50 protein-coding genes, 1 pseudogene and 1 riboswitch (1 of these 52 cut by a window edge) are annotated in these 56740 nt (G+C 67.1%); of the genes and pseudogenes, 18 read left to right on the forward strand and 33 right to left on the reverse strand.

Annotated elements, in window-relative coordinates:
• Nucleotides 1–243: 243 nt before the first annotated feature.
• Entirely contained in the window at nt 244–432 is a 189-nt protein-coding gene (locus ACXJJ8_RS04510; RefSeq protein WP_499027204.1) for a hypothetical protein, read from the reverse strand.
• Nucleotides 433–442: 10 nt separating this feature from the next.
• The gene (tyrS, locus tag ACXJJ8_RS04515; protein ID WP_499027205.1) at nt 443–1654 is read right to left on the reverse strand and encodes a tyrosine--tRNA ligase; all 1212 of its coding nucleotides are present in this window, start codon (nt 1652–1654) and stop codon (nt 443–445) included.
• A 184-nt stretch (nt 1655–1838) separates the two neighbouring features.
• Between tyrS and ACXJJ8_RS04520 the strand changes: the two genes are divergently transcribed.
• The gene (locus ACXJJ8_RS04520; protein WP_499027206.1) at nt 1839–3260 is read left to right on the forward strand and encodes a peptidoglycan DD-metalloendopeptidase family protein; all 1422 of its coding nucleotides are present in this window, start codon (nt 1839–1841) and stop codon (nt 3258–3260) included.
• Between the two features lie 7 nt (nt 3261–3267).
• Nucleotides 3268–4377: an anhydro-N-acetylmuramic acid kinase gene (locus ACXJJ8_RS04525; protein WP_499027207.1), complete on the forward strand. Its 1110-nt coding sequence runs from the start codon at nt 3268–3270 to the stop codon at nt 4375–4377.
• 12 nt (nt 4378–4389) lie between these two features.
• Here the strand turns inward: ACXJJ8_RS04525 and ACXJJ8_RS04530 are convergent, their stop codons facing one another.
• From ACXJJ8_RS04530 to ACXJJ8_RS04540, 3 genes are all read right to left on the reverse strand, one after another.
• Nucleotides 4390–4686, reverse strand: coding sequence for a hypothetical protein (locus ACXJJ8_RS04530; RefSeq protein ID WP_499027208.1), 297 nt, complete (start codon nt 4684–4686; stop codon nt 4390–4392).
• Between the two features lie 83 nt (nt 4687–4769).
• The gene (locus ACXJJ8_RS04535; protein ID WP_499027209.1) at nt 4770–6068 is read right to left on the reverse strand and encodes an AmpG family muropeptide MFS transporter; all 1299 of its coding nucleotides are present in this window, start codon (nt 6066–6068) and stop codon (nt 4770–4772) included.
• Nucleotides 6065–6838, reverse strand: a complete 774-nt coding sequence (locus ACXJJ8_RS04540) for an exodeoxyribonuclease III (RefSeq protein WP_499027210.1) — start codon at nt 6836–6838, stop codon at nt 6065–6067. The genes ACXJJ8_RS04535 and ACXJJ8_RS04540 overlap by 4 nt, the downstream gene beginning before the upstream one ends.
• A gap of 119 nt (nt 6839–6957) precedes the next feature.
• On the opposite strand from ACXJJ8_RS04540, the gene pyrE reads away from it, so the two are divergent.
• Both pyrE and ACXJJ8_RS04550 read left to right on the forward strand, forming a co-directional pair.
• Nucleotides 6958–7617, forward strand: a complete 660-nt coding sequence (gene pyrE / locus ACXJJ8_RS04545; protein WP_499027211.1) for an orotate phosphoribosyltransferase — start codon at nt 6958–6960, stop codon at nt 7615–7617.
• Between the two features lie 40 nt (nt 7618–7657).
• Complete coding sequence (locus ACXJJ8_RS04550) at nt 7658–8380, forward strand: hypothetical protein (RefSeq protein ID WP_499027212.1); 723 nt, start codon at nt 7658–7660, stop codon at nt 8378–8380.
• 12 nt (nt 8381–8392) lie between these two features.
• Here the strand turns inward: ACXJJ8_RS04550 and ACXJJ8_RS04555 are convergent, their stop codons facing one another.
• From ACXJJ8_RS04555 to coaBC, 3 genes and pseudogenes are all read right to left on the reverse strand, one after another.
• Nucleotides 8393–10771 carry a phosphomannomutase/phosphoglucomutase gene (locus ACXJJ8_RS04555; RefSeq protein WP_499027213.1) on the reverse strand — a complete coding sequence of 793 codons (2379 nt, stop codon included), beginning with the start codon at nt 10769–10771 and terminating at the stop codon, nt 8393–8395.
• Between the two features lie 16 nt (nt 10772–10787).
• Nucleotides 10788–11249, reverse strand: a complete 462-nt coding sequence (gene dut, locus ACXJJ8_RS04560; protein WP_499027214.1) for a dUTP diphosphatase — start codon at nt 11247–11249, stop codon at nt 10788–10790.
• Nucleotides 11246–12474: pseudogene (gene coaBC / locus ACXJJ8_RS04565) on the reverse strand (bifunctional phosphopantothenoylcysteine decarboxylase/phosphopantothenate--cysteine ligase CoaBC). Before coaBC ends, dut begins: the two are co-directional and overlap by 4 nt.
• Before the next feature lie 98 nt (nt 12475–12572).
• On the opposite strand from coaBC, the gene radC reads away from it, so the two are divergent.
• From radC to ACXJJ8_RS04585, 4 genes are read left to right on the forward strand one after another with little or no spacing between them, the layout of a single operon-like run.
• Entirely contained in the window at nt 12573–13262 is a 690-nt protein-coding gene (radC, locus tag ACXJJ8_RS04570; RefSeq protein ID WP_499027215.1) for a RadC family protein, read from the forward strand.
• Between the two features lie 36 nt (nt 13263–13298).
• Nucleotides 13299–14987 carry an arginine--tRNA ligase gene (argS, locus tag ACXJJ8_RS04575; protein ID WP_499027216.1) on the forward strand — a complete coding sequence of 563 codons (1689 nt, stop codon included), beginning with the start codon at nt 13299–13301 and terminating at the stop codon, nt 14985–14987.
• Nucleotides 14987–15763, forward strand: coding sequence for an SPOR domain-containing protein (locus ACXJJ8_RS04580; RefSeq protein WP_499027217.1), 777 nt, complete (start codon nt 14987–14989; stop codon nt 15761–15763). Before argS ends, ACXJJ8_RS04580 begins: the two co-directional genes overlap by 1 nt.
• A gap of 13 nt (nt 15764–15776) precedes the next feature.
• Nucleotides 15777–16550: an SDR family NAD(P)-dependent oxidoreductase gene (locus ACXJJ8_RS04585; RefSeq protein WP_499027218.1), complete on the forward strand. Its 774-nt coding sequence runs from the start codon at nt 15777–15779 to the stop codon at nt 16548–16550.
• A gap of 60 nt (nt 16551–16610) precedes the next feature.
• Here the strand turns inward: ACXJJ8_RS04585 and speA are convergent, their stop codons facing one another.
• Nucleotides 16611–18497, reverse strand: a complete 1887-nt coding sequence (gene speA / locus ACXJJ8_RS04590; RefSeq protein WP_499027219.1) for an arginine decarboxylase — start codon at nt 18495–18497, stop codon at nt 16611–16613.
• Between the two features lie 124 nt (nt 18498–18621).
• On the opposite strand from speA, the gene speE reads away from it, so the two are divergent.
• A complete protein-coding gene (gene speE / locus ACXJJ8_RS04595) occupies nt 18622–19476 on the forward strand; it encodes a polyamine aminopropyltransferase (RefSeq protein ID WP_499027220.1) in 855 nt (284 codons plus the stop codon).
• Here speE and ACXJJ8_RS04600 read toward each other — a convergent pair.
• Entirely contained in the window at nt 19473–19811 is a 339-nt protein-coding gene (locus ACXJJ8_RS04600) for a P-II family nitrogen regulator (protein ID WP_498959198.1), read from the reverse strand. The two genes, speE and ACXJJ8_RS04600, sit on opposite strands and share 4 nt — an antisense overlap.
• Before the next feature lie 165 nt (nt 19812–19976).
• Between ACXJJ8_RS04600 and ubiK the strand changes: the two genes are divergently transcribed.
• The 3 genes from ubiK (at nt 19977) to ACXJJ8_RS04615 (ending at nt 22244) form a co-directional block, all read left to right on the forward strand.
• Entirely contained in the window at nt 19977–20240 is a 264-nt protein-coding gene (gene ubiK / locus ACXJJ8_RS04605; RefSeq protein ID WP_499028572.1) for a ubiquinone biosynthesis accessory factor UbiK, read from the forward strand.
• Between the two features lie 10 nt (nt 20241–20250).
• On the forward strand, nt 20251–21759 hold the full coding sequence (locus ACXJJ8_RS04610) for a YifB family Mg chelatase-like AAA ATPase (protein WP_499027221.1): 1509 nt from the start codon (nt 20251–20253) through the stop codon (nt 21757–21759).
• Between the two features lie 77 nt (nt 21760–21836).
• Nucleotides 21837–22244 carry a nuclear transport factor 2 family protein gene (locus ACXJJ8_RS04615; RefSeq protein ID WP_499027222.1) on the forward strand — a complete coding sequence of 136 codons (408 nt, stop codon included), beginning with the start codon at nt 21837–21839 and terminating at the stop codon, nt 22242–22244.
• A gap of 32 nt (nt 22245–22276) precedes the next feature.
• Here the strand turns inward: ACXJJ8_RS04615 and ACXJJ8_RS04620 are convergent, their stop codons facing one another.
• From ACXJJ8_RS04620 to ACXJJ8_RS04630, 3 genes are all read right to left on the reverse strand, one after another.
• Complete coding sequence (locus ACXJJ8_RS04620; protein ID WP_499027223.1) at nt 22277–23152, reverse strand: DUF5694 domain-containing protein; 876 nt, start codon at nt 23150–23152, stop codon at nt 22277–22279.
• A 649-nt stretch (nt 23153–23801) separates the two neighbouring features.
• A complete protein-coding gene (locus tag ACXJJ8_RS04625; protein WP_499027224.1) occupies nt 23802–24818 on the reverse strand; it encodes a ribonucleotide-diphosphate reductase subunit beta in 1017 nt (338 codons plus the stop codon).
• Entirely contained in the window at nt 24815–27220 is a 2406-nt protein-coding gene (locus ACXJJ8_RS04630) for a ribonucleoside-diphosphate reductase subunit alpha (protein WP_499027225.1), read from the reverse strand. Before ACXJJ8_RS04630 ends, ACXJJ8_RS04625 begins: the two co-directional genes overlap by 4 nt.
• 183 nt (nt 27221–27403) lie before the next feature.
• Nucleotides 27404–27627: riboswitch (cobalamin riboswitch) on the reverse strand.
• A gap of 89 nt (nt 27628–27716) precedes the next feature.
• On the opposite strand from ACXJJ8_RS04630, the gene ACXJJ8_RS04635 reads away from it, so the two are divergent.
• Nucleotides 27717–29456, forward strand: a complete 1740-nt coding sequence (locus tag ACXJJ8_RS04635) for a potassium/proton antiporter (protein ID WP_499027226.1) — start codon at nt 27717–27719, stop codon at nt 29454–29456.
• Here ACXJJ8_RS04635 and ACXJJ8_RS04640 read toward each other — a convergent pair.
• Nucleotides 29439–30623, reverse strand: a complete 1185-nt coding sequence (locus tag ACXJJ8_RS04640; protein ID WP_499027227.1) for a putative peptide maturation dehydrogenase — start codon at nt 30621–30623, stop codon at nt 29439–29441. The genes ACXJJ8_RS04635 and ACXJJ8_RS04640 overlap by 18 nt on opposite strands.
• A gap of 109 nt (nt 30624–30732) precedes the next feature.
• On the opposite strand from ACXJJ8_RS04640, the gene ACXJJ8_RS04645 reads away from it, so the two are divergent.
• Complete coding sequence (locus ACXJJ8_RS04645; RefSeq protein WP_499027228.1) at nt 30733–31032, forward strand: NHLP-related RiPP peptide; 300 nt, start codon at nt 30733–30735, stop codon at nt 31030–31032.
• Here the strand turns inward: ACXJJ8_RS04645 and ACXJJ8_RS04650 are convergent.
• The 4 genes from ACXJJ8_RS04650 to aceB form a co-directional block, all read right to left on the reverse strand.
• Nucleotides 31021–33684 carry a putative peptide modification system cyclase gene (locus ACXJJ8_RS04650; protein WP_499027229.1) on the reverse strand — a complete coding sequence of 888 codons (2664 nt, stop codon included), beginning with the start codon at nt 33682–33684 and terminating at the stop codon, nt 31021–31023. The genes ACXJJ8_RS04645 and ACXJJ8_RS04650 overlap by 12 nt on opposite strands.
• Nucleotides 33685–33707: 23 nt before the next feature.
• Complete coding sequence (locus ACXJJ8_RS04655) at nt 33708–34688, reverse strand: GGDEF domain-containing protein (protein WP_499027230.1); 981 nt, start codon at nt 34686–34688, stop codon at nt 33708–33710.
• Nucleotides 34689–34881: 193 nt separating this feature from the next.
• A complete protein-coding gene (aceA, locus tag ACXJJ8_RS04660) occupies nt 34882–36189 on the reverse strand; it encodes an isocitrate lyase (protein WP_499027231.1) in 1308 nt (435 codons plus the stop codon).
• Between the two features lie 28 nt (nt 36190–36217).
• Complete coding sequence (gene aceB, locus ACXJJ8_RS04665) at nt 36218–37849, reverse strand: malate synthase A (protein WP_499027232.1); 1632 nt, start codon at nt 37847–37849, stop codon at nt 36218–36220.
• Between the two features lie 110 nt (nt 37850–37959).
• Between aceB and ACXJJ8_RS04670 the strand changes: the two genes are divergently transcribed.
• A complete protein-coding gene (locus ACXJJ8_RS04670) occupies nt 37960–38928 on the forward strand; it encodes a LysR family transcriptional regulator (RefSeq protein WP_499027233.1) in 969 nt (322 codons plus the stop codon).
• A 3-nt stretch (nt 38929–38931) separates the two neighbouring features.
• Here the strand turns inward: ACXJJ8_RS04670 and ACXJJ8_RS04675 are convergent, their stop codons facing one another.
• From ACXJJ8_RS04675 to ACXJJ8_RS04725, 11 genes are all read right to left on the reverse strand, one after another.
• The gene (locus ACXJJ8_RS04675) at nt 38932–39546 is read right to left on the reverse strand and encodes a lysophospholipid acyltransferase family protein (RefSeq protein ID WP_499027234.1); all 615 of its coding nucleotides are present in this window, start codon (nt 39544–39546) and stop codon (nt 38932–38934) included.
• Nucleotides 39547–39564: 18 nt separating this feature from the next.
• Nucleotides 39565–39990 (reverse strand): alternative ribosome rescue aminoacyl-tRNA hydrolase ArfB, encoded by a 426-nt coding sequence (arfB, locus tag ACXJJ8_RS04680; protein WP_499027235.1) that lies wholly within the window; start codon nt 39988–39990, stop codon nt 39565–39567.
• A 12-nt stretch (nt 39991–40002) separates the two neighbouring features.
• Nucleotides 40003–40725 (reverse strand): pseudouridine synthase, encoded by a 723-nt coding sequence (locus tag ACXJJ8_RS04685; protein WP_499027236.1) that lies wholly within the window; start codon nt 40723–40725, stop codon nt 40003–40005.
• Nucleotides 40725–42395 (reverse strand): ubiquinone biosynthesis regulatory protein kinase UbiB, encoded by a 1671-nt coding sequence (gene ubiB / locus ACXJJ8_RS04690; protein ID WP_499027237.1) that lies wholly within the window; start codon nt 42393–42395, stop codon nt 40725–40727. Before ubiB ends, ACXJJ8_RS04685 begins: the two co-directional genes overlap by 1 nt.
• A complete protein-coding gene (locus ACXJJ8_RS04695) occupies nt 42392–43042 on the reverse strand; it encodes a ubiquinone biosynthesis accessory factor UbiJ (RefSeq protein ID WP_499027238.1) in 651 nt (216 codons plus the stop codon). Before ACXJJ8_RS04695 ends, ubiB begins: the two co-directional genes overlap by 4 nt.
• A gap of 24 nt (nt 43043–43066) precedes the next feature.
• Complete coding sequence (gene oleD / locus ACXJJ8_RS04700) at nt 43067–44065, reverse strand: 2-alkyl-3-oxoalkanoate reductase (protein ID WP_499027239.1); 999 nt, start codon at nt 44063–44065, stop codon at nt 43067–43069.
• Nucleotides 44062–45702 carry an olefin beta-lactone synthetase gene (gene oleC, locus ACXJJ8_RS04705; RefSeq protein ID WP_499027240.1) on the reverse strand — a complete coding sequence of 547 codons (1641 nt, stop codon included), beginning with the start codon at nt 45700–45702 and terminating at the stop codon, nt 44062–44064. The genes oleD and oleC overlap by 4 nt, the downstream gene beginning before the upstream one ends.
• Entirely contained in the window at nt 45699–46604 is a 906-nt protein-coding gene (locus ACXJJ8_RS04710) for an alpha/beta fold hydrolase (protein WP_499027241.1), read from the reverse strand. The genes oleC and ACXJJ8_RS04710 overlap by 4 nt, the downstream gene beginning before the upstream one ends.
• The gene (locus ACXJJ8_RS04715; RefSeq protein WP_499027242.1) at nt 46601–47617 is read right to left on the reverse strand and encodes a 3-oxoacyl-ACP synthase III; all 1017 of its coding nucleotides are present in this window, start codon (nt 47615–47617) and stop codon (nt 46601–46603) included. Before ACXJJ8_RS04715 ends, ACXJJ8_RS04710 begins: the two co-directional genes overlap by 4 nt.
• A gap of 203 nt (nt 47618–47820) precedes the next feature.
• The gene (locus ACXJJ8_RS04720) at nt 47821–48129 is read right to left on the reverse strand and encodes a DUF4156 domain-containing protein (RefSeq protein WP_499027243.1); all 309 of its coding nucleotides are present in this window, start codon (nt 48127–48129) and stop codon (nt 47821–47823) included.
• Nucleotides 48129–51008, reverse strand: a complete 2880-nt coding sequence (locus ACXJJ8_RS04725) for a M16 family metallopeptidase (protein WP_499027244.1) — start codon at nt 51006–51008, stop codon at nt 48129–48131. The genes ACXJJ8_RS04720 and ACXJJ8_RS04725 overlap by 1 nt, the downstream gene beginning before the upstream one ends.
• Nucleotides 51009–51114: 106 nt before the next feature.
• Here ACXJJ8_RS04725 and ACXJJ8_RS04730 point away from each other — a divergent pair, with 106 nt between their 5' ends.
• The 3 genes from ACXJJ8_RS04730 (at nt 51115) to trmL (ending at nt 52691) form a co-directional block, all read left to right on the forward strand.
• The gene (locus ACXJJ8_RS04730; RefSeq protein WP_499027245.1) at nt 51115–51822 is read left to right on the forward strand and encodes an SDR family oxidoreductase; all 708 of its coding nucleotides are present in this window, start codon (nt 51115–51117) and stop codon (nt 51820–51822) included.
• Nucleotides 51823–51957: 135 nt separating this feature from the next.
• Nucleotides 51958–52191 carry a hypothetical protein gene (locus ACXJJ8_RS04735; protein WP_499027246.1) on the forward strand — a complete coding sequence of 78 codons (234 nt, stop codon included), beginning with the start codon at nt 51958–51960 and terminating at the stop codon, nt 52189–52191.
• Between the two features lie 35 nt (nt 52192–52226).
• Nucleotides 52227–52691, forward strand: coding sequence for a tRNA (uridine(34)/cytosine(34)/5-carboxymethylaminomethyluridine(34)-2'-O)-methyltransferase TrmL (gene trmL, locus ACXJJ8_RS04740; RefSeq protein ID WP_499027247.1), 465 nt, complete (start codon nt 52227–52229; stop codon nt 52689–52691).
• Here trmL and otsA read toward each other — a convergent pair.
• The 4 genes in view from otsA to ACXJJ8_RS04760 are tightly spaced (at most 58 nt apart) and all read right to left on the reverse strand, a layout consistent with a single transcriptional unit that may run on beyond the window.
• Nucleotides 52688–54067 carry an alpha,alpha-trehalose-phosphate synthase (UDP-forming) gene (gene otsA / locus ACXJJ8_RS04745; protein WP_499027248.1) on the reverse strand — a complete coding sequence of 460 codons (1380 nt, stop codon included), beginning with the start codon at nt 54065–54067 and terminating at the stop codon, nt 52688–52690. The genes trmL and otsA overlap by 4 nt on opposite strands.
• A 13-nt stretch (nt 54068–54080) precedes the next feature.
• On the reverse strand, nt 54081–55862 hold the full coding sequence (locus ACXJJ8_RS04750) for a glycoside hydrolase family 15 protein (protein WP_499028574.1): 1782 nt from the start codon (nt 55860–55862) through the stop codon (nt 54081–54083).
• Nucleotides 55862–56653, reverse strand: a complete 792-nt coding sequence (gene otsB, locus ACXJJ8_RS04755) for a trehalose-phosphatase (RefSeq protein ID WP_499027249.1) — start codon at nt 56651–56653, stop codon at nt 55862–55864. The genes ACXJJ8_RS04750 and otsB overlap by 1 nt, the downstream gene beginning before the upstream one ends.
• 58 nt (nt 56654–56711) lie before the next feature.
• A protein-coding gene (locus ACXJJ8_RS04760) for a BON domain-containing protein (RefSeq protein ID WP_499027250.1) crosses the window boundary here: on the reverse strand, nt 56712–56740 show its end. The gene runs 526 nt beyond the window's last position; only the last 29 of its 555 coding nucleotides appear in the window; its start codon lies off the right edge, out of view; its stop codon occupies nt 56712–56714.

The following is a 56740-nucleotide window of genomic DNA, read 5'->3' on the forward strand; positions in this document are numbered from 1 at the left end:
GTCGTCGTCCCAGGCTCGAAATCACTCGCTGGCTCACAATTGCTTGTTTGCCATTTGAATTGACTTGTTGCTCTGTTACGAACGTCTGCAAGATGGACAACGTATCCACCCGCCAGACGCCCGCACAAGTCACCTGCGCACACTGTCAAAGATCAAGGGGATCGGCCTCAGCGCCTTCTCCCGTCCCCCGCCGCACCGAAGTGCCCGAGGGAGCCGCACATCATACAGGCGATCCGAAGAACGTCAACACCTGATGAAGACAAATTTTGTGGAAGCGAGCAGCGATTCAGTGATGTCATCGCGGGCGGCGAAACCACTGCCGCAACCCGCTCCCGGCGGGCCGCGCATTATGCCGATTCGGGAGAAAGGTTCAACCGTTTTCTTGAATGAATTTGCGTTCGATCGAATCCCGTCGAACAGCGCGCGCGACATCAACGCAATCTCATGATCCCGCGGCCAGCCTGACGCGCGCGAAATTGCGCTTCCCGATCGCAAGAACGCCCTCGAAACCGGGCACGAAGACGCGCGTGGCATCTTCGATCACCGCGCCGTCCACGCGCACCGCGCGCTCCTTGAGCTTTCGACCGGCTTCCGAATTGCTCGGCGCCAACCCCGCTGCGACGAGCAATTGCGCGATCCGCAATCCCTCCACAGGCACCGACACCTCCTGCAGCGGCAATGAAGCGACGTCACCCTCGCCACGCACGGCCGCATTCCAACCGGCGATCGCGACTTCCGCTGCCGCTTGCCCATGGAAACGTGCGGTCAGTTCGCGTGCCAGGCGCAACTTGACGTCGCGCGGATTCAACGCACCCGAGGTGACCTCGGCGTTCAGGCGCACCGCTTCGACGGGCCCGATGTCGAAACTGAGAAGCTCGATCCACCGCCACATCAGCGCATCGCCGATCTTCATCGTCTTGGTGACCATGTCGATCGCCGGCTCGTCGATGCCGATGTAGTTGCCGAGCGACTTGCTCATTTTCTGCACGCCGTCGAGGCCTTCGAGCAACGGCATCGTGAGCACGATCTGCGGCGCCTGCCCGAAGTGTTCCTGCAGCCCGCGCCCCATCAGCAGATTGAACTTCTGGTCGGTGCCGCCGAGCTCGACGTCGGCCTTCAACGCCACCGAGTCGTAGCCCTGCACGAGCGGATACAGGAATTCGTGGATCGAGATTGATTGCTGCGCCGCATAGCGCTTGGCGAAATCGTCGCGTTCGAGCATGCGCGCCACGGTGTGCTGCGCCGCGAGCTTGATCATGTCGGCCGCGCCCATCTGCGCGAACCACTCGCTGTTGAAGCGCAGCTCCGTGCGGTCGCGATCGAGCACCTTGAACACCTGGTCGGCGTAGGTGCGCGCGTTGGCCTCCACGTCCTCGCGCGTGAGCGGCTTGCGGGTGACGTTCTTGCCGGTCGGGTCGCCGATCATTCCGGTGAAGTCGCCGATCAGGAAGATCACCTGGTGCCCCAGGTCCTGGAACTGCCGCATCTTGTTGAGCAAGACCGTATGGCCCAGGTGCAGATCGGGCGCAGTCGGGTCGAAACCGGCCTTGACGCGGAGCGGGCGCCCGGTCTTCAGGCGGGTCTCCAGCTCGTCGCGCTTGAGGATTTCGTCGGCGCCGCGGCCGATGCGTTCTAGGGCTGCCTGGATCGACACGAAGGATGAACTCGGTGAGGGTTGTTACGAATCCGTGACCCGGATCGTGAAGGTAGCGTTAAAGCGTGGTTAAAACAGAAAATCCATCCCACTCAAGGGTTTGACGCACGTTTCTAGCGTGTCTATGGTAGCGCCGTTACGCCCGGCTCACGGCGCGGTAACTGTATTTCGAAGGGGAAGCACCATGGGCAAATCCGGCATCGACAAAGCACGCCGCGCGCGGCTCGACATCCTGCGCGAAGCGGCGCTTCATCGCCACGTCGCCGCGCGCCTGCCGGCCGGCTTCAGCGGCCGCTGGACCCGTCGCCAGTGGGCCCACGTCAGCCTGTTCGCCACGCTGGCCGTGCTGGTCGCCGCCATCGTCCCCGGTTTCTCCGATTCGCGCCACGCCGGCGGCCTGGTGCCGACGCAGGCCCGCACCACCCTCGCGCTTTCGTTGCCGCCGCTGTCCGTCGCCAAGTTGCGCGGCCAGGCCGGCGACAGCTGGCAGATCGTCCACGTCGAACGCGGCCAGACCCTCGGCAGCCTGTTCGACGACATGGACTTGCCCGCCTCGACCATGCACCAGTTGCTCGAACAACCCGGCGCGAAGCAGGCGCTCACGCGCATGAAGCCCGGGACCGAGCTCGCGTTCGACCTGCCGGTCGGCGGCCAGCTGCGTGCCTTCCGCTACGATCGCGACGAAACGCACCGCGTCGAATACCGGATCGACGGCGACAGGATCAGCGAAAACGTCATCGTGCGTCCGACCGAGTCGCGCACCGTGGTCATCAGCGGCAACGTCGGAAAGTCGCTGTTCAAGTCGGCGCGCCAGCTCGGCCTGTCGGGCAGCGCGATCAACACGCTGACCGACGACATCTTCAAGTACGACATCGACTTCAACGAAGACGTCGCCTCGAGCGACCGTTTCAGCGTCGTGGTCGAACAGACCTGGCGCGACGGCGAGCTGATCCGCACCGGCCCGGTGCAGGCCGCCACGTTCACCGTCGGCGGCAAGCTGCATTCAGGCTTCCGCTTCGAACGCAACGGCAAGTCGGAGTACTTCACCGCCGACGGCCGTCCGCTGAAGAAGAGCTTCATCCGCATGCCGATCCCGTATGCGCGCCTGACCTCGACCTTCGGCTCGCGCCGCCATCCGGTGCTCGGCACCGTGCGCCAGCACCAGGGCGTCGACTACGGCGCGTCCACCGGCACGCCGATCATGGCGGCGGGCGATGCGCGCGTGCAGTTCGCCGGCTGGAAGGGCGGTTACGGTCGCGCGGTGATCCTCGACCACGGCCGCGGTTACACCACGTTGTATGGCCACATGTCGCGCTTCGGGGACATCAAGGTCGGCCAGCGCATCCCGCAGGGCAAGGTGATCGGCTACGTCGGCATGACGGGCCTGGCCACGGGCCCGCACCTGCATTACGAATTCCGCATCAACGGCGTGCACCGCAATCCGCTGTCGGTGACGATGCCGCCGCCCGAGCCGCTCAACGGTGCGGCGCTCGCGCAGTTCCGCGCGCAGACCTCCACCGCGCTGGCGCGCATCCAGAGCGTCGAGAAGGTGATCTACGCCGACGCCGGCGCGCCGCCGAAGCCGGTCAAGAACAAGAAGGCCTGACGTTCGAGTGGAGCAGGAAGGGCAGCTCCACCTCGGCCTGATCTCCGGAACGAGCGCCGACGGCATCGACGCCGCGCTCGTCCGTTTCGAAGGACCCCATTGCACGCTCGTGCGCGGCGAAACCTATCGCTGGGACGCCGCGCTGCGCGCGCGCCTGGTCGCACTCGGCCAGGGCGGCGATGCACGATCGCTCGATGAAATCGGGATGCTCGACGTGCAGGTCGCCGAAGCCTTCGCCGACGCAGCATTGCGCTTGATCGCCTCCGCGCGCCTCGCGCCGGGCGACGTGCGCTCGATCGGTTCACACGGACAGACCATCCGCCACCGCCCCGCGGCCGCGCACCGCTTCACCTGGCAGATCGGCGACGCGAACCTCATCGCCGAACGCACGGGCATCGACACCGTCGCCGACTTCCGCCGCCGCGACATCGCCGCCGGTGGCCAGGGCGCGCCGTTGGTGCCCGCCTTCCATGCGGCGCTCCTGCACGATGCGAACGAAGCGCGCGCCGTCCTCAACCTCGGCGGCATCGCCAACTTCACCCTCCTGCCGGCGAAAGGCGACGTGCGCGGCTTCGATACCGGCCCGGCGAACGCGTTGATGGACGCATGGTGCGAACAACACCACGGCACCCCGTTCGACGCGCACGGCGCCTTCGCGGCGAGCGGCCGCATCGACGAAGGTTTGCTCGAACGCCTCCTCGCCGAAGCGTGGTTCACGCTGCCGCCGCCGAAAAGCAGCGGACGCGAACAATTCCACCTCGACTGGGTCCGCACGCAGCTGCGCGGTGGCGAAGCACCGGAGGATGTGCAAGCCACCTTGCTCGCACTCACCGCACGCACCGTCGCCGATGCGTTGCGCGCGCACCAGCCGGATACACGCCGCGTGCTCGTTTGTGGCGGCGGCGTGCACAACCCGGTGCTGCTGGCGCGCATCGCGGCGCAGTTGCCGGGCGTGCGCGTCGAATCGACGGCCGCGCATGGCCTGGATCCGGATTTCGTCGAAGCGATGGCGTTCGCGTGGCTCGCACGGGAAACCCTCGCGGGCCGGCCAGGCAACGTGCCCGCCGTCACCGGCGCGCGCGGTCCGCGCGTGCTCGGCGTGGTGCATCCGCGCTGATCGGTGCGGTTGTCAGAGGTCCTCGACCCAGCGATCGAGGATGTGCGTGGGCGCCGGCGGTTCCGGCGCACGGCCGATCAACCCGAAGCCCTGGTCGCTCTCCACGCCTTCCATCGCCGCGATCGCCTGTTCCAGCGCGGTCGACTCGCGGTCGTTGAAGTGCACGTGGAGGCCCTGCTCGCACGCCATCAGCCCGCGCTGCAGGAGGTTTTCGAGGGTGACATGCATGTTCCAGCCCCGCGCGTCGGCGAGCCGTTTGATGCGATCCGCCATGTTCGGATCGATGTCCCGCAATACCAGGTCGGTCATGCGTCCTCCCATCCAACCCCAACGTCAAACCGGGTGGGAACGGGCCGGATCATGCCGCGACGGTCCGACCCAAGACAACGGGGTCAACGATCCGGGGGAACGTCGATGTGGCGGAACCGGGGCCAGAGATACAGGAACAGCAGCGTGGCCGGCAGGACGGCGAGGGTCGCAATGATGAAGTACGTCCCGTAGTTCGTCGCTTCCACGATGCCGCCCGCGAAGACGCCCAGGACCTTGCCCGGCAGGTTCACCATCGAACTGAGCAGTGCGTACTGGGTGGCGGTGTGCTGCTTGTTCACCAGCGCCGAGAGGAAGGCGACCGCCGCGGTGCCCAGGAACCCGAGGGTGATGTTCTCCGCCGAGATCACCAGCGTCAGCGCGGGAATGCTGCCCGGATGGCCGATCAGCCACACGTACAACAGATTGCACGACGCGCACAGCACGATCGCGGCGAGCAGCGGCTTGCGCACGCCCCAGCGCGCGATCGCCATGCCGCCGAGGAACACGCCGATGATCCCCATCCAGATGCCGTAGATCTTCGTCACCGCGCCGATTTCGGTCTTGGTGAACTCCAGCGACAGATAGAACGGGCTCATGATGCCGCCGACGAGCGCCTGTTCGGGAATCTTGAACAACAGGATGAACGCCAACGTCAGCAGCGCGGTTTGCGCGCCGTAGCGGCGGAAGAAATCGACGAAGGGCTCGACGACGCTTTCGCGCATCGCTTCGTTCCAGTCGGCCGGGCGCTTGCGCAAGACATCCGGTTCGCGCGCGAGCAGCGTGACCGCGACCGGCAGCAGCATCAGGACCGCGAGGAGTTGGTATACCGCGCTCCACGGCATGTGGTCGGCCATGAACAACGCGAATGCGCCGGTGACGATCAATGCGATGCGATAACCGAGCGAGTATGTCGCGACGAGCGCGCCCTGCACCGAGGGTTCGCCGATTTCGATGCGATAGGCGTCGACCGCGATGTCCTGCGTCGCGCCCGCGAACGCTACGACCAGGGTGAAAGCAACGAAGACGCCGAGCGATGCGGGCGTGGCCCACGCCATCCCGAACAAGCCCGCGATGACGGCCAGCTGCGCGAACAGCAACCAGCCGCGGCGCTGCCCGAGGCGGACGAACAGCGGCAGGCGCCAATGATCCAGCAGCGGCGCCCACAGGAACTTCAACGCATACGTCATGCCTGCGCTGGCGATGACCGTGATCTCCTTGAGCACGATGTCGTTTTCCTTCAGCCAATACGCCAGCGTGCCGGCCACCAGCAGGAAGGGCAGGCCCGAAGCGAAGCCGAAAAAGAACATCGTCCACGCGGCGGGTTGCGTGAATGCTTTCCAGACAGAGGGTTTCGCAGGCTTTGCGCCGGGCGACGCACTCACAGGGCGTAGTCCACGACGAACGGGGCGTGGTCGGAGAATCGCGGCGAGGGGTGGATCCCGCAGGCCTTCAGCTTCTCGCGCAGGGACGGCGTGCAGAACTGGTAGTCGATGCGCCACCCGACGTTCTTCGCGCGCGCCGCGCCGCGATTGCTCCACCAGGTGTAGTCCTGGCCGTCGGCGTGCAGCGCGCGATACGCGTCGACCCAGCCGTGCCTGTCGGCGCACATCGCGTTGAGCCAGTCGCGTTCGCGTGGCAGGCAGCCGGAATTCTTCTGGTTCGACTTCCAATTCCGGATGTCGAGCTCGCTGCGCACGATGTTCCAGTCGCCGCACAACACGTAATCGCGACCGCTGTGCAACCAGTGGTGGAGGATCGGGCCCAGCCACTCCATCACTTCGAACTTGAAGCCCTGGCGCAACTCGCCCGACGAGCCCGAAGGGATATAGAACGACACGACGCTCAAATTCCCGAAGCGCGCCTCGATGTAGCGCCCTTCGTCATCGAACGGCGCCCAGCCCAGGTTCGTGCGGACCTCGTCGGGTGCCTGCTTGCTGTAGATGGCCACGCCGCTGTAGCCCTTCTTCGTCGTCGCATCGCGGAACCAGGCCTTGTAGCCCTTCGGCAGGAATTCGGGCCCGGCGACCTGGTGTTCCTGCGCCTTGGTTTCCTGGAGGCAAAGGACGTCGGCCTGCTGGTCGATGAACCAGTCGAAAAACCCCTTGCCCGCCGCGGAGCGGACGCCGTTGGCGTTGAAGCTGACGATGCGCAAATCGCGAGACCCGTTGTGGGAAGTCCAACGCCAAGCCTAGCCCATCCGCGCGGACCGACGGGACAGGCCCGCGCCCGGCCTTATCATGCCCTTCATCCACCCTCGCCCGACGGCCCGACGTGACCGACCACCGCGCCCGCTTCCTCACCCTCGCGCTGCGCGCACAGGCCCTGCGCTTCGGCGCGTTCACGCTGAAGTCGGGGCGCGAAAGCCCGTACTTCTTCAACGCCGGCCGCTTCGATTCCGGCGCAGCGCTGGCCGAGCTGGCCGCTTGCTACGCCGATGCGGTGGACGAAGCGGGCGTCGGTTTCGACGTCCTCTTCGGGCCGGCATACAAAGGCATCCCCCTGGCGACCGCGGTGGCCTGCGAATACGCCCGCCGCGGCCGCGACCTGCCCCTGTCCTTCAACCGGAAGGAAGCCAAGGCGCACGGCGAGGGCGGGCTGTTGATCGGCGCACCGCTGTCCGGCAAGCGCGTGTTGATCATCGACGACGTGATCACCGCCGGCACCGCGATCCGCGAGGCACTCGGAATCATCCGCGATGTCGGCGGCATCCCGGCCGGCATCGTGATCGCGCTCGACCGCCAGGAGCGCGCCAGCGAAGCGCACGCGCAGTCCGCCGCGCAAGCCGTCGCCGATGAACACGCCCTGCCGGTGGTGGCCGTGGCCACGCTCGCCGACCTGCTTGCGTTTGCCGGCGAAAGCGCCGACCTTGTCGAACACCGCGATGCCCTGCTCGCCTACCGCGCGCGCTACGGCACCGCCACCGCGCCGTAAGATGGCGCTTCGGGACGAACGCAGAACAGGGGCTGCGACCATGCCTGCCAGCAAGACACTCACGACCGCCACGTTGTTCCTCGCGCCGATCTTCGCGCTCGCGCTGGCCTGCACCGATGCGCACGCGCAGAAGCGTGGCGCACCGCCGCCGAAGATCAAGAAACTGTATTGCTGGGAAGAAAACGGCGCGAAGGTTTGCGGCGACGCGCTGCCGGCCGAGGCCGCGGGCGTTCGCCGCACGGAGTTCAACGCGTTCGGCCGCCACACCGGCGATGTCCAGCGCGCGATGACGCCGGCCGAGCGCGCTGCCTACGATGCGGAAATCGCCGCGAACAAGGCGCGCGCGGAAACCGAGGAAAGCCGTTTCCGTCGCGAGATGGCGATGGCCGAGTCGTACGCAACCGAGGCCGACCTGCGCAAGTCCTTCCAGGAGCGCATCGACCTGGTCGACGAATCGCTGAAGGCCTCCGAACTGGGCGTCATCGGCCTGCGCCAGAGCCTGGTCGCGCTGCTGCGGCAAGCCGGGGAAAACGAGCTCGCCGGAAAGCCGATCTCGCCGGTCTCGCGCACCAACATCAACACGCAGCATGCCGAATTGCGCCGCCGCGAGCGCCTGTTCGCGCAGCAGCGCGTGCAGCGCGCGAGCCTCGACGAAGAACTCGATTCGGTGCTGACGCGCTATCGCGAAATCAAGCAGGGCCAGCGGGCAAAGCAGGACGCCGCTGCGGCCCCCGCGACACAGCCGCCCGCGACGGGCGGCTGATCCACCCGGGCCTCAGAACGGCAGGGCCAGGTCCGGCCGCACCGCGAGCAATTGTTCGCGGAAGGCTTCCTGGATGCGCGCGAGCGCTTCCTTGTTGTCGCCGTCGAAGCGCATCACCAGCACCGGCGTCGTGTTCGACGCACGCACCAGGCCCCAGCCGTCCGGCCAGTCGGCGCGCAGGCCGTCGATCGACGACAACCGCCCGCCTTCGAACTTCGCCTTCGCCTTGAACAAGTCGACGAACGAATGCGGATCGTCGTTCGGCGCAGGCACCTTGATCTCCGCCGTCGACACGCCATCGGGCAGCGCGTCGAGCACTTCGCTCGGCGAGGTGCTGCGGCTTGCGAGGATCTCGAGCAGGCGCGCGGCCGCGTAGATGCCATCGTCGAACCCGAACCACCGCTCCTTGAAGAAGAAGTGGCCGCTCATTTCGCCCGCGAGCTCGGCATCGGTCTCGCGCATCTTGGCCTTGATCAGCGAATGGCCGGTCTTCCACATCAGCGGGCTGCCGCCGTGGCGCAGGATCTGGCCCGGCAGGCGCCCGGTGCACTTCACGTCGTAGACGATGACCGCGCCGGGGTTGCGTTCGAGCACGTCGGCCGCGAAGAGCATCAGCAGGCGATCGGGGAAGATGTTGTGCCCGTCCTTCGTCACCACGCCGAGGCGGTCGCCGTCGCCGTCGAAGGCCACGCCGATGTCGGCACCCAGGCGCTTGACCATCTGCACGAGGTCCTCGAGGTTGTGCGCCTCGCTCGGATCGGGATGGTGGTTCGGGAAGGTGCCGTCGACTTCGCAGTACAGCGGCGTGACTTCCGCGCCGATCGCGGTGAGCACCTGCGGCGCGATCGCACCGGCGACGCCGTTGCCCGCATCGACGACCACCTTGAGGCGGCGATCCAACTGCACGTCCGCGGCAATGCGGTCGATGTAATCCTTCGACACGTCGCGCTGCTGCACGTTGCCCGGCGTGGGGGCTTCGTGCAGGCGATCCTCGGCGATGCGCGCATACAGGTCTTCGATCGCCTTGCCCGACAGCGTTTCGCCGCCGACGACGATCTTGAAGCCGTTGTAGTCCGGCGGATTGTGGCTGCCCGTGACCGCGACGCAGCAGCCGGTGCGCAGTTGATAGGCGGCGAAGTACACGACCGGCGTCGCCGCCAGGCCGATGTCCACGACGTTGCGACCGGTCTTGCGCAGCCCGCGGACGAGGCCATCGATCATGTCGGGGCCGGACAAACGGCCGTCGCGGCCCACGATGATGTCGTGCAGGCCGCGTTCGGTCATCAGCGAACCGATCGACTGGCCGATCAATTCGGCGACGCCCGCGTCGAGCGTTTTTCCCACGATGCCGCGAATGTCGTACGCACGGAAGATCGACTTGTCGATGAGCACCTGGCCCGCGGGCGCCGGTGCGCTCGGCTCGGCGGCGCGCGGTTTGGGTGCTTCGTCGGTCGACGCGGCGGGCTCGGAGATGATCGGCACGGCCACCGTGGCCACGGGCGCACCCGCCTGCATCTGCGCCAGGGTCGGCGCCTCGGCGTGGTGTTCGTCCTCGATCGGAACCACGGCCTTGCGACCGGCCCGCAGCGCGAGCCAGCCGAACACCGCGAACACCAGGGCCGCGATCCAGCACGCCAACGCGCCCAGGCCGAACGGCGCCTTGCCGGCGTCCGGCAGGCCGGCGGCGATGCGCCAGGTCGTGCCCTTCACCGGGGTTGCGAGCACTTCGGCGCCATTGGCGAGTTCCTTGTCGCCATGCTCGGCGACGCTGTAGCTCCCCTGGCGCAGCGCGAGGTAACTGTCGTCGTCGACTGCGGCGGCGACGATCGGGCCGGCCGCACGATCCAGCGGCAGGCGCACATACGCGACGCCGACGCGCACCGGCCCGTTGCGCGCGGGCGCGGCCACGGCCAGGCGCGGGCTTCCGCCGTCGCGCACGATCGCGGCCACCGCCTTGTTCTCCGCGATCGCCGTTTCGGCGACCCCGACCTTGCCGTAGCCGAGTTTGGGCAACGCGCCGTATTGCGTTTCGAACCCGTCGGCGAAGATGTCGGCCGACTCCGCACCTGCCCAACCCCGCTTCAGCGCGGCGGCCGCGCCGGGAAGGTTGCCCTGCGCAAGCGCGGCTTGCACCGCCGCGGACTTCAGGCGCGTGTCGAGTTCGGCCAGTTGCTTTGCGACCGACGCGGAAATCGCCGCTGCGGCCCCGTCTCGCGCGCGCGTGAGCGTCGCTTCGCGGTTTTCCGCTCGGTACTGCACCCACCCGCTCCACGCGAGCCAGAGGACGAGTACGGCGCAAACCGCGGCCACGACCGGCATGAGCGACTTGAGTGCGCCGCCGGGAATGCCGAGTTTGCCCTTCGCCGGTGCGGCGGTGTCTTGTTCCGTCATTCCTGAAATCCCCCGGTTAACGCACGCCGGTATGGCCGAAGCCACCACTGCCGCGCGCGCTTTCTTCGAAAGTATCCACTACCTGCAACGTCGCGCGCACGATCGGCAACACGACCAATTGCGCGATCCGGTCGCCCGGCGCGATCGTGAAGGCCTCGCGGCCCCGGTTCCACGTGCTGATCATCAGCGGGCCCTGGTAGTCGGCGTCGATCAATCCTGTGCCGTTACCGAGCACGATCCCGTGCCGATGCCCGAGCCCCGAGCGCGGCAGGATCACCGCGCAGAGCGTCGGATCGGCCAGGTGGATCGCCAGCCCCGAGGGAATCAGCGCGGTTTCGCCCGGCTCCAGCAACAACGGAGCTTCGAGCGCGGCGCGAAGGTCCAGGCCTGCGCTGTGTTCGGTGGCGTAGGCCGGCATCGGCCATTCGTCGCCGAAGCGCGGGTCCAGCACCTTCACTTCGAGCACCTTGTGCGTCATGCGTGCAATCGCTCCTCCACCAGGTCCAGCAGGGCATCGGCGAGCGTGGTCTTCGGCGCGGGGCCGAGGACGCGTTCGCCAAGGGTCGCGTTCGTGTCGCGCCAATAGATCGACAGCGCATTGTCGTCGCTCTCGAAGCCGATGCCGGCCTGGCCGACGCGGTTCGCGGCAATGACGTCGATCCACTTGGCGTCGAGTTTGCCTTGCGCGTATGTCGCGAGCTCGTCAGTTTCCGCCGCGAAGCCGACCACCATGCGCGGGCGGCGCGCATCGCGCGCGACGTCGGCGAGGATGTCGGGCGTGCGGACCAGCCGCAGGACGATCGCATCTTCGCCGGCGACTTTCTTGATTTTCGAGGTCGCCACGCGTTCGGGGGTGAAATCCGCGACCGCGGCTGCGCCGACATACACATCCGCAGGAAGCGCGCCGAGCACGGCCGCGTGCATCTGTGCGGCAGAGCGCACGTCGATGCGCACCACGCCCGGGGGTGTGGGCAGATGCACGGGGCCGGCGACCAGCACCGTGTCGGCACCGCGCCGCGCGGCGGCCGCGGCGATCGCGAACCCCATCTTCCCGCTGCTGCGGTTGCCGAGGAACCGGACCGGATCGAGGTCCTCGTAGGTCGGTCCCGCGCTGACCACGACGCGGAGGCCGGCAAGGCTCAAGCGTTCGCCCTCGCAAGCGCGGCGACGATGTCGAGCGGCTCGACCATGCGGCCCGGACCGGATTCGCCTTCGGCCAGCGGGCCTTCCGCGGGGCCGACGATGCGCGCCCCGCGTTCGCGCAACAACGCGACGTTCGCCTGCGTGGCCGCATGCAGCCACATGCGGTGGTTCATCGCCGGGCACAGCGTGATCGGCGCGGTGGTGGCCAGGCAAACGGTGCTGACGAGATCGTCGGCGAAACCGTGTGCAAGTCTGGCGAGCGTGTTGGCGGTGGCGGGCGCGACGAGGATGACGTCGGCCCAGCGCGCGAGCTCGATGTGGCCCATCGCCTGTTCGGCCGCCGCGTCCCACAACGACGTGCGCACGGGCAGGCCGGACAGCGCCTGGAAGGTCTGCGCGCCGACGAATCGCTGCGCGCTCTCCGTCATTGCGACCTGCACGGTCGCGCCGGCATCGCGCAGGCGGCGGACGAGGTCGGCGGCCTTGTACGCCGCGATGCCGCCGCACACGCAGAGCAGCACCTTCCGGCCAGTCAGGGCGGCGACGGGTTCGGCCTTCATCGGTCGGAAAACCCCCACGGCAGGATAGGCATCCAGCTTACCCGAAGCCTTCCATTCCCCCGATACACCCCCGGGCGGCCACTCGGCACGCTATGGCCATGCGCATCCGCGACTGGCCCTCCCTCGAACGCCCACGCGAAAAACTCGCCGCCCGCGGGAACGCGAGCACGCTGTCGGATGCCGAATTGCTCGCGCTCTTCCTGGGGTCCGGCCTGCGGGGCCAGGACGCGGTCACCACCGCGCGCCACCTGCTGAATACGCAAGGTTCGCTGCGCGCCCTGCTGGACCGGCCGCTGCCGCTGATGGAACAGCTGAAGGGCATCGGGCGCGCCCGCGCCTGCCTGCTCCTCGCCGCATTGGAACTGGGGCATCGCCACTACGCCACCACGCTCGAACCGGGTGATCCGATGTCCGGGCCGGGCGTCGTCGGCGAGTTCTTCCATCGGCGCCTGCGCGACCATCGCGCGGAGGTCTTCGCGGTGATGTTCCTCGATACGCGGCTGCGGATGATCGCCTTCGAGGAACTCTTCCACGGCACCGTGGACCAGGCGGACATCTATCCTCGCGAGATCGCCAAGCGCGCGCTCGCCCTCAACGCCGCGGCCGTGATCGTCGGCCACAACCACCCCAGCGGCGTTCCCGAGCCGAGCAACGAGGATCGCAAGACCACGCTCGAGATGCGCACGTCGCTGCGGCTGCTGGGCATCCGCCTGCTCGACCACGTGATCGTCGGCGAAGGCCCGCCCCTGTCGATGGCCGCACGAGGGCTCTTCTCATGCGTGCCGTAGACTATCCGGCCGTCGTTTCGGCCTCCGGCATCCGTCGTGAAAGCTTCCATCAACGCCCTCGTCGACCAGGGCATCGCCGCGCTGCGCACCGCGGGCGCGCTCCCCCAGGATCTCGAAATCCCCGCGTTCGTCGTCGAGCGTCCGAACCAGCGCGCGCACGGCGACTTCTCCACCAACGCCGCGATGATCCTGGCCAAGGCCGCGCGCACCAATCCGCGCGCGCTCGCCCAAGCCCTCGTTGCCGCGCTGCCCGCTTCCGACGATGTCGCGAAGGTGGAAATCGCCGGCCCGGGCTTCATCAACTTCCACCTGGCGCCGGCCGCCTACGGCCGCGAGTTGCGCGAAGTCATCGCGCGCGGCTCGGCCTACGGCCACAACGCCAGCGGCGCGGGCCGCACGGTCGGCGTCGAATACGTTTCCGCGAACCCCACCGGCCCCCTGCACGTCGGCCATGGCCGCGCGGCGGCGATCGGCGATTGCATCGCGCGCGTGCTGGCCGCCAACGGTTGGTGCGTGATGCGCGAGTTCTATTACAACGACGCCGGCGCGCAGATCGACAACCTCGCCAAATCGGTGCAGGCGCGCGCGCTGGGCAAGACGCCGGACGATCCGTCGTGGCCGGAGGACGGTTATCGCGGCGAGTACATCGTCGATGTCGCCAACGCCTACCTGCGCGGGGACACGGTCGAATTCGAAGACCACATCGTGCAGGCCGCCAAGGACCCGAACGACCTCGACGCCGTGCGGCAATTCGCCGTCGCCTGGTTGCGCCGCGAGCAGAACGCTGATCTCGCAGCCTATGGCGTGTCCTTCGATGTCTACTTCCTGGAGTCCTCGCTGTACACGCAGGGCAAGGTCGAGGAAACCGTACGGGAGTTGGTCGCCCACGGCCACACTTACGAGGAGGGCGGCGCGCTGTGGCTGCGCACGACCGACTTCGGCGACGACAAAGACCGCGTAATGCGCAAGTCCGACGGCACGTTCACCTACTTCCTGCCGGACGTCGCCTACCACCGCTCGAAGTGGCAACGCGGCTACGAGCGCGCGATCACCGAACTGGGCGCGGACCACCATGGCTCGCTGGCGCGCGTGGTCGCCGGCCTGCAGGCGCTGGACTGCGGCATCCCGAAGAACTGGCCGGAATACGTATTGCACCAGATGGTCACCGTCATGCGCGGCGGCCAGGAAGTGAAGCTTTCCAAGCGCGCGGGCAGCTACCTCACGCTGCGCGACCTCATCGAGGAGGCCGGGCGCGATGCCACGCGCTGGTTCCTGATCGCGCGCAAGCCCGATTCGCAGCTCACCTTCGACATCGACCTCGCCCGCTCGCAGAGCAACGACAACCCCGTCTACTACGTGCAGTACGCGCACGCCCGCGTCTGCAGCCTGCTGCGACAAGCCGGCGAGAAGGGCCTCACGTTCGATCTGTCCAACGGCCTGCGCCACGTGGATACGCTCGTCGATGAACAGGCACAGGCGCTGCTGGTCGAACTCTCGCGCTTCCCCGAAGTGGTCGAAGCGGCCGCGGTGACGCTCGAGCCGCACGCCATCGCGCAATACCTGCGTGAATTGGCGAATGCCTTCCACGTCTGGTACCACGCGCAGCCCATCCTGGTGGATGATGCGAACCAGCGCGACGCGCGCCTCGCGCTCAGCGTCGGCACCGGCCAGGTGCTGAAGAACGGTTTGGATTTGTTGGGCGTATCCGCCCCGGAGAAGATGTGATGGCGGCACGACGCGGGAAGTCGCAGGCGAAGCGCAACGGGGGCGATTCGAACCCCGCGTGGATCTGGTTGTTCGCGGGCCTGGCGATCGGCATCGCGCTGATCGTCGGCGTGCCCAAGCTGTGGCCGAAGGGCGATGGCGACGGCTTTTTCCGCCCGAAGCCCAATCCCGACGCCCAGCCCAAGTCCACGGTGAGCGCGGACGACGACGACGCGATCGTCCCCGAGTCCGCGCCGACGGCGGCCAAGGCCGACAAGCCGAAGGAAACGCAGTACGACTTCTACACGCTGCTGCCTTCCAACGAAGTGCCGCTTTCCGACGCCGAGCTCGCGGAAACCGAGCGCGCCGAAGCCGCGCGCGGCGCGTCCGCAGCCAGGCAGCAGGCCGCTGCGAACCCGGATGCCGCGGACATCGCGCAGCCCGTCGTCGGGACCAATGCAGTCGCGACCAATGCAGTCGTGACCAACGCCGGCGCAACGTCGAACGCCCAGCCGTCGGCCACGACTGCCGCATCGGCGACCAAGCCCGAACCGAAGGACGACGGCACGCGCTACCTGCTGCAGGCCGGCGCGTTCCAGGCCAGCGGCGATGCCGAGGCGGTCAAGGCGAAGATCGCGATGCTCGGTTTGAGCGCGCGCGTCGAGTCGGCGCAGATGGCCGACAAGACGGTTTACCGCGTGCGCATGGGCCCCTACGGCAGCGCCTCCGAACTCGCCGATGCCAAGCGCCGCCTGAGCGGCGGCGGGCTGCCGGCGATGGCGATCAAGGCGCGTTGATCGCGCGCCCGCGATGACGACCACGCCCCGCACCGCCTTCATCACCGGCGCGACCTCCGGTTTCGGCGCCGCGTCCGCGAAGCGGTTCGTCGCGGGCGGCTGGAACGTCATCGCCACCGGCCGTCGCGCCGATCGCCTGCAATCGCTCGTCGACGCACTCGGCGCCGATCGCGTCCATCCTGCCGTCTTCGACGTGCGCGACGAAGCTGCGATGCGCGCTGCGCTCGATGCCGTTCCGTCGCACTTCAACGGCATCGACCTGTTGGTGAACAACGCAGGCCTCGCGCAGGGCACGCTGCCCGCGCAGAAGGCCGACCTCGCCGATTGGCAGACGATGATCGAAACGAACGTGCGCGCGCTCGTGATGCTCACGCACGCGTTGTTGCCGGGGCTGATCGAACGCAAGGGCGCCATCGTCAACGTCAGCTCGACGGCGGCGACCTACCCCTACGCCGGCGGCAACGTCTACGGCGGCACGAAGGCGTTCGTTTCCCAATTCTCGCTCGGCCTGCGCGCGGACCTGCATGGCACCGGCGTGCGCGTCACCGCGCTGGAACCGGGCATGGCCGAAACCGAGTTCACGCTCGTGCGCACGCACGGCGACCAGGTCGCGTCGGATGCGCTCTACAAGGGCGCGCAACCGATGACGGCCGAAGACATCGCCGAAACGATCTGGTGGGTGGCGAATTTGCCGCCCCACCTCAACGTCAATCGTCTGGAAATGATGCCGACGCGGCAATCGTTCGCGGGCTTCCAGATCGCCCGGAGCGAGCCGACGCGCGCATGACTGCCTGATTGGCAGGTCATGCGTCGGGGAGCCCGACCAGCGAGCGCTGGTCGGAGAACATCAAACGGGTTCGTCGCTCAAGTAGGTGTACGCGGTCAGCCCGGCTTCGAGCGCGCTCTTCAAGCGCGCACTCTCGTCGGCCGATAGCCCCGCGTCGTCCACCTTCGACGCATACGCTTCGCGCAACGCATCGAGCTTGTACCCGACGTAATCCAGCATCACGTCCGTCGTATCGCCGCGGCGCTGTTGGCTCATCGCATACCCGTCGCCTTCCAGGTGCACTTCCACCGCGTCGGTGTCGCCGAACAGGTTGTGGATGTCGCCGAGGATTTCCTGGTACGCACCGATCAGGAAGAACCCCAACCGATAGATCTCGCCGTGCCGCAACGGATGCAACGGCAGGGAACTGTCGAGCCCTTCGTTTTCCACGTACGTATCGATCTTGCCGTCCGAATCGCAGGTCATGTCCGCGATCACGCCCCGTCGCGCGGGGGCTTCGTCGAGGCGCTCGATCGGCACGATCGGGAACACCTGGTCGATCGCCCACACGTCCGGCATCGATTCGAACACGCTGAAATTGACGAAATACTTGTCGACCAGGCGCTCGTTCAACTCGTCCAGCAGGTCACGGTGCGAACGCTCGCCGACGTCCAGCCGCGCGCGCACCGCGTGCGCGATCGCGTAGAACAGGTCGTCGATGCGGGCGCGATGCGTCAGGTCGATCTGGCCGAGCGCGTAGAGCGACAAGCCTTCGCCGTGATGGTGCTGTGCGTCATGGAACAGTTCCACCGCCGGGCGCTGATCGAGTTCTTCGTGCAGCTCGCGCAGGTGGCGGATCACGGCCGGCTCGTCGTCATGCGCAGGCGGCACGCGCCCTTCGGGCGCTTCTTCGACTTCGGCGACATTCGCCACCAACACCGCGTGGTGCGCGGTCATCGCGCGCCCGCACTCGGTCACGATGCGCGGCTGCGGCAACGCATGCGCCTCGCAGGCTTCGGCCAGTGGCTGCACGATGTTGTTCGCGTACTGGCTGACGCCGTAATTGATCGAGCAATAGCTGCGCGAGCGGGTGCCTTCGTAATCGATCCCGAGGCCACCGCCGACGTCCATGTATCGCACCTGCGCGCCGAGCTTGGACAGTTCGACGAAGTAACGCACCGCCTCGCGCATCCCGTTGGCGATGTCGCGCACGTTGGAAATCTGCGAACCCATGTGGAAGTGCAGCAACTCCAGGCATTCGCCGTAACCGCTGTCCCGGAGCGTCTTCCACAAGTCGAGCACCTGCCGCGGCGAGAGACCGAACTTCGCCTTGTCGCCGCCGCTGTTCTGCCACTTGCCCGCACCGAGCGACGCCAGCCGCATGCGCACGCCGATGCCCGGGCGCACGTCGAGCGCCTTCGCTTCTTCGATGATCAGCTTCAGTTCGCTCGGTTTCTCGACCACGATCTGGGTCTGCAGGCCGAGCTTGCGGCCGATGAGCGCGAGGCGGATGTATTCGCGATCCTTGTAACCGTTGCAGACGATGAGACCAGCCGGGCGGCTCATCGCGAGCACGGCCATCAGTTCGGGCTTGCTGCCCGCTTCCAGGCCGAAGCCTTCACCACGGTGCGAGGCAAGCGTGCCCGCCACGCCGGCGTGCTGGTTGACCTTGATCGGATAGACCGCCGTGTAACCGCCCTGGTAGTCCCAATCGGCCTGCGCCTGCGCGAAGGCCGACTGCAGCTTGCGCAGCCGGTCGCCGAGGATGTCCGGGAAGCGCACGAGCAGCGGCAACTTGGCACCGTTGGCCTTCGCCTGGTCGACGACCTCGGCCAGCGCGATCGCCGGGCCCTGTCCGCCACGCGGCAACACCGTGACTCGCCCCGTGGCGTCGACATCGAAATACCCCTCCGACCAATGCGGGATGGAGTAGGTCTTGCGGGCCTGGTCGACGGACCATGCGCTCATCGGCGGATTCCCTCGGTCTGGGGGACAAAACGGGCGCGAAGTGTACCTCCCGCGGGCCAAAGGCACCGCCAAAACGGCCGACGCCCTACAATGCGCGCCCCCACGCCCCAGCCGGACTGCCGCGATGACCGAACCCACCTGGATGTACGAGAACTTCGAGCCCGCCGGTTCGGCCATCGGCTATCGGATCCATCGCAAGCTCGACGAGGTGCAGTCGCCGTTCCAGAAGATCGAGATCTTCGAGAGCACCGACTGGGGCAACGTGATGCTGATCGACGGCGCGATGATGCTCACCACGCGCGACAACTTCCTCTACCACGAGATGATGTCGCACCCGGCGCTGTTCACGCATGCGGCCCCCAAGCGCGTGGTCATCATCGGCGGCGGCGATTGCGGCACGTTGCGCGAAGTGCTCAAGCACCCCGGCGTCGAATCGGCCACGCAGTGCGATATCGACGAGCAGGTCACGCGCATGGCGGAGAAGTGGTTCCCCGAGCTGTGCGATTCGAACAACGATCCGCGCGCCGAGCTGTTGTTCGACGACGGCATCGCCTACATGGCCAACTGCCCGGCCGGCAGCGTGGACATCGTGATCGTCGACTCCACCGATCCCGTCGGCCCGGCCGAAGGCCTGTTCAACAAGGCCTTCTACGCCTCGTGCTTCCGCGCGCTGAAGGACGACGGCATCCTCGTGCAGCAATCCGAATCTCCGCTCGTGCTGCTGGAACTGATCAAGGAAATGCGCGCCGAGATGGGCAAGGCGGGCTTCACCACCTTCAAGACGCTGCCCTTCCCGCAGCCCTGCTACCCGACCGGCTGGTGGAGCTGCACGCTGGCGCGCAAGTCCGGCGGTTTCGATTACCGCGCCGTCGATGCGCGCGAGAAGACATTCAAGACGAAGTACTACACGGCCGACGTCCACCAGGGCGCGATGGCGTCGATCCCGTTCGTGGCGGAGGCGTTGGGAAGCGACGCTTAAAGCGCGTCGCCGTCCAGCTCGCCGGTGCGGATCCGCACCACCTTGTCGAGATCCCAGACGAAGATCTTCCCGTCGCCGATCTTGCCCGTACCGGCGGCCTGCATGATCGCTTCGACCACTGCGTCGACCTGGTCGTCGGACACGGCGACCTCGAGCTTGATCTTCGGCAGGAAATCGACGACGTACTCGGCGCCGCGGTACAACTCGGTATGGCCTTTCTGGCGACCGAAGCCCTTGACCTCGGTTGCGGTGATCCCCGCCACGCCCGCTTCGGACAGCGCCTCGCGCACGTCGTCCAGCTTGAAAGGCTTGATGATCGCCATGACCATCTTCATCACGTCGTCTCCATGTCGCGTGCCCGCAGCATAACCGCGCTTTGCCCGGCTGCAGGAATCCTGCTGTAAGAAAATACCCACACGCCGTTGCCCCTTCGCCTGATGGCGCCGGCCCCGGAATTTGGACAAGCTCGCGTAGACCGAGGACTTGAGGACATGACCGTCATGATCGACCTGGAAAAACTCGACGACCTTGCGCGGCGCCTCAGCAGCCTCGTTCCGCCCGCCCTCCGCGAAGGGCGCGACGAGCTGCAGGAGAACTTCAAGTCCGTCCTGCAGACCGGCTTGTCCAAGCTCGACCTCGTCACCCGCGAGGAATTCGAAGTGCAGCGCACCGTCCTGCTGCGTACGCGCGAGAAACTGGACGAACTCCAGCGCACCGTCGCCGACCTCGAAGCGCAGCTGGAGACGCCGGCGCCGCGCCACTAGCGGCATCGCCATGGGTTTGTCGCTCGTGCACACGCGTGCACGCCTCGGCGTGCGCGCGCCTGCCGTTCGTGTCGAGGTGCACGTCGGCGGTGGCCTGCCGTCGCTGACGGTCGTCGGCCTGCCCCACGCCGCCGTGCGCGAGGCGAAGGATCGCGTGCGCGCCGCGTTGCAATGTTCGCAGTTCGCGTTCCCCGACGGGCGCATCACCGTCAATCTCGCGCCCGCGGATTTGCCAAAGCGCGGTGGGCGATTCGACCTGCCGATCGCGCTCGGCATCCTGGCGGCGAGCGGGCAGTTGTCCAACGAGGCATTGCGGGACATCGAGTTCCTCGGAGAACTCGGGCTAACGGGGGAGTTGCGCGCGGTCGACGGCGTGCTGCCGGCCGCGATCGCGGCGGCCGAGGCCAATCGGCGGCTGATCGTTCCGCAGGAGAACGGTGGCGAGGCCGCGCTCGTCGCGTCGGCGGACGTCCGCGTTGCGCGCACCTTGCTGGAGGTCTGCGCGATGCTGGCTGGCGAGAAATCCTTGCCGCGCGCGGAGGCAGTCGCCGTTGTCGAACGCCACGCGCCCGATTTGCGCGATGTGCGCGGCCAACTTCGCGCGCGCCGCGCGCTGGAGGTCGCGGCTGCGGGCCAGCATCACCTGCTCTTCGTCGGCACCCCGGGCTGCGGCAAGACCCTGCTCGCTTCGCGCCTGCCGGGTCTGTTGCCCGAAGCGAGCGAAGCCGAAGCGCTCGCGGCCGCGGCCATCGCCTCCATCAGCGGGCGCGGTGTCGATGCCGCGCGCTGGCGCCTCCGCCCCTTCCGCGCTCCGCATCACACCAGCAGCGCAGTCGCGTTGATCGGCGGCGGGCCCGATGCGCGGCCGGGTGAAGTCTCGCTCGCACACAACGGCGTGTTGTTCCTCGACGAGTTGCCCGAGTGGGGGCGGCACACGCTGCAAGTGCTGCGCGAGCCGCTTGAATCGGGGGCCGTCGTCGTTTCACGTGCCGCGTCGCGCGCGGACTATCCGGCGCGTTTCCAACTCGTGGCCGCGATGAACCCCCGCCCCTGCGGTTGGGCTGGCGACACGAGCGGCAAATGCCGTTGCCTGCCCGAGGCCATCGATCGCTATCGCGCGCGCGTGTCGGGGCCGCTGCTGGATCGCATCGACCTGCATGTCGACGTTCCGCGCGTCCCACCCGAAGCCTTGCGCGAAGAAGCGCCGGAAGGCGAAGCGAGCGAGCGTGTGCGCGCCCGCGTCGCCGCCGCACGCCTGCGACAACTCGCGCGCGCCGGCGTGCCGAACGCCCTGCTCGACCAGTCGGCGACGAACGCCACGTGCCGCCTCGCGCCCGAGGATCGCGCACTGCTCGAACGCGCGATGATCGCCTTCGACCTCTCCGCGCGCTCGCTGCACCGGATCCTGCGTGTCGCGCGCACCATCGCCGACCTCGACGACAGCGAACGCATCGCCACGCAACACCTGGCCGAAGCCATCGGGTACCGCACCCTGGACCGCGGTGCGTCCGTCACCTGAGTTTCACCCGGCGCGAAGGCTTCCACTGCTACACCTCGCGTTCCCGCGATCGAGAACGTGCCATGCCAGAACACGCCATGCCAGAGATCGACCGGGATCTGATCGCGCTGGAACGACGCTTCTGGCAATCGATGGTCGACCGCGACACGGACACCGCGCTGGGCCTGCTCGCCGAGCCGGCACTGATGGTTTCCAGCCACGGTTCGATGCAGTTCGACCATGCCGGCTATCGCAAGATGGCCGAAAACGCGCGCCACGCGCTCACGGCCTTCGACCTGTCGAACGCGCGCGTGTTGCGCCCGTCCGACGATGTCGCGATCGTCACCTACGAAGTCGACCAGACCACGACCATGGCCGATCGCGAACAACGCGTGCGCATGTCCGATTCCAGCACATGGGTTCGCCGCGACGGCAAATGGTTGTGCGCGATCCACACCGAGACGGCGATGACCGAAGCCCCGGTGAAGGAAATGCGCAGCCACTGACGCGTGGCTGCGCTGTGACCACCGCGCCGCCGTCACTTGGCCGGCGCGTCTTCCTTCAACCACCGCTGCGTATCCTGCACGCGGTACTTGCCCGAATCGGACGCCAGCTGGCGCAGCCAATTGCCATGGCCCGCGCCGTACACCACCAGCACGCGGTCGCCCGGCTCGGTGCGGCGCACGATGTTGTTGAAGATCGTGAGGTTGCGGCCGTACCAGAGCATGTCCCAGTTCGCGCCGATGGGGTCGTCCGCCGTGCCGTAGAGGCCGATGCGGAAGTACGCCTGCGCGTTGGCGCGCAACCATTCGGGGGAATTCAGGCGCACGAGCATGTCGCCGATCGTGCCGGTGTCGAGCGTGCGCTGGTCTTCGTCGTTCACCGCTTTGCCGATGGCCTCGTCCTGTGCGCGTTGCGCTTGTTGGCCATGTCGTTCGATCGCCTTGGGCCAGTCGACGCTCGCCTCGTCCTTGAGCGGGCCCATGTCGTTCCAGTCGACCGCGACGACGCCCTTGAGCTTCTGGTCGCACGCGATGCGGAAGCCGAGCTGCTCGGTCTCGTTGCGCGTCAGCGGGCGCTTGCCGTGGCACGAGGCGGCGAATGCTTCGTCCAGGCTCGACTGCTTCGTGGTGTCGGCTTCCACCATGATCTTCGTCGGCTTGAATCGCGCGATGAGGCGCGCGACGTCCGCGATCTCGCGTTGGCGCTTCGCACTGAGCACGTCGTCGGCATGCGTGTTGTGCACGTCGTGGCCCGGGTTGTTCATGTGGAAGCTGCCGACGAAGAGGAAGTCCGCGTCGGGCTGCGGTTCCGGCGCCGTCGTCGCAGGCCCCGCGATGCACGCCGCGGAGGCGACCAGGGCGGTGGCGGCGAGCGCCCATGCAAGGCGTCGATTGACTGCTCGTCGATTCACTGCTCGTCCATTCACTGCACGTCCATTCACTGCACGCATCGATCGATTTCCTCTCTTCGGGCCGGGCGGCCTCCAGGGTCCGATGCGCAGGCGCCCGGCAACGTTTACAGCCCGCTGTTAACGCAGGTGCCCCGCGGCCCGTCGTGGATGTAACGGTTGCGAGGGGAGCAGGAAATGGGGAAGCGATGGCGATGGGCGCTGGTGGGACTGGCCGCGCCGCCGGCACTCGTGGCGGTGGCCTTCGCCTACGCCGCGTGGACGGCCCAGCGCGCGGATTACGGATGGCGGCCGCTGCCCGCCCGGCCTGCCCATGCGGCCGGCACCGGGCCGCGGGTCGCGATCGACCATGGGCACCACAACGCGTCGACGGCGAACTGGTGGGGGCGCTACTGGCCCTTCGGTCGGCTGTTGCGCGCCGATGGCTATCGCGTCCGCTACAGCACGTCGGCCTTCACGCCCGCGCTGTTGGCCAGCACGCAGGTGCTCGTGATCGCGAATGCCTCCGGGGGCGCGAAGCCGCAGTTCCTGGGCATCAACCTGCCTTGGGGCGGTGGACCGGATCGCAGCGCGCCGGCGTTCGCACTCGCGGAGATCGATGCGCTGCAGCACTGGCCTGCTGGCGCGACGAACCGGGTGCGGAAGCCTCCCGCTAGAACGCGTGGTCGAACGCCACTTCGCCCTGCACGCCGACCTGGTAGGCCGAAACGCGCCGCTCGAAGAAGTTCGCCACCTCCTGCACGTCCTGCAGATCCATGAAAGGAAATGGATTGCGCGAGCGATAACGCGGCGGCATGCCGAGCTGCGCCAGGCGCTGGTCTGCGCAGTACTGCAGGTATTGGCGCATGTCGCGGATCGACAGGCCCGCCACGCCGCCCGACAAGGTGTCTTCGGCAAAGGCGACCTCGCACTCGACCGCGTCCTCCATCATCGCCACCACCTGGGCGCGGAAGGCATCGTCGACCAGATCGGGTTCTTCTTCGCGCACCGTGCGGAAGACATCGAATGCGAACGCCATGTGGCCGCTTTCGTCGCGGAACACCCAATTGGTGCCGGCCGCCAGCCCGTGCAGCAAACCGCGCGACCGCAGGTAGTACACGTAGGCGAATGCACCGAAGAAGAACAGCCCTTCGATGCAACCGGCGAAGCACGCGAGGTTCAGCAGGAACTGCCGCCGTTGTTCGCGCGTTTCGACGCGCTGCAAGCTGCGGATCGATTCCATCCACTGGAAGCAGAACGCCGCCTTGCGCTGGATCGAGGGAATGTTGTCGACCGCCGCGAAGGCACGCGCACGCTCGGCCGGATCCGGCAGGTAGCTGTCGAGCAGCGTCAGATAGAACTGCACGTGCAGCGCTTCTTCGTACAACTGGCGCGAGAGGAACATGCGCGCTTCGGGCGCGTTGATGTGCTGGTAGAGATTGAGCACGAGGTTGTTTGCGACGATCGAATCGCCCGTGGCGAAGAAGGCCACCAGGCGCTCGACCAGGTGCCGCTCGGCGGGACCGAACTTGTGCCGCAGATCGTTGAGGTCCAGGGAGAAGTCGATCTCCTCCACCGTCCATGTATTGCGCACGGCGTTACGGTACATCTCATAGAAATGCGGATAGCGCATCGGGCGCAGCGTGAGCTCGAAGCCGGGATCGAGCAGCAGGGGACGGGCGGCGCTCATTGGCAGGCCTCGCAGGATTCTGGATTTTCGAGTGCGCAGGCGATCGCCTCGACCGGCGCCGGCGCGGGGCCGACCGTCGTCTTCTGGATCTTCGTCGCCGGACGCGAGCGCAGGTAATACGTCGTCTTGATGCCCTGCTTCCATGCGTGCATGTACATCGACGACAGCGCGCCGATCGCCGGGCTCTCCATGAACAGATTCAGCGACGCCGACTGATCGATGTACGCACCGCGCGCGGCAGCCATGTCGATCAGCGCGCGCATCGGCAGTTCCCATGCGGTGCGATAGATGGCGCGCAGTGTTTCCGGAATCGCCGCGACGCCCTGGATCGAGCCTTCCGCGAGTTTGATCGCGTCACGCATCTCCGGCGTCCACAGGCCGAGCTTCTTCAACTCTTCGGCGAGGTAGCGGTTCACCTGGAGGAAGTCGCCGGACAAGGTTTCGCGCTTGAACAGGTTGCTCACCTGCGGCTCGACGCACTCGTAACAGCCCGCGATGGAGGCGATGGTCGCCGTCGGCGCGATCGCGACCAGCAGCGAGTTGCGCAGGCCATGCGCCTGGATGCGTTCGCGCAATGCGTCCCAGCGGCCGCTGGCTTCCGGTGCCACGTTCCATGCATCGAACTGCAACTCGCCCACCGATGCGCGCGTTTCGGCGAACGACGGATGCGCGCCCCGTTCCACCGCCAACTCGCAGGAGGTGTCCAGCGCGTGGAAGTAGATCGTCTCTGCGATCTTCGTCGACAGTGCGCGCGCCGCATCGCTGTCGAACGGCAACCGCAGCGCGAAGAACACGTCCTGCAACCCCATGCAGCCCAGGCCGACCGGCCGCCAGCGCAGGTTCCCGCGCCGCGCGGTTTCGATCGGGTAGAAATTGAGGTCGATCACGCGGTCGAGTTGGCGCACGGCGAGACGCACGGTTTCGGCGAGCTTGTCGAAGTCGAAGCCCGGCTCCGAACCGGCATGGCCGGGATCGACATGGCGCGACAGGTTGATCGAACCCAGGTTGCACACCGCGGTTTCCTCGGCGGACGTCACTTCGAGGATCTCCGTGCACAGGTTCGACAGATGGATGACGTTCTGCGCGCGCAGCGTCTGGTTGCTTGCGCGGTTGCATTTGTCCTTGAACGTGATCCACCCGTTGCCGGTCTGTGCCAGCGTGCGCATCATCCGCGCGTACAGCTCGCGGGCGCGGACCGTGCGCGCGGCCTTGCCCTGCGCTTCGGCCTGTTCGTAAGCGCGCTCGAACGCCTCGCCATACAGGTCGACGAACTCGGGCACCACGCGCGGATCGAACAAGGACCATGCCGCGTCCGCTTCGACACGGCGCATGAACAGGTCCGGCACCCAGTTGGCGATGTTGAGGTTGTGCGTGCGGCGCGCTTCGTCGCCGGTGTTGTCGCGCAGTTCGAGGAATTCCTCGACGTCGGCGTGCCACGGTTCCAGGTACACGCACGCCGCGCCCTTGCGCTTTCCGCCCTGGTTGACGGCGGCGACCGATGCATCGAGCGTCTTCAACCACGGCACGATGCCGTTGGAATGTCCGTTGGTCGACTTGATCAACGAGCCGCGCGAACGCACGCGCGTGAAGCTGACACCGATGCCGCCGCTGAATTTCGACAGCTGCGCGATGTCGCCGTAGCGCTGGTAGATCGATTCCAGCGAGTCCTGCGGCGAGTCGAGCAGGAAGCACGAGGACAGTTGCTCGTGGTTGGTGCCGCTGTTGAACAAGGTGGGCGACGAGGGCAGGTAATCCAGGTGCGCCATCGCGCGATACAGTGCCAACGCACCCGGCACGTCTTCGCCGAGCGCGCACGCGATGCGCAGGAAGAATTGCTGCGGTGTTTCGAGCGCCTTGCGCGTGCGCGGATGGCGCAACAGGTAACGGTCGTACAGCGTGCGCAGGCCGAAATAATCGAAGCCCTGGTCGAGCATCGGGTCGATCGCGTCGTTGAGCTTGCGCGCGTTGGCCTGCACGAAATCGAGCAGGCGGTCGTTGATCAGGCCGACTTCATGCCCGCGCGCGATGGATTGCGAGAACGCGTGGATCTCCTGGCCCGCGACTTCCTTCGCGATCACCGCCGACAGCAATCGCGCGGCGAGGCGTCCGTATTCGGGTTCTTCGGCCGTGAGCAGGGCCGCGGTGCGGATCGAAAGTTCGTCGAGTTCGCGCGTGGTCGCGCCGTCGTACAGGCCGGAGATCGTGCGCGTCGCCACGCGCATCGGTTCGACCGCATGCAAGCCTTCGGCCGCGCGCGTCACCGCGCGCACGATCTTGTTGAGGTCGACGGCTTCGGAAACCCCATTGCGCTTGGTGACGCGCATGGTGGTGGCGGTGGGTGGCGCCGTGAGATCGAATGCGGGCGCGACTGCGGCGGGTTCTGCGAACGTGTCGTGTGACATGGGTGGCTCCGTGATGGCGCACCGGTGCCGTCGCTCCCTCGGCGATCGACAGCAGGCGTTGGAACCCCACGATGGAAAGGCGGTGTCGCAGCGTTCGCGACGCGCACGCATCGAAGGCGGGCGGCCGAAGCGGCGTCACCAGCCATCTCCCCCCGGAGATTCCGCGGCCGGCACCGCGCGGCGTGCATCGCGCGGTTGTCGGCAGGTCTTCGGGCTCGTGGACTCGGCGCGATCCGCTCTTGCGAGCCTGATCGCACCACCTACTCGTCGCCGCTTCCCGGGGCCACCGCCCCAGTGCGTGCGCGACTTCGTTTCCACCTACCGCTGCGGGGCAGCGCCGGAGTTCGACCGGCTTCCCTTTTCATCCGCGAACCTGCGCCCGCGGAACCGACGACCACAAGATATCGCGCCTCGTGCACATGTCAATCGACGATCTTGTGTTTTCGGCATTGCACCGCCGCCCGCTACACTCGACCCCAGCCGACAAGGAGTCCGCTTGGAACACCTGCACGCCATCGACCTGCGCCTGCTCTTCGGCGCGCTCCTCATCCTGGCGGGCATCGCTTCGTCGCTGCTCGCGCGCCGCTTCGGCGCGCCGTTGCTGTTGGTCTTCCTGTTGCTCGGCCTGGTGCTCGGCGAAGACGGGCCCGGCGGCATCAAGTATTCGGACCTGCGCTTCACCTATCTGGTCGGCTCGCTCGCGCTCGCGGTGATCCTGTTCGACGGCGGCCTGCGCACGCGCGCGGCGCAGGTGCGCGGCAGCGTCGTGCCTTCGATCGTACTCGCGACCGCGGGCGTGGTGATCACAGCGGCGCTCACCGCCGTCGCAGCGGTGTACCTGCTGCACCTGCCGTGGCTCGAGGCCTCGCTGCTCGGCGTCGTCGTTTCTTCGACCGACGCGGCCGCGGTGTTCTTCCTCCTGCGCGCCGGTGGCCTGCATCTCGAACGCCGCGTCAACGCCACGCTCGAACTCGAATCGGGCAGCAACGATCCGACCGCGGTGTTCCTCACGCTCGCGATGACGACGTGGATCGCGGGCACCGGGACGCACGATCCCTGGATGCTCGCGCTGCAGCTCACCTGGGCGATTGGCGCGGGCCTGGTGGCCGGCTATCTTGGCGGTCGGTTGATGGTGTGGACGCTCAACACCTTCGAATTGCCGCCGGGCCTGCATCCATGGCTTGCGCTCGCCGGTGCGGTCGCGCTGTTCTCGATCACCAACCTGTTCCGCGGAAGCGGCTACCTCGCGGTGTACCTGGCGGGCATCGTCGTCGCCAATCGCCCGATGCGCGCGCGCAACGAAGTGCTGTCCGTGCAGGATGCGGCGACCTGGTTCGCGCAGTTGGTCATGTTCCTGTTGCTCGGCCTGCTGGCCACGCCGCACAAACTGCTCGACGTGTTGTGGCCGGCACTGGGTGTCGCTGCGTTCCTGATGTTCGTCGCTCGCCCCGCGGCGGTGATCGCGTGCCTGGCGCCGTTCGGGTATCGCCGGCAGGAAATCGGCTTCATCGCGTGGACGGGCTTGCGCGGCGCGGTCGGCATCTTCCTCGCCTCGATTCCCCTGCTGGCGGGCCTGCCCAACGCGACCGTCTACTTCAACGTCGCCTTCGTCGTCGTGTTCGTTTCGCTGATCGTGCAGGGCTGGTCGCTCGGGATCGCGGCGCACTGGTTCGAGATCGCCGTGCCGCGCGCGGACCCGAACACGCGCCGCATCCAGCTCGATCTCCCGGGCCAGCTCGAGTACGACATGGTCGGCTACCGCATTGCAGCGGGAAGCGCGGTGTTGCGGGGCGCGGCGTTGCCCGGGCGCGTGCGCCTGGCGATGGTGGTGCGCGAAGGCCGCGTGCTGTTGCCCGAAGACGCGGGTCCGTTGCTCGCGAACGACTATGCCTACGTGCTCGCACCCACGGGCCAGGCGCCACGCCTGGACTGGTTGTTCGCCGAGGGTCGCGACGCACGCGTGGCGGAGCAGGATCTGTTCGGCAGCTTCACCCTGCCCGGCGACGTGCCGCTCGGCGAAATCGCATCGTTCTATGGCCTGCAGATCCCCGCGCGTTTCAGCGACGCGACTGCGGCGCAACTGTTCGACGAGCGATTCGACGAACAACCGCAAGTGGGCGACCGGCTTGCGCTGGGCAAGGCGGTGATGGTCGTGCGCGCGCTGAAGGACGATCGCGTGGCGCAGGTCGGGCTGAAATTCGCTGGCGTCGGGGAACGCTTACTCGGCGGGCGGTGATTCGCGGGGCCAGGCCTTGCGGTTCGGATCGAATTCCGCCGTCGTCATCGCGTCCGCGCGCACGCCGAATCCGCACACGGCCAGCGGCCCTTCGACGTAGTGCGTGAGGCCGAAGGCCTGTTCGATCTCGACTTCGTTGATCGCCGCGGTGATGCACGCGCCCAGCCCGAGTTCGATCGCGCTCAGGGACAGCGTCTGCGACAAGTGGCCGATATCGAGGATCGTCACCCGGTAGGCCTTCGGGTGATTGCGGTATTTCCAGAAGTTGCGGTCGAACCGCGGCGCCAGCACGACCAGCACGTGCGCATCGGCGAACCATTGCTGGCCACCGACCGCATGGAACGCCAGTTGCGCGAGATCCTCGACCGGCGGCAGCGGTTGCAGTGCGTGATCGCCCGGCCGGTAGTGATACAGGCCCGGCGCGAGGCCTTCGACGTTCCGAACGATCAGGTACGCCTCGGTCGGATGCATCGCACCACCAGACGGACTCGTGCGCTTGATGACTTCGAAGTCGTCGGCGGCCTGCACCTGTCCTCGCGCGGCGAACACGCGTTCGAGCACGTTCGCGAATTGCGCGCGCGGCAATGCACGCGTGGTGTCGAAATTGCGGCAGGTGCTGCGCCGGTCGAGGAGGTCGTCGAACGTCGTGCGCTCCGCGCGTTCGAGTGCGACGCGTGCTTCGGGCGGTCCGCGATCATGGAACGCGGGCGGGGGCGGGCCATGGGCGGCGCGCAGGTCCGCTGCGGTGTCCACGCCTGCATCCGCGATCTCTTTCACCGTGTCGATGCGCGACCATCGCGAGGCGGCATGCGACACGGCGGACAGGCCGTGCCAATGCTGATCCCGGAAGTGCGCGTCGTTTTCGCGATGCGCTGCATGGCGCGGATCGTCGGTAACGAGCAGGCCGAGCGCGATCAACGCATCGATGGCGTCGGCGCCATGCGTTTCCTGGAGTTCGGTGGCATCGACCCATCTGGCCGAACCGATGCCACCGGCGACCTGCGCCAGGTGCGCATCGACTTCCACCGGCTGCGCAAGATGCGGCGCATGGGCGAACCACTGCAACGACCGCACGATGCCCGTGCCGCCTTGCAGCAGATCGTCGAGCTCGAAGTTCGCATCGTTCCTCGGCTCCAGCCACAGCACACCGCAACGCCTTGCCCGCATGTCGACTCCCCGATCGAAGCTGGGACCTTAGGGTTGGGGGCCGGCGCTTGCAACCAACACCAATTGGACGTTAGGTTTCCGGGGTTTTCATCACACTGGGGAGTGCGGGATGGCAGGCAAGGGACCGAAGCTGGACCACAAGACAGCCCACAAGCTGTTGGACAAGCTGTCGAGCGACGACGATTTCCGCAAGCAGTTCGAAAGCAGCCCGCAAACGGCGCTGGCGCAGTTGGGTTGGGCGCCCGAGGCCACGGCCGAGGGCACCGACCTGGCCGCAGGAAGCAGCGCGTGCCTGGCGGCGCCGGTGACGCTGGCTTCGAAGGAATCGATCGCAGCCGATCGCGATGCGCTCGTCGAATCGCTCTCGATGCCGTTCCAGTTCAGGCCGCCGGCAGCGCTACTGAAGTAACAAGGTTGCACGCGCGGCATCGCGCCGCGCGTGCAGCGGTTTGGTCAAACCATCGGCCGGCCACGCCTGGTCGAAGGCACGCAGTTCGGCTTCCGCGGGTCCCTTCTGCCCATGCGTGGCGAGCAGGGAGGCAGACTCCAGGTGCGCCAACCGCGTTTCCGCGATCGTCAGCGGATCCAGCATGCCGCCCGTGCTCTGTTCGGTGAACGCCCGTCCGCGGTGCGCGGCCACCCATTGCCATTCCGCCACCGCACCCTGCCACTGCCCCGCGTCGGCGAGCGCGCGTGCATAGGCAACGTGGACCATCTGCAACGCGTCGGGCCTGCGGGCGATGGACGACAGGCGCGTGACCGCCGATGCCGGCTTTCCCGCCAATCGGTCCTGCTCCGCCAGCAACACGTCCCACGTCTGTTCCGCGAGCGGGTAGCCGGCGATCTTCGCGCGTTCGCCGAGCGCGGCGATGGCCTTGGACAACACCGCGCCCTCCCCGGAGCGCGCCGCCAGCCAACCGATCGCCAGGCGTTGGTTCGTGGTGGCCATTGGATAGGTCGCGTCCAGCTTTTCGCTGTTTTCGCCCACCCAATCCAGGCGACGGGCAAGCGCGTCGGCGGAGGCGCGCCCTTGCATGACCACGTCCCCACCCGCGGCATAGAGCTGCCACATGGTGTCGGCCCAATAAGGATCATCCTTTCCCGACAGCTGCAACGCGCGGTCGAGCGCGTCCTTCGCATCGGCGAAGTCGCCGCGGTCGATCCGGGACACGTAGCGCCATTCCAGCGATTCAAGGTCCTGGTTCATCAGCGACGTGCCGCCGCGCGCGCCGAATACTTTGTCGGCCTCCGCGGTGCGGCCCTGCACCTGGAGGGCCTTCGCGCGATACATCGCCGAGCCCCGCAGACCCATCGCGTATGCGCGATCGAACGCGGCAATCGACCCACGCAGGTCCTCTTCGCCAAGCAACAGGATGCCCTGCAGGTAATAGGCGGACGCGACCATCGGACTCTGTCGCGCGCTTGCGGTGCGGGCGGCGGGCAACGCGCGCTCGAACCGATTGCCCATCATCCAACTGTCCTGCGCGTAGCCGAAATGCGCCGCCAAATAGTCCGGGTACATCTCGGTGAGCTGCTCCCAGCGCGCGAGCAAGGGTTCGGTCGAGCCGAAACGCGCGATTTGCGTCTGCAGCACCAGCGACTCACGCGGCGTCAGGCGATCCTTCATCCGCGATGCGGCGATCAGCTCTGCCCTGCCTTCCTTCGGCTTGCCCTGGGCGATCAGAACGCCACCGACGCCCATGCGCGCCAACGCGAAATCGGGGTCCAACTCCAGCGCGCGGCGGTAATAGCCCAATGCGCCAACGACGTCGCCGTTGTCCAGCTTGTCCAAGCCCAGCGCGTAGGCCTTGAGCGCATCGAGGTTGGATGTGCTTGCCTGCGGGAGCGGTTTCGAATCGCGCTCGATGCTCGCGATGGCTTCGCCGAGCGTTTCGCGCAATTGGCCCGTCACTTCATCGATGGACGCCAACGCCGAGCCGGCGCCGCTGCCGTCCACCGTCTCCGAGTGCACGGTCGTTTGCGTCCGGGGATCGATGACTTCCGCGCTCACCCGCACGCGCCCGCCGACTTCCGAAACGGTCGGCAGGATGACGGCGCGCGCACCATCGCGGATCGCGATCTCGGAGGCGATCGCGCGGTCCAGCGTCGTACCCGGGCTGCGCTTCATCAGCGTGAGCGTGTCGCGTACCTTCAGATCGCTGAGCACGTTGACGTAGCGCGACTGCTCCAGGCTGATGCGGAACGCCTGTTCGAGCGATTCGTCGAGCACCGGTTGGCCGGTGAGGTTGCGCAGGTCGCCGACCACCACCCAGTCGCGTTCGTTGAAGGCGATCGCGGGCGTCGGGCGCGTCAGGAACCAGGCGCCGGTCGCGAGGCCCGCAACGAGGAACAGTTCCGCTGCAAGCGCGGTGGGTCGGCGCCACACGGGAATGTCGCGCCACGCCTTGCCGCCGTTCTGCTTCGGTGCGCGCAGCGGTGCGTAACCCGGTTCGCCGACTTCGAACACTTCCTGGCCATCGGGCACGCCCTTGAAACGCCAGCGGCCGTGCGATTTCCAGATCAGATGTTCGCTGCGTTCGCCGAGCTCGCGCGAAGCACGGCGCGCGAGCGGTTCTGCGGTCGCCGACAACAGGATCTGGCCCGGTCGCGCGAGCGTCATCAGACGGCCGGCGAGGGGTTTGGCGAGGCCTTCGACCTCCAGCGGCTTCGCGCCGGCCTGCACCGCCGCTTCGCTGTTCTGCCACGTCAACACTTCGCCGACGTGCAGACCCGCGCGCGCCTGCAACAGCAGCTTGCGATCGCGCACTTCCGGGCGATCGCCGAGTTCGCGCAAACCGCGCGCGTAATCCAGTGCGAAGCCCAGGCCATCGACCGGGCGTTCGAACAACAACAGCAGGCCATCGCTGCGATCGATCAAGCGGCCGCGCCAACGTTGCTGCAGTTCCAACACCAATCGGTCGTGCGCGCGGAACAACTCCGCGGCCGGCGAGTCGCCGAGGCGTTCGACCAGCAACGTGGAGTCGCACAGATCGGTCAACAGCAGGGTACGAACCTGCGGGCTGCTCGCCGGGTCGAAGCCGGCTTGCGCGAAGTCATTCATGCACGATCCTTTGCATCGCGCGCCTAGGCAGGCGCGAGCGCGTCGTCCTGCCATTCAACGCGATTGCCGCCCAGGCGCTTGGCGCGATACAGCGCCGCATCGGCCAGGGCGTACCAGTCGTCCCATTCGCTGTCGGGGGTGACCAGGCAGGCGCCGACGCTGAGGGTTGCGATCTGCGGCGGCGAAGGTTGCATCTCGTGCAGGGCGTGCGCCGTAGTCGTGATGAACTCGGCCACCCGCATGACATCGTCGCGATGCTCGCCCTTGATCATCAGGCAGAACTCGTCGCCGCCCAGGCGGCAGGCGATGTCGTCCGGCCCGGCGGCCGAACGCAGGATGTTGGCGACGCCCTGCAGCACGCGGTCACCCACCAGGTGGCCGTGGTCGTCGTTGATGTTCTTGAAGCGGTCGCAGTCGATCAGCAACAGGCCGCGGCCCGGTTGTTCATCGGTGCGCCGGCGCTGTTGCAGGTGCAGGTGGAAGCCGCGGCGGTTCGCAAGGCCGGTGAGTTCATCCGTTCGGGTGAGTTCCTCGGTCTGCGTGAGACGGTGCGTCGTCGCGCGCAACGTATCCAGTGCGGTCTGCAGGTCGAGGTTGCGGCGGCGCAGGCGGCCGATGAGGCTCTGTTCGTTCAGCACCACGCGCATGATCGCGCGACGCAGGAAGTGGGCGAGCAGGCGGGGGTCGCGATCGACCAGCGTTTCGAATTCCTGCTGGCGCAATTCGACCAACACGCCCGGGCTGGACACGGTGGCGTCCGCACTGCGCGCGTGGTCGCCGATCAGCAGGCCGAGTTCGCCGAAGAACTCACGCGCGCCCAAACGCTTGGCGACCAGGTCGTCGCCGAAGTCGAGATCGACCGAACCCTGCGCGATGACATACATGGTCGTGCCGAGGTCACCACGGCGAAACAATTTTTCGCCAGGCTCGACGCGACGCTGCTGCCCGATTTGCGCGAACAGCGCGTACTCCTCCGCAGTCAGGGACGCGGCGGGTTCCAACACTTCGATGTCGGCTCGGCGCCGTCGAGGCGCGCGGTCGCGATTCACACTTCGATCCCCCGACGTGACCGGCGGCCGAGGATACCACCTGAATGAGTTCATCCCTTGAGTTACGGATTGGGGCGGCCTGCCCGGCCGCCGCCAACCCCGGTCACCCCGCTACAGTCGATAGCGTGGTCAGGAACCGTGCAGCTTGTCACGCTGCGGCGGCGGGACTGACCTGGTGGAACTGCTCTTCTTCGGTCGAACCCTTCAGCGCGACCGTCGAGCTCTGGGCGCCCTGGATGGTTTGCGTCACCGCGTCGAAGTAACCGGTGCCGACCTCGCGTTGATGTTTGACCGCCGTGAAGCCCTTGTCGGCTGCGGCGAACTCGGCTTGCTGCAATTCGACGAACGCGCTCATCTGGCGGCGCGCATAACCATGCGCGAGGTTGAACATCGAATAGTTGAGCGCGTGGAAACCCGCCAGGGTGATGAACTGGAACTTGTACCCGTAGGACGCCAGTTCCTTCTGGAATTTCGCGATGGTCGCGTCGTCCAGGTGCTGCTTCCAGTTGAACGAGGGGGAACAGTTGTAGGCGAGCAGCTTGCCCGGGAATTTCGCGTGGATGGCTTCGGCGAAGGCCTTGGCGAACTGCAGGTCGGGCTTGCCGGTTTCGCACCACACCAGGTCTGCATAGGGGGCATAGGCCAGGCCGCGCGAAACCGCCTGGTCCAGGCCCTTGCGCGTCTTGTAGAAGCCTTCGACCGTGCGTTCGCCGGTGACGAAGTCACGGTCGTTGTCGTCGATGTCGCTGGTGACCAGGTCGGCGGCTTCGGCATCGGTGCGCGCGACGATCAGCGTGGGAACACCGAGCACGTCGCTGGCCAGGCGCGCGGCGACGAGCTTTTCGACCGCTTCGCGCGTGGGCACCAACACCTTGCCGCCCATGTGGCCGCACTTCTTGACCGAGGCCAGCTGGTCCTCGAAATGCACGGCGGCCGCGCCGGCTTCGATCATCGCCTTCATGAGTTCGAAGGCGTTGAGCACGCCGCCGAATCCGGCTTCGGCATCGGCGACGATGGGCTGCAGGAAGTCGATGGCATCGTCGCCTTCGGCGTGGTGCAACTGATCGGCGCGCAACAGCGTGTTGTTGATGCGCTTGACGACCTGCGGGACGGAGTTCGCCGGATACAGCGACTGATCCGGATACATCTCGCCGGCGAGGTTGGCATCGGCCGCGACCTGCCAGCCCGACAGGTAGATCGCCTTCAACCCGGCCTTGACCTGCTGCATCGCCTGGTTGCCGGTGAGCGCGCCGAGGGCGTTGACGAAATCTTCTGTCTGCAGGTAGCGCCAGAGCTTCTCGGCGCCCAGGCGCGCGAGGGAGTGTTCGATGGGAACGGTGCCGCGCAGGCGCACGACATCGTCGGCGCTGTAGGGGCGCTCGATGCCGTTCCAACGCGGGTTGTTGGCCCAGTCCATGCGCAGCTGTTCGGCAGTCGGAAGCGTGTTCGTCTTCATCGTGGTGCTCCTTGTCGTGACCCGACGGTCAGTCGATCCGTGCGTAGGCCGGAAGGGTGAGGAAATCTTCGAGCGTGTCGGCGTGGGTGAGGGTTTCGAGCAGTTCGATCGCCTCGTTGATGCGGGCGCCTCCGGGAAGCTGCATCCGGTCGGCGAATTTGCTGGGTAGCCCGATGAGCGCGCGTTCGAGCAGCGCGAAGTCGATGGGCGAGCCGTCGTCGAGGAACACCGGCGGGTCGCTATGCAGCCACTGCCAGAGTTGCGAGCGGGAGATCTCGGCCGTCGCGGCGTCTTCCATCAGCCAGTGGATCGGCACGCAACCGTTGCCGTCGAGCCACGCGGCGACGTAGCGCACGCAGATTTCGACATTGCTTTCGAAGCCGGCGCGGCTGATCGTGCCCAGGGATGGCTTGAGCAGGATCTCGCGCAGCTCGGCATCGGATTTCGCGCGCACGTCGTTGCGCAGCACGAACTGTTGGTGCGCGCCGAGCATCCACGTATCGAACACCTCGCGCGCCAGCGGGATCAAGGCCGGGTGCGCAACCCAGGTCCCGTCGTGCCCGGCGCCGACCTCGCGCACCTTGTCGGCGCGCACGCGTTCCATCGCACGTGCATTGGCGGCGTCATCCCCCGCGATGGGGATCTGCGCGGCCATGCCGCCCATCGCGTGCGCACCGCGCCGGTGGCAGGTATGGATGAGCAGTTCGGAATAGGTCTTGAGGAAGGGCTGCGTCATCGTGACCTGTGCGCGCTCGGGCAAGACGCGGTCGCGGTGCCGGCGGAAGGTCTTGAGATAGGAAAAGATGTAATCCCAGCGGCCGCAGTTGAGCCCGACGATGCGTGTGCGCAGTGCGTGCAGGATCTCGTCCATCTCGAACACGGCCGGCAGCGTTTCGATCAGGACCGTGACTTTCATTTGGCCCTGCGCCAGGCCGAGCGCGCGCTCGATGTGCGCCAGGACGTCTTCCCACAACGCCGCTTCTTCCATCGCCTGCAGCTTGGGGAGATAGAAATAGGGGCCGCGGTCCTTCGCGGCGAGCGCCTTGGCGTTGTGGAAGGCGAACAAGCCCAGGTCGAAGAGCGAGGCAGAGATCGGTGCGCCGTCGACGCGCAGGTGTTTTTCGTCGAGATGCCAGCCACGCGGGCGGACGATGAGCACCGCCTGTTCGGCGAAGGGTTTCAATACGTAGTGCTTGCTGCCGTCGGGCGCCATCCAGTCGATCGTGCCGGCGACGGCCTTGCCCAGCGCGCGCTGGCCGGTGAGCAGGTTGTCCCAGGTCGGCGCAGTCGAATCCTCGAAGTCGGCCATGTAGCAATTCGCGCCGGAGTTCAGCGCGTTGATGACCATCTTCGGGTCGGTGGGGCCGGTGATCTCGACGCGGCGGTCGAGCAAGGCCTTCGGAACTTCGGCGACGCGCCAGTCGCCGGCGCGGAGGTGCGCGGTGTCCGTGCGGAAGTCGGGGAGCGCGCCGGCGTCGAAGGCTGCCTGGCGAACCCGGCGCGCGGCGAGGCGTTCGGCCCGGCGCGGTTCGAAGGTGCGGTGGAGTTGCTCGAGGAAGGCGAGCGCCGCGGGCGTGAGCAGTTGTTCCTGTCCCGGGAGCGTGCGGGTGATCGTGACGCCCGGCGTGCGACGCTCCTGATCCTGCAGTACTGCCGACATGGTCCGTCCTTGCATGCGTCTGAGGACTCGACCGTACGAGCGAGTACTGTATTGGACAAAACAGTTATCGCAATGCTATTGATAAGCCACGCTTATATGAAGGTGGCGTCATGGCGAAATCGAAGCCAGATGGGCCGGATTTCGAGGGGGTTGCCCCCCGTTTCGCCTACAAGGCGGACCGGCTGAAACCCTTGCGGGCCTTTTGCCAGACCGCGCGACTGGGGTCCGTCTCGCGCGCGGCGGAGGCGCTTTACGTATCGCAACCGGCCATTACCCTCCAGTTGCAGGCGCTCGAGCGCGAACTGGGGGTCAAGCTCTTCGATCGCGTCGGCCGTCGCCTCACGCCCAGCCGCGAAGGCCAGGTGCTCTACGAACTGGCCAAGCCGCTGGTTGAGGGCATCGACGGGCTCGACGCCGTCTTCCACGACAAGGTCCAGGGCCTCGACGCGGGCGAACTCAACGTCGCCGCGGGGTCGTCGACGATCCTGTATCTGCTGCCCGGCATCGTCGAAGCGTTCCGCCAGAGGCGGTCCGATGTGCGGCTGACGCTGCACAACGTCACCGGCGCCGGCGGGCTGGATCTGTTGCGCACCGATGCGGTCGACCTCGCCGTGGGTTCGATGCTCGACGTGCCCGCCGACCTGCGCTACATGCCGGTCTATCGTTTCGAACCGATGCTGATCACACCGCTGGACCATCCGCTCGCCCACAAGGCGGACCTGCGACTTGAAGATCTTTCGCCCTACGGCCTGATCCTGCCGCCGAAGCGGCTCACGACCTACCGCCTCGTCGACCTGGTGTTCCAGCAGAACCGCGTGCCCTACACCGTCGCGCTGGAAGTCGGCGGTTGGGAAGTGATCAAGCAGTACGTCGCGATGGGCCTGGGGATCAGCATCGTCACCGCCATCTGCCTGACCGAGAGCGATCGCACGCGGCTCGCCGCGCGTTCGCTCGCGCGGTATTTCCCATCGCGCAGTTACGGCGTGGTGGTGCGCAAGGGCAAGTTCCTGTCGCCGCAGGCGCGCGCGTTCATCGAACTGATCCAGCCCGACCTGTCGGTCGATCACTCCGAACGCTAGCCCTCAGGGCGTCCCGTGGTGCTTGCCCTGCCACGGGCGATACCAGGTACGAATGCGCTGGATGTCGGCCTGCATGTTGTCGGTGAGCTCGAACAACGGTCCGATGCCGATGATGCGATCGGGGTAATGGAAGTAGGCCGGCACCACGGGAACTTTCGCCGCCTTCGCGATTTTCCAGAACCCCGGCTTCCAGCGTTCGACCGGTTTGCGCGTTCCCTCCGGCGCGAGGCCGAACCAGAATTTGCCGGCTTGGTCGATGAGTGACGCGGCCTGTTCGACCACGCCCTGGGCGGCGGTCCGGTTGACGGCGATGACACCGAGGCGGCGCAGGATCGGCCCCAACGGCCACCAGAACAACTGGTGTTTCCCGAGAATACGGATGTCGAGCCCGAGCGCGAGCTTCGCGGCGAAGCCCCAGACCCCATCCCAATTGGACGAGTGCGGCGCGCCGATCAGGACCGCCTTGGGCACGTCGGGAAACGCGCCGACCATCCGCCATCCACCGATGCGCAACAACGTCCGGCCGCACCAGCGCGTGAAGCGATTGGGCTTCACCCGCGGCACGGACGGCGGCAGCGTCAGCACGTGCCCGGGTGGTTCGAAATCAGGTGGCGACATTCCCTTGTTCCTGCGCTGTCAGTCGTCCCACGTGCGGCGCGCACCACGCGAGGACTTGATCGTACTGCGCCCGCGCTTGTCGTCCAGCCTTCGCTGTTTCGCCGCACGGGACGGTTTGGTCGCCACGCGCTTCTTCGGCACGTGCAACCCGCTCGCGATGAAGGCCGCGAGCCGCTCGCGCGCGTCCTCGCGATTGCGGTCCTGCGTGCGGAAGCGCTGCGCGCTGAGGACGAGGACGCCCTCGAGGGTCAGGCGCCGATCGCGCTTGGCGAGCAGGCGCGCGCGCAGGGGTTCGGGCAACGAGGGCGAGTTGGCGACGTCGAAACGCAATTCGACCGCGGTGGCGACCTTGTTGACGTTCTGCCCGCCCGGGCCCGACGAACGCACGAAGCGTTCGACGAGTTCCTCGTCGGGAAGTTCGAGACCGGGCGCGATTTCCAGCATGCGGCGACTGTATCAGGCGTCGGTGGGACTGCCGAAGAGGGAAAGCGCCTTGCCGAATTCCGTGTCGAAGGAGGCACGCACGTCGATGCGTGCGCCTGTCGCGGGATGGTCGAACGCGAGCCGCCGTGCATGCAGCAACATGCGGTGGATCCCGAGCATGCGGAACGCGCGGTTGTGGCGGCCGTCGCCGTGGCTCGTGTCGCCGATCAGGTGATGCGAGACGTGCTTGAGATGGCGGCGGATCTGGCGGAAACGGCCCGTCAGCGGATGGGCGCGCAACAGCGCGTAACGCGAGGTCGGGAAATGTTCCGACGGGAACGCGAGTTCGCAGGTCGCGATGCGTTCGAACGCCGTCGTCGCGGGTTTCTTCACCGGCTTGCCGGGCCCCCCATCAAGCGGGTGATCGATGGTGAAGCGCTCCTCCGCCGGCCATCCGCGGCATACGGCGACGTAATCCTTCTCGACGTCACGCGCCATCAGCGTCTTTCCGAGCGACGAAGCCGTGTCGCGATCGAAGGCGAGCAGCAGGCAACCACTCGTCGCGCGGTCGAGCCGATGGACGAGGAAGATGGGCTTGCCGAATTGTTCGCGCAGGCGATCGGCGGCGAAGTCGGTTTCGCCGCGGGCGAGCGCGGAATCGTGGACCATCAGGCCGGCGGGCTTGTCGACAACGGCGAGATGGTCGTCGACGTGGACAATCGCGAGCGTCGAAGGCGCTTCGCCCGCAGCGTCCATCACTTCCTTCGCGGCCACGCCGCCAGCAACGCCCACGCGCCGCCCAACGCTGCAATCCACACCGCGGCCGGGACACCGCCGATGCGCGGGCCGCCCGCCTCCAGGCCGTAGAGCACCGCCGCGACGATGAACAAGCCGGTGCCCAGGATCGCCGAGATCACGCGACGTTGTGCGCCGCGAATCATCACCGTGAGGTCGCGCAGGTCCTGCGAACGCATCTGCAGCGTGTGCTGCCCTTCGACCTGTTGCGTGAGCCACGCATGCAGCAGGCGCGGCATTTCCGGCGCGCGCGTCACCATCTCGGGCAGGCGTTTGCGGAACTCGGCCATCAACTGTGCCGGGCTGTAGCGGTCGACGAGGATCTTCTCGAGCACCGGGCGCGCGACGGCCCAGATGTCGATGTTCGGATCGAGCTGGCGGCCGACGCCCTCGATGTTCAGCAGCGTCTTCTGCAGCAGGATCAACTGCGGTTGCAGCGTGAGTTCGTAACGCTGCGCGGTGCGGAACAGCTTGAGCAGCACTTCGGCGAGCGAGATCTCCGACAGGGGCCGCGTGAAGTACGGCTCGCACACGGCGCGCGCGGCGGCTTCGAGTTCGTCGATGCGGATGTACGACGGCATCCAGCCGGCCTGGACGTGCAGCTCGGCGATGCGGCGGTAGTCGCGGTTGAAGATCGCCATGAAGTTTTCGGCAAGGTAGTACTGATCCTCGCTGGACAACTGGCCCATGATCCCGAAGTCCAGCGCGATGAAGCGCGGGTCGTCCCTGCGCTCGGCGTCGACCCAGATGTTGCCGGCGTGCGCGTCTGCGTGGAAGAAGTTGTCGCGGAAGACCTGCGTGTAGAACACACGCACGCCCTTCGCCGCGAGCGCCTTGCGGTCGATGCCGGCGGCGTCGAGCGCGGCGATGTCGTCGCTCGGGATGCCGCGCACGCGCTCCATCGTCAGTGCGCGTTGCGCGGTGTGCGACCAGATCGGTTCGGGCACGTAGAGGTCGTTCGAACCGAGCCAGTTACGCCGCAACACGGAGGCATTCGCCGCTTCGCGCTGCAGGTCGAGTTCGGCCGCGAGCGTGTTCTCGATCTCGGCCACGATTTCGCGCGGACGGATCTTGTCGGCCGACGGATGCGTGCGGTCGACGAGGGCGGCGACCGACTTCAGCAGCGAGATATCCGCGTTGATCTGCTTCTCGATGTCGGGGCGCAGCACCTTGACCACGACTTCGCGGGGCGGCGCATCGCCCACCGCGTGCAGCGTCGCAGGATGCACCTGTGCGATCGATGCCGAAGCGAGCGGCGTGGTATCGAAACTCGCGAACGCGACGTCGATCGACCGCCCCAGCGATTGTTCGACCAACGCGCGCGCGGTATTGCCGTCGAACGGCGCGACGCGATCCTGTAACAGCGTCAGTTCTTCCGCGACATCCGGCGGCACGAGATCACGACGCGTCGAGAGGATCTGGCCGAACTTCACGAAGATCGGCCCGAGTTCCTGCAGCGCCAGGCGCAGGCGCGCGCCGCGCGATTGCGCCGCGATCTCGCGTGAGGCGCGCGGCACGAACGGACGCATCAGCCGCAGCCAACGTTCTGCCGGCGTGTCGTCCAGCAGGTCGTCGAGCCGATAGCGCAGCAACACGCGACCGATGCGCGCGGCGCGCAGGACCGGCGTCACGCGAGGCCTCCGCGCTTCTTCAGGCGATGCACGCGCGCGACGAGGCGTTCGACATCGTCGCGCAGGTTGTCGACATCGTCGAGGAAGGCGTGCAGCTCGGCCTTCGCGACGATGTCGCGCGATTCCTCGGTGAGGTATTCGGCAGCGCTGCCGGCGACGCTCTTGCCCGCGGCCTTCGCTTCGCGCAACGCGGCGGCGACGGCCTTGGCCACCTGCACGCCGAGGATCTCGCCGAACACGGCGACGAAGGGCTGCTGCCAATCCGGGTCGAAGCGTTCGGCCATGCGTTGCAACCGGCGCGCGAGATCCGCGTCGCCCGAGACGCGCACGCGGCCGACGGGCGGCGCGTCGTCGCGCTTGAAAAAGGGCAGTTGCGCCAGCAGGCCGCCGAGCGTGCCGCGCACGCCGAGGTCGGGTTCGCGGGCCTGGTCCGCCGGGCCGACGACCAGGCGATCGCCTTCGACGCGGATCTCGGCCGCCAGCGCGGGCGACTCCACGGCGAGTTGGATGCGGCGGCCGTCGAGCGGCCCGAGTGCGGCGCGCGTGTCGGGGTCGAGCGCGAGCGCCCGATTGAGCGCGGCTTCCAGCGCGCGCCCGGCATGCTGGCGCCAGTTGAAGGACGAGCCGTCGGTGGTCGAGGCGTTCATGCCATCGATTCTAGCGGACGCGCGCTAGCGGTCGCGTGCGTGGGCGTCGGCCAGGTGGCGCAGGCCATCGACGATCGTTACCTTGGGGACATAGCCGAAATCGCGCGTGGCCGGGCCCATGTCGTACCAGTGCGCGGTGGCGAGTTGTTCGGCAAGGAACCGTGTCAGCGGCGGCTCGCCGCGCAAGGGCAGCACCGACCAGGCCGCTTCGCAGACCGCGCCGATCGCGTAGGCCGTGCGGAACGACAAATGCTTTTCCACCGCGGGCGCGCCCACCGCGCGCAGCAGCGCGTTCACCAGTTTGCCGGCCTCCATGGGCTCGCCGTTGCTGATGAAGTAGGCGCGGCCTGCACACGGGGCGCCCGGCACGAGGTGGTGGAAGGCATCCACGTGCGCCTGCGCGGCGTTGTCGATGTAAGTGGTATCGATCAGGTTCTCGCCGCTGCCGACGATGCGCAGCCGACCCGCGCGCGCACGATCGGCGAGCCGCGGAACCAGTTGATTGTCGCCGGGGCCCCAGATCAGGCGCGGCCGCAACGCGACGGTCGCGAGATTCGCATCGTTCGCGGCGAGCACTTCCTGTTCGGCGATCGTTTTCGTCGTCGCGTACGCGGCCTTGAATTCGGTTCCGTAAGGCACGGTATCGGCGGTGCCGCCTTCGACCGGGTGGGTCGCGCGATGCGTGACACTCGGCGTGGAGGTGTAAACCAGTCGCGCGATGCCATGCATGCGGCACGCATCGAGCACGTTGCGCGTGCCGAGCACGTTGGCGCGGAAATACTCCTCGTAGGGGCCCCACGCGCCAGCCTTCGCGGCGTTATGGAAAATCGCGCCGACGCCTTGCGCGGCATCCACGAGTCCGTCGCGATCGGCGATGTCGCCCTGGACCTGGCGCACGCCCAGCGTGTCGAGCGCGGGATAACGACCGCGATTGAAACTGATGACTTCGAACCCACGCTCGACGAGATTGCGACACAACGCTTGCCCGAGGAACCCGCCGCCGCCGGTCACCAGCACTTTCATGTGCGCCGCTCCAGGGCCTTCGCGGCCCACGTCGCGAGTTTCTCACGGCCGATCTTGGCGTTGTGGCGAATGTCGACGGGGAAGCCCGGATGGCGCAGGAAGTGGCGGATCTTCGCGGTGTGCACGTGGCCATCGGCGAGGTGGCGAAGTTCGTCGGCAAGGTCGGGCGACGCCGTGGCGCCATCGCCCAGTTCGTAGCAAAGCACCGGTGTCTGCGCGCCCTTCGGCCCTACGCCCACCAACGCCGTGCGCTTCACACGCGGATGCGTGTTGAAGATCGGTTCGATCTGCTCGGTGCACAACGTCGTCGTGTCGTCCACGACCACGCGTTGCGTCTTGCGTCCGCAGAACCACAGCCGCCCTTCCCCGTCGATCCACCCCAGGTCGCCCATGCGATGCACGATGCGTTCGCCGCTGCCCGTGGTTTCGCGGATCTTCGCCAGCTTCGTCGCGGCGTCGCGGCGGAAATACGTGTCGGTCGCCGTCGGACCGGCGACGGTGATTTCGCCCACCTGCCCCGCCTGCACGCGTAATGCGTCGGACCATTGCTCGATCGCGTCGTCATCGATGCGGATGATGCGGACTTCGTTCGGCGGCACCGGGCGGCCGACACAGGTGCCTGCACCGTTCTGGGTCGCATCGCGCGTGGCCTGCAGTTCGCGACCTTCGATGACGCTGACGGGCAAGCATTCGGTGGCGCCGTACGGCGTCCACAATTGCGCATCGCCGGGCAGCAATTCGCGCATGCGCGCGACGACATCGGCGGGCACCGGAGCGCCGGCGGATAACACGCGTTTCACCGTCGGCAGGTGCGCGCCATGTCGCGCCAGCACGCCGACGAGCGCGGGCGAACCGAACAACTGCGTCACGCCGAAGCGTTCGATGGCCTGCAGCAATCGACGTGGATCGGCCTTCGCCGGCCGCGTGGGATCCATGTCGGGGATGATCGATGTCACCCCGAGCGCAGGATCGAACAATGCGAAGGGCGGGAACGTCGGCAGATCGACGCCACCGGCTTCCAGCCCGAACGCATCGCGCAACATGGCGACCTGCGCCACGAAATGCCGATGGCGATACACCACGCCCTTCGGCAAACCGGTCGAGCCACTGGTGAAGAGGATTGCCGCAACGTCGTCGGGTTGCGTGTCGGCGAGTTGCGGACCCGCGTGCGCGCCCTCGCGTTCGATTTCCGCGAGTGTCGCGTCGGAGAAGGACGCGTGGCGCCCGGTCGTGATTCGAATGCGCGCACCGGGCGCCCAGCGCAGCAACACGCGCGCGAGGTGTGCGAGCGGGATGCCGATGAACGCCTCGGGGTCGGCTTCCTCCAGGCATTGCTTCAGCGCACGCCGGTCGATGCCCGGGTCCACCAGCACCGGCACCGCGCCGGCCTTGAACAACGCGAACATCAGCAGGAAGAATTCCGGCGTCGGCCGCACCATCACGACGGTGCGCGTCCCGCGCACGATGCCGCGACGTGCCAAGCCCGCGGCGATCGCATCGCTGCGGCGGTCCAGGTCGGCATAGGTGATCGCAACCTCGTACCGCCCGTCGCGGCCCGGGCAACGCATCGCAACCTGCTCGCCGCGCGCGCTTGCGAGCGCAGGCAGCGAGGCGGCGATGTTGCAGGCGGCGCTCACGCCAGCGGATGCGTATCGAGGAAGTTGCGGATCGCCGGCACGAGGACGTCGTGTTTGTCCTCGAGCACGTAATGGTTGGCATCGTCGAAGGCATGCACTTCGGCCTTCGGCCACGCACGCGTGAATGTCGCCAGGCAGTGCTTGTCGAACACGAAATCGCGCTGGCCCCACCCGATGAACGCGGGCCGATTGGCGAACGCCTGCAGCGCCCGGCCGCCCGCGGAGACGAGGTCCCAAGCAGGATCGCCTTCGCGCAACGGAATGTCCTGCACGAATCGCAGCGTCGCGATGCGGTTGGCCCAGGTGTCGTACGGCGCGACATACGCGCGGCGCACGGCGGCCGGCATGCGGCGCTCGACACCGACATGCGATGCGATGCCCGAGAACGCGTTGAAGCCACGGATCGCGAACGCGCCGAGCTTCGAATCCCGACCGAGCGACAACTGCCACGGCATCGGTTTGGCTTCGGGCAAGGTGAACATCGCGGTGTTGAGCACGACCCATCGCTTCACGCGCAGGGAATGCCGCATCGCCCAGCCCATGCCGATCATGCCGCCCCAATCGTGGACGGCGAGCGTCACCGGCCCATCGATGTGCAGCTTCGTGAGCAGCCGCTCCAGATCATCGACGCGCGATTGCAGCGTGTAGCGATAGTCCGCGTCGTCGGGCTTGTCCGACAGGCCCATGCCGACGTGGTCCGGCACGATGCAGCGATAGCGATCGCGCAGGCCGAGCACGAGATGGCGCCAGTAATAACTCCACGACGGATTGCCGTGGAGCATGACCACGACTTCGCCGTCGCGCGGGCCTTCGTCGAGATACGACAGCGCGATGCCGTCGCGGATGTCGATCCGCTTCGGTTCGAACGGGTAGTCGGGGAACGGCGTGCCGTCCCGCTTCACCAGACGACTTCTGCCATCGAGCAATTCAGCCCCGAGCCGATGCCCAGCAGCGCGATGCGGCTGCCCTTCTTCAGGCGGCCCATTTCGCGGAGCTTGGACAGCACGATCGGCACCGAAGCCGGGCCGATGTTGCCGTGCTCGTTGAAGATGGTCAGCACCTTCGTCGGGTTGATGCCGAAGGCCTTCACGAAGGCAGCGGTGTGCACCTGGCTGACCTGGTGGATGACGAATTCGTCCATCTCCTCGGCGACCCAGCCCAGCGCGATCTTCGCCGCGGCCCACGTCTTCTGCGCGAGCTTCAGGCCTTCGATCAGCAGCATGCGAGTGTCGGTGACCATGCGGTCGAGGTTGCCGCGGCACAGCTTGTTCCACTCGGTGGCCGCGCGCGTGACGCCGCCCTTGTAGCGCGGCGCGCCCGGGACCAGTTCGGCGCGGGCAAGCACCATCGCGGCGGCACCGGAGCCCAGCGTCAGCGTCGCGAGTTCGTTCTTGAATTCCTCTTCCGTCGTTTCGACGCGCAGGAGGCGTTCGACGGTCTTTTCGTACGCGAGGTCCGCGGTTTCACCGTCGACGACCAGCGCATAGTCGATTTCGCCGCGCTCGATCATTCGGCTGGCGATGTCCATGCCGTTGAGGAAGGCAAGGCACGCATTGGCCACGTCGAAGTTCTGGCACAGGTCCGACAGGCCGAGGTTGCCGCTGACGATCGAAGCGGTCGAGGGTTCCAGGTAATCGCGGCTCACCGAAGTGTTCACCAGCAGGCCGACCTTGTTCGGATCGATGCCGGCGTCGGCCAGGGCCTTCACCGCGGCGAGCGTCGCCGCATCGGAGGCCTGCATGCCTTCATCCCACAGGCGGCGCGCATGGATGCCGGCGACGTCCTTCAACACATCGGTCTTGATGCCGAGGCGATCGAGCGTGGGCTTGAGGCGGGCGTTGATTTCATCCGAGCTCAATCGACGCGGCGCGTCGACGTGGGCGAGGCCGGCGATGGCGACGTGTTGGAACAACATGGGCGATGCCTTGAGTCGGAAACGGGCTTGGTGCGCCGCGTACGGGGGCGTACTGCCGGTCCGCGGAGCCCGTCAGGATACCGGCTTCACCGCCGCTGCACACCGTTTCGGCGGCGCCCCGGGCCGCCATGGGCCCGAGGATTCATGAAGTTGAGCAATTCAGCGTGTTTCCCGGCGCGTTCCCGGGCCGTTTCCACGCGCGTTCAGTGGCACTTCCACGCGGCATAGCGCTGGCTGCCGTCCGCCGGCGGCCCGAGGGCCTGGACCGTATCCGCGCCCAGGCCGGGCGCTTCGTTGCGGGCCAGCGTCTCGAGTTCGTCCTGCACGCGCAGCGCATTGCGGTCGTAGAAGGCGACGCTGTCCTTCACGGACACCTCGACCTCGCCGCGCTTCTCGCAGCCGGCAGGCGCGCCCTGCACCACCTTCACCGCGCTCGCGCCCGGCGCCATCTTGACCCACGTGCACGCCGGAAGCGTGCACGCGAGTGCGATCAGGACGATCCTGCCGCGCATCACTTCTTTGCCGCCGGGGTCGTGGCTGCGCCGCCGACCGGCTTGCCGTCGGCGTCGACCACCGACACCGCGCCAATGTTCAACGCGCGCACCGGCTTCTCGATCTTCGACAGATCGCCGACGACGACATACGTCAGCGCATTCGGATCGATCGCCTTGGCCGCCTGCGCGACCTGCGCGGCATCCAGGCCTTCGACCTCCTTCATGCGCTGCACGACGTAATCGTCCGGACGGTCGTAACGCACGATGCCGCCGATGGTCGACATCACCGCGCCGGCCGTTTCGTACGAACCGGGCATGCCGCGGATCTCGGTGTTCTGGATGCGCGTGACTTCATCGGCCTTCGGCGGCGCCTTGCCGTCGGCGTACTCGGTGATTTCACGACGCAGCTCGGCGAGCGATTCGGCCGTCTTGTCGATCTGCACCGGCGCGAACGCCATCCACGGGCGCTGGCCCAGCGCGTTGGACGCCATGCTGTAAGCGCCGTACGCCCAATGCTTGTCTTCGCGCAGATTCATGTTCAGGCGCGAAGAGAACTCGCCGCCGAGCACGCTGTTGGCGAAGTCGACCTTCACCGCGCCGGCATCCTTGCTCGAGGGAATCACCTGGCCGACATACAGGTTGGCCTGCACGGCGCCCGGCTGGTCGATCAGGAACACGCGCGGCTGCTTCGGCAGTGCGACCTGCGCAGGCGCCGCGAGTTTCGGCGCCGCGCCGTCGACCTTCCAGTCGCCGAATTTCTTCTCCAGCATCGGCGTGATTTCGGCGAGCGTGGTGTCGCCGACGATCACGAGCGTCGCATTGTCCGGACGGACCCATGCGTGGTGGAAGGCGATCAGGTCATCGCGCGTCAGCGAGCCGATCGACGCCTCGGTGCCCGTGCCGCTGAAAGGAATCGCGTACGGGTGATTGTCGCCGTACAGCAGCGGCGGCAGCACGCGCATCGCGGCGCCCTGCGGCTTGGCCTTTTCCTGCTTGATGCCTGCGATCCACGTCGCGCGGACGCGATCGATTTCCGCCTGGTCGAAACGCGGCGAGCGCAACATCGTGGCGAACAGGTCGAGCGAGGGATCGAGCTTTTCCTTCAGCGCCGAGAGGTAAGCCGTCGCGCCATCGAGCGAGGCCGAGGCGCCGAGGTTGGCGCCCAGCGCTTCGGCGCGATTGCCGAACGCGAGGGCGTCCATGTCGCCGGCGCCTTCGTCGAGCATGCCCATCGCGAAGCCCGAAGTGCCGAGCTTCTTGCCCTGGTCGGAGGCATAGCCGCCACCGAACATGTAGCTCATCTGCACGACCGGAACATCGTGGCGCTCGGCGAGGATCACCTTCGTGCCGTTGCGCAGCGTCGCGCGCTGCAGCGCCGGGAACTTGAGTGCCGGGAAGTCATCGGTGATCGGCACGCCCTTGCTGCGGTCGACGGTGCTGGCGGTGGTCTTGAACTTCGGATCGGCCTTCGGCAGTTCGAACGGCGCCGGCGTGCCCGCCGGATCTTCCGGCAGTTCCTTGCGCGCGCCCGGCTGCACGACGAGCACGTGGTCGCCTTGCGCGAGCCAATCCTTGCCCGCCTTCTGGACGTCGGCGACCGATGCGGTCTCGATGGTCTTCAGGCTGTCGCGGAAGCAACCCGGGTTGCCGGTGTAGATCGCGCACTCGGCGAGCGCGTCGGCCTTGCCGCCGAAACCACCGATGCGTTCGATGCCGCGCACGAAGCCGGCCTTGAACACGGTGCGGGCCTGTTCGAGTTCCGCGGGCGTCGGGCCCTGCGCGATCAGGCGCTTGAGTTCTTCGTCGATCGCCGCTTCGACCTTCGCTTCGTCCACGCCCTGCTTCACGTCGGCCTGGATGAGGAAGTTCGAACCCAGCTGCGAGGCGTCGACGTAGGCCGACACGCTGTCGACGGTCTTGTCGTCGAACAGCAGACGCTTGTCCAGGCGCGAAGACTTGCTGCCGCCGAGCACCTGCGCGAGCAACTGCAGGCGGTCGACATCGGCCGCGCCGTATTGCGCCACGTTCCACACGCGATAGATGCGCGTCTGCGGCACCTTGTCTTCCATCGTCGCGCGCGTGCTCTGCGTGCGGCGCGCCGGATCGATCTTCGGCTGCGCCATCGTCGGGCTCGCGGGGATGTCGCCGAAGAACTCGGCGGCCTTGCGCTTCGCGGTGGCCAGGTCGATGTCGCCGGCGAGCACGAGCACGGCGTTGTTCGGCCCGTACCAGGTGCGGAACCAGTTCTTGACGTCGTCGAGCTTGGCGGCATCCAGATCGTTCATCGAACCGATCGTCGTGTGGTGGTACGGGTGGCCGGCCGGATACATCGTCTTCTGCAGCACTTCCCACACCTGGCCGTAGGGCTGGTTCTGGCCCTGGCGCTTTTCGTTCTGCACGACGCCGCGCTGCTCGTCGAGCGTGGCCTGGTCGATCGCACCGACCAGGTGGCCCATGCGGTCGGATTCCATCCACAGCGCGGTGTCGAGCGCGGTGGTGGGGACGTTCTCGAAGTAATTGGTCCGGTCGGTGTTCGTCGTGCCGTTGAGGTCGGTGGCGCCGACGGTTTCCAGCGGCGGGAAGAAGTCGCCCTTGTGGTTTTCCGAACCGTTGAACATCAGGTGCTCGAACAGGTGCGCGAAGCCGCTGCGGCCCGAGGGTTCGTCCTTGCTGCCGACGTGGTACCAGAGGTTGACCGCGACGATCGGCGCCTTGCGATCGGTATGCACGATCACGCGCAGGCCATTGGGCAGCGTGAAGGTCTCGTACGGGATGTCGACGTTGGACGCGGCGGGCGTCTTCGCCTGCACGGGCGCGGGCGCGAAGGCCGCGCCGCCGAGGGCGACGGACAATGCGAGGGCGAGGGCGCCGGTGGCGAAGGGTCGGGTCGGGGTCATGCGGTCTGGCTCCTGGGTCGCAATGGCGATCTGTACGAACCTTCGATCCTAGCCCGGCCCCGTCGCCGATACACTAGGTCGGACGGCACACCCGACAAGGACGCCCATGGCCACGCCCGCCCACAGCCTCGTTACCGGTGCCAATCGCGGGCTCGGCCTGTCGCTGGTGCGCGGGTTGCTGGCACGCGGCGACCGCGTCGTCGCCACCGCGCGCCATCCCGGCAAGGCGACCGCACTGAATACGCTGACGGGCGAATATCCGGGGCGCCTGCATGTCTTGCCGCTCGACGTCGCCTCCGAGAAATCGCGCGGGGAACTCGCGCGCGAGTTGCCGCTCGTGCTCGAAGACGCGCGACTGGATTTGCTGATCAACAATGCCGGCGTGCTCCACAGTGGCGAACGCTGGGGGAAATTGCAGGCCGAGGTGATCGAGGACAGCCTGCGGATCAATGCGATCGGTCCGCTGCTCCTCGTGCAGGCGATCGAACATTGGCTCGCCGACGGCGCGACGGTGGCGAACATCTCGACCCAGATGGCATCGCTGAGTGCGCGCAACGAATTCCGATCGCCGAGCTATTCGATGAGCAAAGTCGCCCAGAACATGGCGACGGTGCAGCTCGCGCTTGCGCTGAAATCGCGGGGCATCAAGGTTGTTGCGCTCAGTCCCGGCTGGGTGCGCACCGACATGGGCGGTGCCGGCGGCGAGCTCGCGCCGGAGGACTCGGCGGCCGGGCTGCTGGACACCATCGCCGGCCTGACGGCCGCCGACAGCGGCCGATTCCTCGACTGGCGCGGACAGTCGATGGCCTGGTGAGGCGCGCGGACGTCCGCGGACACCGGGCGCGCTGCAGCCAATCCGTTTCGAATCAAGACGTTAACCATTGGCATGTCTCGTGCATCCATAGAGACATCCGGACACAGACGTCCGACGATTCGAAAGGAGTTCGCCATGTCCCTCACCACGCAACTCAAGCGCGGCCTGCTTGCCCTCCCCGTCGCCGCCTTGCTGATCCTCGTCGGTGCGATCGCGCCGGCCGGTGCCGCTGCCCCGTCGGACAACTGCCTGGCCGCCGCCGCCGTGAAGCAGGAGGTCATTGCGCCGCGTCGCGTCGATTTCCATTCGATGCTGCCCGGGGCGCTGCATGTGCTGCGCAAGGTCGAGGTCTCGGCGATCAAGGGCTAGGGTCATCCGAGGTTGATCCGTCGCACAATGCGCGGATGTTCGATGTCGTCCTCTTCCAGCCCGAAATCCCGCCGAACACCGGCAACGTGATCCGTTTGTGCGCCAACACCGGCGCACGCCTGCACCTGGTCCGCCCACTCGGCTTCACGCTCGAAGATGCGCAACTGCGACGCGCGGGCCTGGACTATCACGAATACGCGAAGCTCCAGGTCCACGATTCGCTTTCCGATGCTTTGGCGATGATCGAACCCCGGCGGTTGTTCGCATTGAGCACGCGCGGTCGCGTGCGTTTCGATACACCGCGATACACCGAAGGCGATGCCTTCCTCTTCGGCCCCGAGACGCGCGGCCTGCCCGAAGACGTGCTGGCGCAAGTGCCCGAAACCCAGCGCCTGCGCCTGCCGATGCGACCCGACAATCGCAGTTTGAATCTGTCGAACGCCGTCGCCGTCGTGGTGTTCGAAGCGTGGCGCCAGCAGGGATTCGCCGGCGGCGCCTAACTCACCAGCGCTTCGAGGAATTTGTGGCGCCACAGCGTGATGTCGTGGCGACGCAAGCGCTTGTGCAATGCGTTCCAGCGTTCCTTGCGTTCGCTCGCCGGCATCGCGTGCGCCTGCGCGAGCGCGTCGGCCACGCCGTCGAGGTCGTAGGGATTCACGAGCAGCGCTTCCTTCATCTCCGCCGCCGCGCCGGCGAATCGCGACAACACCAGCACGCCGGGCGACTGCGGATCCTGCGAGGCGACGAACTCCTTCGCGACCAGGTTCATGCCATCGCGCAACGGCGTGACCACGCCGATCTCGGCGCTGCGATAGAAGCCCGTCAACACGCCATGCGAGAAGTCGCGATTGACGTAGCGCACCGGCGTCCAGTCGGGCGCGGCGTGCCGCCCGTTGATGTGGCCGGCCAGACCTTCCAGTTCGCGGCGCAAGGCCTGGTATTCCGGGACTTCGCTGCGCGAGACCGGCGCCAGTTGCAGGAAGGTGATCTGCCCGTGGATCTCCGGATAGCGGTCGAGGAAGCGTTCGAAGGCACGGAAGCGATCGGGCAAGCCCTTCGAGTAATCGAGCCGGTCCACGCCGATGGCGAGCACGCGACTGCCCAGGCTTTCGCGCAAGCGCTGCACCGACGCGCGCGTGCTCGCCAGCTTGGCCTGGCGCGCGATGTGGTCGGTATCGATGCTGATCGGGAAGGCGGCCGCGCGGAATTCGCGCCCGTCCGCCGTCCGCATGCGCCCGTCCGCGAAGGCGCGGCCGCCCAGGTACAGGCGCACGTAGCTCTGGAAGCGATCGAGGTCGCGCTCGGTCTGGAACCCGACCAGGTCATAAGCGGCCAGCGCTCCGAACAACACTTCGTGGTTCGGCAAGGCGGCGAGCAGATCCGACGATGGCATGGGCACGTGCAGGAAAAAGCCGATGCGATTGCCCACGCCGAGTTCGCGCAGCCGTTGCGCCAGCGGGATCATGTGGTAGTCGTGCACCCACACGATGTCGTTCTCGCGCAATTGCGTCGCGAGCTTCTCGGCGAACAGCGCGTTGACGCGGCGGTAGCCGTCCTGCGTATCGCGCGTGTAGTCGACCAGGTCCAGGCGGAAATGCAGCAGCGGCCACAGCGTGCGGTTCGCGAAGCCGTTGTAGTAGTGGTCGAAGTCCTCGACCGACAGATCCATCGTGCAATACGTGGTGTTGCCGTTCTCGAGCGTGTGCAGCGCGCCTGATCGATCGCGCACGCGCTTGCCGCTCCATCCGAACCACATGCCGCCGTTTTCCTTGAGCGCCGCGCGCATCGCCACGGCCAGCCCGCCCGCGCGATGCTCGTTCGGCATCGCCACGCGATTGGACACCACGACGAGTCGACCGCCGCCGATGTCGCTCATCGTCGTCCCTTCTTCACGTGGCCTCCTGCCAGGGGCGCGAGAGCCGCATCGCGGCGCTGATCAACCCGACGTGCGAATAGGTCTGCGGGAAATTGCCCCAGGCTTCGCCGTCTTCGAACCCGAGGTCTTCGGACAACAGGCCCAGCGGATTGCGCCGCGCGAGCACGCTTTCGAACAGCGAGCGCGCCTCGTCGGTGCGTCCGATCGACGCGAGCGCCTCGACATACCAGAACGTGCAGATCGTGAAGCTGGTTTCCGGCGCCCCGAAATCATCCGGCGCGATGTAGCGATACAGGCCGTGGCCACGGCGCAGTCCCTTGCCGATGGCTTCGACGGTCGCGATGTAACGCGGATCGTCCGGCTCGATGAAACCGGTGTCGGCCAGCAACAGCAGGCTCGCATCCAGGCGGTCGCCGCCGAAGGCATCGGCGAAGTGGCCGGCCTGTTCGTTCCAGGCTTTCTCGATGATCGTCGCGTGAATGCGATCGGCGCGACCACGCCAATGTTCGACGCGATCCCCGAGGCCGAAGCGTGCGGCGATCTTCGCGAGGCGGTCGCACGCGGCCCAACACATGACCGACGAGTACGTGTGGACCGACGTGCGGCCGCGGAACTCCCACAGCCCGGCATCGGGTTGGTCGTGCATCAGCCACGCCTGCTCGCCGAGCGGTTCCAGGCGCGCGAAGGTCGATGCATCGCCCGGTTGTTGCAAGCGCTGGTCGAAGAACAATTGCGTCGAAGCGAGCATGACGCTGCCGTACACGTCGTGCTGCACCTGCTTCCACGCCAGGTTGCCGACGCGCACCGGGCCCATGCCGCGATAGCCGTCGAGCGCTTCGGCTTCGTCCTCGTGCAGCGCCGCTTCGAAGCCGATGCCGTACACGGGCTGCAGGTCCGCCCGCTCGCCCGTGACGAGGTTGAAGATGTAGCGGATGTACTCCTCCATCGTCGCCGTCGCGCCCAGGCGATTGAGCGCGCGCACCACGAACGCCGCATCGCGCAACCAGCAATAGCGATAGTCCCAATTGCGCTGCGTATGCGGCGCTTCCGGGATCGACGTCGTCATCGCCGCGATGATCGCGCCGGTGTCTTCGTACTGGCAGAGTTTCAGGGTGATCGCGCTGCGGATCACCGCGTCCTGCCATTCCAGCGGAATGGAGAGATAACGCGTCCATTCCCGCCAGTAGATCGTCGTGCGCTCCTCCGCGTCGCGGATGAAGGCGCCGATGGGTTGCGTCAGGGTTTCGTCGGGGCCGAGCACGAAATGCAATTCGCGATCCAGCACGAAGGGCAACTCGTCTCGCAGCAGGCGCAGCGAGAGATCGGTGGTCAATCGCAACACGTGGCCCGGCAACAACCAGCGCATGTGATTGCTGCCCCAGGTGCGCTCGGGTTCGCGCGCGCCCCACTCGGCCAGGGGTTGCAGCTTGATGCGGATACGCGGCGCGCCGGACAGCGGGCGCACGCGTCGATACAGGCCGACCGGCCGATACAGGCGATTGTAATGTCGCCACCGCGGGGCGAAGTCGGTGATTTCGATCGCACCCCCGCTCTTGTCGCGCAGGATGGTGCGCAGGATCGCGGTATTGGGAATGTAGTGCTGTTCGCTGCCGGCGAAGTTTTCGATCTCGATTTCCCACATGCCGCCATCGCGCTTGGGCGAGAGCAACGCGCAGAACGCGGGGTCGCCGTCGAATGCCGGCAGGCAACACCACACCACCGTGCCGGTCGCGTCGAGCAGCGCGCCGAAGGTGCCGTTGCCGATGACGCCGAGGTCGAGGTTGGCCGGTCGGATCATGCATGCACTCCATCGTGCGCGGTCGCGCGCGCGAGCCATGCGCGCACCGCGGCGGGATCGGGAAGGCGCCAGCGCGCGGCGCTCGGGGTACGGTCGCCGACCAGGATGCTCAGGCCCTGGCGTGCGTTGACGATCGAGAACGCGTGCTCGTCGGTGAGATCGTCGCCGACGAAGACCGCCGTGCGATCGCGGAACAGCGCCTGCGCCATGAAGCCTTCCACGGCGCTGCCCTTGTCCGGGCTCGTGCCGCCGGGGCGCAGTTCGAGCACCATGTCGCCGCCCTGCACGCGGTAGTCGGGCAACACGCGCAGTGCCGCCGCCGAGAATGCGCGGAACGCGTCGCGCGCATCGGGCGCCGCGCGCCAGTGCAACGCCAGGTTCGGCCCCTTGCGCTCGACGATGGCGCCGGGAAAGTTCAGCGCGACGTGTTGCGCTTCGGCGAAGACCCCATCGAGCGACTCGGGCGCGACGGGCGGAAACGTGCGGCGCCCGTCGGGTTCGCGACGTTCCAACCCGTGCATGCCGGCGGCGGGAACCGCACGCAATTGCGAGAACACCTCGTCGATGGCATCCAGCGATCGGCCGCTGACCAGCGCGAGCGCGCCGCCGAGCAGCGTCGACAACCGCAGGATGTCGCGTTGCAGATCCGCAGGCACGACGACTTGCGAGGGATGCGGCGCGAAGTCCAGCAGGCATCCATCGACATCCAGGAACAAAGCCCAGTCGGGCGCGGGCAACGGTGGCAGGGGCAGCACACCGTCGCGTGGGGGCGCATCACGCGATTCCATCCCGCTCATTCTCCCGAACCGTCGTGAGGCCCGGGTGCACGCCGCGTGATCGTCGATGTCACGCCTGTTGTTCGTCGTCCACGTCGC

This window comes from Lysobacter sp. P5_C4, assembly GCF_054049695.1.

Bases quoted from the DNA above. Each gene is read 5' to 3' on its own strand.
- ACXJJ8_RS04510 (WP_499027204.1), bottom strand. From the start codon at position 432: ATGTCGCGCGCGCTGTTCGACGGGATTCGATCGAACGCAAATTCATTC.
- ACXJJ8_RS04520 (WP_499027206.1), top strand. From the start codon at position 1,839: ATGGGCAAATCCGGCATCGACAAAGCACGCCGCGCGCGGCTCGACATC.
- ACXJJ8_RS04530 (WP_499027208.1), bottom strand. From the start codon at position 4,686: ATGACCGACCTGGTATTGCGGGACATCGATCCGAACATGGCGGATCGC.
- ACXJJ8_RS04550 (WP_499027212.1), top strand. From the start codon at position 7,658: ATGCCTGCCAGCAAGACACTCACGACCGCCACGTTGTTCCTCGCGCCG.
- ACXJJ8_RS04555 (WP_499027213.1), bottom strand. From the start codon at position 10,771: ATGACGGAACAAGACACCGCCGCACCGGCGAAGGGCAAACTCGGCATT.
- dut (WP_499027214.1), bottom strand. From the start codon at position 11,249: ATGACGCACAAGGTGCTCGAAGTGAAGGTGCTGGACCCGCGCTTCGGC.
- radC (WP_499027215.1), top strand. From the start codon at position 12,573: ATGCGCATCCGCGACTGGCCCTCCCTCGAACGCCCACGCGAAAAACTC.
- ACXJJ8_RS04580 (WP_499027217.1), top strand. From the start codon at position 14,987: ATGGCGGCACGACGCGGGAAGTCGCAGGCGAAGCGCAACGGGGGCGAT.
- ACXJJ8_RS04585 (WP_499027218.1), top strand. From the start codon at position 15,777: ATGACGACCACGCCCCGCACCGCCTTCATCACCGGCGCGACCTCCGGT.
- speA (WP_499027219.1), bottom strand. From the start codon at position 18,497: ATGAGCGCATGGTCCGTCGACCAGGCCCGCAAGACCTACTCCATCCCG.
- speE (WP_499027220.1), top strand. From the start codon at position 18,622: ATGACCGAACCCACCTGGATGTACGAGAACTTCGAGCCCGCCGGTTCG.
- ACXJJ8_RS04600 (WP_498959198.1), bottom strand. From the start codon at position 19,811: ATGAAGATGGTCATGGCGATCATCAAGCCTTTCAAGCTGGACGACGTG.
- ubiK (WP_499028572.1), top strand. From the start codon at position 19,977: ATGATCGACCTGGAAAAACTCGACGACCTTGCGCGGCGCCTCAGCAGC.
- ACXJJ8_RS04610 (WP_499027221.1), top strand. From the start codon at position 20,251: ATGGGTTTGTCGCTCGTGCACACGCGTGCACGCCTCGGCGTGCGCGCG.
- ACXJJ8_RS04615 (WP_499027222.1), top strand. From the start codon at position 21,837: ATGCCAGAGATCGACCGGGATCTGATCGCGCTGGAACGACGCTTCTGG.
- ACXJJ8_RS04625 (WP_499027224.1), bottom strand. From the start codon at position 24,818: ATGAGCGCCGCCCGTCCCCTGCTGCTCGATCCCGGCTTCGAGCTCACG.
- ACXJJ8_RS04630 (WP_499027225.1), bottom strand. From the start codon at position 27,220: ATGTCACACGACACGTTCGCAGAACCCGCCGCAGTCGCGCCCGCATTC.
- ACXJJ8_RS04640 (WP_499027227.1), bottom strand. From the start codon at position 30,623: ATGCGGGCAAGGCGTTGCGGTGTGCTGTGGCTGGAGCCGAGGAACGAT.
- ACXJJ8_RS04645 (WP_499027228.1), top strand. From the start codon at position 30,733: ATGGCAGGCAAGGGACCGAAGCTGGACCACAAGACAGCCCACAAGCTG.
- ACXJJ8_RS04650 (WP_499027229.1), bottom strand. From the start codon at position 33,684: ATGAATGACTTCGCGCAAGCCGGCTTCGACCCGGCGAGCAGCCCGCAG.
- aceA (WP_499027231.1), bottom strand. From the start codon at position 36,189: ATGAAGACGAACACGCTTCCGACTGCCGAACAGCTGCGCATGGACTGG.
- aceB (WP_499027232.1), bottom strand. From the start codon at position 37,849: ATGTCGGCAGTACTGCAGGATCAGGAGCGTCGCACGCCGGGCGTCACG.
- ACXJJ8_RS04670 (WP_499027233.1), top strand. From the start codon at position 37,960: ATGGCGAAATCGAAGCCAGATGGGCCGGATTTCGAGGGGGTTGCCCCC.
- ACXJJ8_RS04675 (WP_499027234.1), bottom strand. From the start codon at position 39,546: ATGTCGCCACCTGATTTCGAACCACCCGGGCACGTGCTGACGCTGCCG.
- arfB (WP_499027235.1), bottom strand. From the start codon at position 39,990: ATGCTGGAAATCGCGCCCGGTCTCGAACTTCCCGACGAGGAACTCGTC.
- ACXJJ8_RS04685 (WP_499027236.1), bottom strand. From the start codon at position 40,725: ATGGACGCTGCGGGCGAAGCGCCTTCGACGCTCGCGATTGTCCACGTC.
- ACXJJ8_RS04695 (WP_499027238.1), bottom strand. From the start codon at position 43,042: ATGAACGCCTCGACCACCGACGGCTCGTCCTTCAACTGGCGCCAGCAT.
- oleD (WP_499027239.1), bottom strand. From the start codon at position 44,065: ATGAAAGTGCTGGTGACCGGCGGCGGCGGGTTCCTCGGGCAAGCGTTG.
- ACXJJ8_RS04715 (WP_499027242.1), bottom strand. From the start codon at position 47,617: ATGTTGTTCCAACACGTCGCCATCGCCGGCCTCGCCCACGTCGACGCG.
- ACXJJ8_RS04720 (WP_499027243.1), bottom strand. From the start codon at position 48,129: ATGCGCGGCAGGATCGTCCTGATCGCACTCGCGTGCACGCTTCCGGCG.
- ACXJJ8_RS04725 (WP_499027244.1), bottom strand. From the start codon at position 51,008: ATGACCCCGACCCGACCCTTCGCCACCGGCGCCCTCGCCCTCGCATTG.
- ACXJJ8_RS04730 (WP_499027245.1), top strand. From the start codon at position 51,115: ATGGCCACGCCCGCCCACAGCCTCGTTACCGGTGCCAATCGCGGGCTC.
- ACXJJ8_RS04735 (WP_499027246.1), top strand. From the start codon at position 51,958: ATGTCCCTCACCACGCAACTCAAGCGCGGCCTGCTTGCCCTCCCCGTC.
- trmL (WP_499027247.1), top strand. From the start codon at position 52,227: ATGTTCGATGTCGTCCTCTTCCAGCCCGAAATCCCGCCGAACACCGGC.
- otsA (WP_499027248.1), bottom strand. From the start codon at position 54,067: ATGAGCGACATCGGCGGCGGTCGACTCGTCGTGGTGTCCAATCGCGTG.
- otsB (WP_499027249.1), bottom strand. From the start codon at position 56,653: ATGGAATCGCGTGATGCGCCCCCACGCGACGGTGTGCTGCCCCTGCCA.